The organism is Streptomyces sp. MP131-18 (genome assembly GCF_001984575.1).
In the GTDB taxonomy this organism is placed as follows: domain Bacteria; phylum Actinomycetota; class Actinomycetes; order Streptomycetales; family Streptomycetaceae; genus Streptomyces; species Streptomyces johnsoniae.
Genome location: NZ_LZNS01000001.1, coordinates 887,610 through 930,465 on the forward strand (window position 1 = coordinate 887,610; position 42,856 = coordinate 930,465).

Genomic DNA, 42,856 nt, shown 5'->3' on the forward strand with positions numbered 1-42,856 from the left:
AGGGCTCCGAGCTCTACATCACGGAGGACGACACCACCGACCACCATCTGATCACCGACGAGTACGAGCTGGGCGACGTCTTCGAGCTCCAGTACGTGGTGAACGACGGTGAGATCGACATCTACTACAACGGTGAACTCGAGACCACGATCGAGAACTCCGGCGACGGCAACTACTTCAAGGCCGGCGCCTACACGCAGGCCAACTGCGACCGTTCCTCCCCGTGCAGCGGCGACAACTACGGCGAGGTCGAGATCTACGACCTGAACGTCACGCACGACGACGGCCAGTCGTCCGACGAGACCGAGGCCGCGGTGCGCCACGGCTGGGGCACCCCGCTGCCGATATCCGACGAGTTCGACTACACCGGTCCGGTCGACCCGGACAAGTGGGCCGTTCCTTCGGGTGAGTACGGCGGCACGGAGGGCTGCTGGGAAGGGCATGCGGGCAACGGCCGCCGGTGCGCGAAGAACAGCACCGTCGCGGACGGCATGCTCACCATGCTCGGTGAGGAGAACGGTGACACCGGATGGCTCCGGCAGGAGCTGGACACCCAGTACGGCCGGTGGGAGATCCGTTCGCGTTCGCGGAACATCGGTGACAGCGGCGGGCTCTACCACCCGCTGCACCTGATCTGGCCCACCGAGGGCAACCGGCTGGAGAATGGCGAGTACGACTGGGTCGAGTACTCCGACCCGGACGACCAGTGCCTCTCGGCGTGGCTGCACTACCCGCAGAGCCCCACGGACGAGAAGGAGCGCCACGAGCTGTGCCCCATGGACATGACCGAGTGGCACAACTTCGCGTTCGAGTGGACGCCGGAGGCGCTGGTCGGTTACGTCGACGGTGAGGAATGGTTCCGGATGTCGGACGGCGCCAACTCCGAGCGGGGGAACATCCAGGACATGCCCTCGGGGCATCTCAACATCCAGCTCGACAACTTCACCGGGGCCGGTGGGCTGCGTCCCGCCGTCTTCGAGGTCGACTGGGTGCGGGTCTACGAGTAAGTGATACGAGTGAACAAGGGACGCTGACGCGGCAGGGCGGTCGGGACGACGCCCATCCCCGAGGACGGCCCGCCGGTTCGACCGGCGGGCCGTTCGGCTGCGCATGGGCGCCGACAGGCGGGTGGCTCAGCCGACGGGGCGGCGCGCGGTGACGTACCGCGGGAAGCCGGTGAAGTCGGGGTGGCTGGTGATGTCCTCGAACCCGGCCGCGCCGATGATGTCGACGACCTCGTCGACCAGGGCGTCGAGATGCTCGACGGCCAGTACCCCGCCGCCGCGCAGCAGCCGGGCCGCGGTCACGGCGATCCCCCGCATCGCGTCCAGGCCGTCGGCCCCCGAGAAGCTGGCCTCCGGCGGCTGGTGCACCCCGTACTCCGGCGGAATGCGCAACCGGTCGGGAACGTAGGGCGGGTTGGCCATCAGCAGGTCGACACGGCCGTCCAGGTCCTTCAGCAGCCGCGGGTCGGCCACGTCCCCTTCGATGAAGTCGACCGCGCCGGGGACCCGGGCGCGCAGCCGTTCCGCGTTCCGCTTCGCCCACTGCACGGCGGAGGCGGAGATGTCGACGCCGGTGATGTCGGAGCCGGGGCGGAGCGCGCCGACGGCCAGGGCCAGCGCACCGGAGCCGGTGCACAGGTCGACGACCCGGAGGGGGCCGTCGGGACAGCGGTCCAGCGCCTGGCCGACCATGGCCTCGGAGTGGACGCGCGGGATGAACGTGCCCTCGCCGACCTCGAATTCGAGGCCGAAGAGGGTGGCCCGCCCGGTGATGTACTCCAGTGGCTCCCGGTCCGCCCGGCGCCGGACGAGGGAACGGAACTCGGCGGCCGTCCCGGCCGGCAGCTCCGCCTCGTGGTCGAGCTCCTCCGGGCGCGTGCCGGCGGCGTGCCCGGCCAGGACGAGCGCGTCCAGCTCCGGGGTCCACACCTGCGCCTCGGTCAGGGTCCTGTGCGCCCACGCCAGGTGGTCGCGCAGCGGGAGGACGGCGGGTGCGGCCGTGGTCGCGGGGCCGAACCGCGCCCGGCAGTGGGCGTAGTAGGCGCGCAGCCACTCGGCGATGCGCGGGTACCGCCTGGCGGCGGCCAGCAGTTCCGGCGGCGGGGTGAAGTCGGCGTCGATCCGGTCCGCCCAGGCGGCGTGCACGGTCGTGAGGTCGTCGCCGAGGCTTTCCTGCCACTCGGTGGGAACGCGGGCGTGGCGGCCGTATCCGGCGGCGAGCGCGTGGGCCGCGGTGGTCTCGACGGTCTGCTGCCGCGTCGCCGGGGCGAGGGGGACGCGTTCCGGCGTGCAGGCGCCGAGGTCGAGCACGGGCTGTTCCCCGGTCAGCCGCCGGGCGAACTCCTGTGCCAGGAGCGGCGAGAGGATGAGTCCGTCGCGGTGCAGGCCGGTCATCGTCCACAGGCCGCTGAGGGGGGTCTCGCCCAGCAGCGGGAATCCGTCGAGGGCGAAGGGCCGGTTGCCGACGTGCACCCGCAGGACGCTGCCGGCGTGCAGATTGCGGCGGATCTGCCGGTGCGCGTCGTCCAGCAGGGACAGCAGGTCCGCCACGATCGGGTCGGCGAGCGGGTCGGGGACGACGGCACCCGTGGTGCCGAGGTAGGCCCGGGCCATGCCGAGCGGAACGACGTGCAGTGCACTGTCGAACGCGCGGTTCGGGGTGCGGATCACCGTCTCGGGCTGCGTGCAGTCCTCGGTGGTGAGTTCGGCCGAGAGGCCGGCCGCGGCGACCAGCCGGGGGATGCAGTCGCCGAGTCCGGGCACGGAGTCGATCAGCTGCTGGGTGCCGACGCCCGCGGCCAGGACGACCCTGGCCGCCGTCAGCGTTCCGCCGGTGTCGAGGACCACTCCCCCGGCCCGGCCGCCGTCGTCGATGACCGAGGCGGCGCCGGCTGCCACGACCCGCACTCCGCGGGCGCGGGCGGTCCGGTCGAGGCGGCGCAGCAACCTGCCCGCATCGAGGGCGCGTTCGCCGGGGATGTGGAGGGCCCGCAGGGGGCGCGCGTGCGGGTCGGGGTCCAGCCAGCCGACGTCCTCGGGGTCGACGGTCTCGTGGGGTTCGCCGTGTTGCTCCAGTACGGAACGGATCGCCTCGAAGTTGGCGGAGTCGATGCCGCCGGTGCCGACGGAGTTGAGCAGGACGGTGGTGCCGTTGCCGGTGAGGATGTCCCGGCCGTCGGAGGTGCCGCCGGCCAGCTGGTGCAGCCAGGCGGGCCAGGCGTCTCTCGCCTTCAGGCGCAGCGCAAACGCCCCGGCGCCGTGGTCGGTGCCGAGGGAGGCCGCGGTGACTTCGCCGAAGCAGCCGAGGAGGGCGCCCGTGGCGGTCGACGCGGCGTGGGGCCGTTCTGGGCGGCCGACGAGCGCGACCGAGGCGCCGCGGCCGGCCAGTTCGACGGCGAGCGAGGAGCCGAGCACGCCGTTGCCGACGACGATCACGTCGAATTCTGCGGGGCGGGTACGGGAGTTCATGTTCGCGCGCTCCTTATTCCTCACGGACAGTGGTTGTTCGCGGGTGTGCGGGTCGTTCGCCGCGGCCCGGCGGGACCGGGGCATGGGCGTGCAAAACGAAGGAGGTTGCTTTCGCGTGGTACGAGCAGGTCTCACCTGGCAGGCAGGCAGGCAGGCAGGCGGGCAGGGCCTGGCGGCGGCCGTGGCCGTGGGTGGACGTCGTCGCATGGCAGGACTGATGAACCGGTCGAAAAGAGGACACATGCGACTGTGCTCGGTCGCGATGATGCTAAGCACGCCCGTGCGCGGCGGTGAAGGAGGAAAGTCGGCCTTGGCTTGATCGACCCAGCCTTTGACCGGTAATCGCCCCGTGACCGCCCCGGGGCGTGCGGCGAGTTGACATTGTCGTCACGTACTGTTCCCGCGGTGTCGCGGGCCGGGGTGATGATGCGGAAGGTCGCACAGAGGACACGGAAACGAACGGGGAACACATGACCAGGGCACACCGGCCGCGAAGACCCGCGGCACGACGGCACCTCACCGGCGGAACGCGGTCAGGACCTGGCCCCGGCCGATAGCGCACCCGCCACCCCCCGGGCGTCAGCGGAGACCGGGGCGGCGGCGTACGTTCGGCGGCAAGCTGAGACAACGAGCGCACGGCACCTGGGCACACATGCAGCGGGGGCGCCTGCTCCGGCGGGAATTCGTCAAAGGACTCGGCCCCGGAACCCACCATGGACCGGAGTGTCACATCCGAGCCCCCGCCCACCGGGGAGCCGGAGCCGACGCCTTCCGAGGATGTCGGGCTGTTCCGCGTCAACATCCACGACGACGAGCTGACCCGTGTGCCTCCACGCGAACGACGTCAGCCTCTCGCCGACCGGCTCCTGCGGCCACGTGATCGTCCCGGACCAGGACATCGGACGCCACCGTCCCAGTGGCCGGCCCAGTCCGAAGGCAGCGGCAACCTGCTCGGAGCGGAGATCCATTCGCACAGTGTGCCGCCCACGGCGGAGGCGATGTCTGTCATTTCCACGCGCGCGGCCTGTCGACAAGCCCTGGCACACGGCTCACCCGTTGAGGGCCTCGGTGACCTGACGGCTGGTCTGTGCCGCGATCCGGGGGTTGACGGCGGCGTAGGAGGTGTAGGCGTTCAGGCCGGTGGCCAGGGCCCAGCCGCGGCCCCTGGTCCAGGTGGCGTCGTCCAGGCCGAGCGCGGTGCGGAAGGCGGCCCGGCTCCCGGCCGACATCAACGTGAAGGCCACGGTCAGATCGCAGGCCGGGTCGCCGATGCCGAGCCCGCCGAAGTCGATGACCGCGCTCAGCCGGCCCTCGCTGGTCAGCAGGTTGCCGGTGTGGAAGTCGCCGTGGAACCAGACCGGCGGGCCCGCCCAGGCGGGAGCGCGCAGCGCCGCCTCCCACAGCTCGGTCATGGCCGCGGCGGGGAACACCCCGGCGGTCGCGGCGATCGCCTCCCGCGTCGCGCGGTCGCGGTCGGCCAGCGGCGGCGCGGCGAGCCGGGACTGCGCGGCGGGCACCTCCTCGGGCGCGAACCGGTGGAGGGCGGTGAGGAACTCCGCGAGCCGCACGGCGGTTTCCGCACAGTCGCCCAGCGCCTCGACCGTCGCCACCTCGCCGGGCAGCCAGCGGTTCACCGACCACGGCCACGGGTAGCCGAGGGCCGGCTCGCCCACGGCCACCGGCACCGGGACGGCCAGCGGCAGGTGCGGGGCGAGGCGCGGCAGCCACTCGGCCTCTTTCCTGGCCTGCCCGATGGCCCCGGCGTGGCGGGGCAGCCGGACGGACAGCTCCGTGCCCAGCCGGTGGATCACGTGGTCGGAGCCGGCCGGCTCGAAGGGGCGCAGCGGCAGCCCCGCCCACTGGGGGAACTGCGTGTCCACCAGGCGCCTGGCGAGTGCGGTGTCGATCGCGGGGCGTGAGTGCGTGGTTCCGCCGGTTGGCACGTGCGCTTCCTCCAGGGCCGGCCCGGGCCGTGCGCCGGGCTGTCGGTCCCCATCCCACGGCACGGCGGGCCGGCCTGTCGACCGGTTTTCCCCGGCGGGCCCAGGTCCTGTCCTGTCGATCTCGCATCAGCCCGCGGCGTCAGATGCGGTGCTCCCCCAGCCTGGCGGCTGGGAGGTGCCCCCATCGGCACCGGATCGCAGCTCATACCTGTCCGTATTCGCGCGATTCGGTAACGCAGCGAGGTGCCGTAGCTGGGGGCACCTCCCTGGGGGCACCTCCCAGACGAAGTCTGGGGGAGGAGTCTGGGGGAGTCGCGGGCCCGGCAAGATCGGCAGGACAGGGCCTAGCCGTCGGTGATGCGGAAGACGCCGATGTCGTCGGCGTAGCGCCCCTGGTCGGGGGCCGACTGGTTGAGCGAGGCTTCGACGCCGACCCAGCCGCGGAAGGTGCCGTCGTCGTCGATGATCTGAATCATCGGCTTGACGTGCGAGTTGCCCGTGTAGCAGTGCTCGCCCCTGGCGTCGGCGAGCGCGGTGCGCCAGTGCCAGAGCGTGTCGCGGCGGTGGCTGGTGGACGTGTTGGCGGAGGTCACGTAGTAGTCGGTGTCGCTCGGGCTGCGGCCGGCGAGGCAGCGGCCGCTGCCGCAGACGCTCCAGTCGCGCATCCAGAACGGGCTGCCCGCTCCGGCGTCGATGTGCGGCTGGTCGTTCTCGCCGCTCACCTTCCACAGGAAGTAGTCGTGGTCGAAGGACGCGTGGTCGGCGGCGGCGACGGTGGCGGCCGAGGCGCGGGCGTTCCAGGCGGCGTTGCTGCCGTGCCCGAAGCCGTGGGTGGCGCCGAAGCCGGAGCGGACGAACGCGAGGGTGGCGAGCGAGCCGTCGGACGCCTCGGTCACGTTCCACTCCTCCCAGCCCTGGCCGCCGGCCCAGGTGATGCGCAGCAGCCCGGCGTCGAGGGTGTAGGTGCCGGTGAGCGACTGGGGCGCGGCGCTGGACTGGTAGCCGTACGCGGTGCGGACGGTGCAGGATCGGGTGGGGCAGCCGGCGGCCTGGACGCCGGTGGAGGAACGGACCTCGCGGCGCCGCTGCGTCCAGTGCCAGTGGTCTTCGGAGACGGTGCCGTCCGCGGCGAACTCGTACTGTCCCAGCCGGACCCAGTTGGTGGTGGAGCCGGCGTTCAGACCGCCGACGGCGACGGCGAACCTGGCCTTGCCGCCCGGCAGTTCCGCCGCGGAGGCGGCCGGTGCCGCCGGTGCTCCGAACAGGCAGGACACAAGCAGGGTGAGGACGGCAACGGCCAGGTGCGCCGGGCGGAAACGATGGCTGTCGCGGGGCAAGTCGGCCTCCGTGAAGGGAATTTGTGGCGTCGGGAGGAGCGGGACCACCGGCCCACGGTAGGACCGTCCCGGCCCGCTCGCGCGAACGTGAGGCGAACACCGTGCGCGGAGTCCGCGGTGGCGCGACATCTTGCGGCAGGACGATATCTTCCTCCGAAAGGAGTGGGCATGTCAAAATTTTCCGCCAGTCGTGCACCGCCCGCTCTCCTCCCCCACCCCTTCCTGGAGACCGCATGCCACGCTCCGCTCCACGCGTCCGCCGTGGGTGGCCGGCCATCGTCGCCGCCCTGACCGGCCTGGCCGCCACCGCCCTTGGCGCCGCCCCCGTGACGGCCTCGGCCGCCCCGGCGGCCGAGGACTCCCGCACCGTCACCTACCGCGGCTACGAGGTCGAAGTGCCGGCCGACTGGCGGGTGGTCGACCTCGACGAGGACCCGGCCGCCTGCCTGCGCTTCGACCGGCCCACCGTCTACGTCGGAACGCCCGGCGAGCAGCAGGACTGCCCCGCCCGCGTCGTCGGCCGCACCGCGGGTCTTGTCATCGAGCCGCTGACCGAGGTCGCGGCGGAACGGATCAGCCCGCGCACCGCCGTCGCGCAGCGCGACACCGGCCGGGAGGGCGCCGCCCGCGCCGCGGCCGGCGCGGTGTCCGCCGGCGGCACCATCGAGGTCGCCGTGGAGGACGCCGGGGTGCTCGTCACCGCCGCGCACGCGCCGCAGACCGAGGACACGGTGCGGACCGTTCTGGAACGGGCCCGCGTCACCGGCGACGCCGAGCCCGCCGCGGCGCCCGCGCCGCGGGAGAACATGCCGCGGGCGGCGCAGGCCGGGCCGCAGCCGGGCGACTTCCTCGGGCTCGGCTTCGACGCCTGCACCGCGCCCTCGCAGTCGGCCATGAACGCCTGGCGGTCCGCCTCGCCGTTCCAGGCCATCGGCGTCTACATCAGCGGCGCGACCCGCGGCTGCGCGCAGCCCAACCTCACGGCCGGCTGGGTGGAGGCCCAGACCTCGGCGGGCTGGCACCTCATACCGATCGATGTCGGGCGGCAGGCACCGTGCACCAGCTACGCCAACCGCATCTCCACCGACCCGGCCACCGCGCGCCAGCAGGGTGTGACGGCCGCCAACGCATCGGTGGCGTCGGCCGCGTCGCTCGGTATACCGGCGGGCAGCACGCTGTACAGCGATATCGAGGCGTACACCCCGGGCGGCTCCTGCACCACGGGCGTGCTGAACTACCTCTCCGGCTGGACCGAGGGGCTGCACGCGAACGGCTACCTGGCCGGGGTCTACTCCAGCGCGGCCTCCGGCATCCGTGACGTGGCGAACGCCCACGACAACCCGGCGTACACGCGGGTCGACCACATCTGGTTCGCCTGGTGGAACGGCCGCGCCGACACCGACACCGGGCAGTACGCCCCGGCCGAGCTCTGGGCCGACCACCAGCGCATCCACCAGTTCGTCGGCGAGGTGACGGAGACCCACGGCGGCGTCAGCATCAACATCGACCGCAACTACCTGGACGTGGGCGCCGGCACCCCGCCGCCGGCGAGCTGCGGCGGGGTCAACCTCACCTTCCCGTCCTACCCGCAACTCGCCGCCGGGGCGAGCGGCCCGCAGGTGTCCGCGGCGCAGTGCCTGCTCAAGTCGGCCGGGGTGACCATGCCGGACGACACTCCGACCGGGGAGTTCGACGACGCCACGACCGAGGCGGTGACGGCCTTCCAGAGCGGGCGGGGGCTCGCCGCGGACGGCATCGTGGGCCGGTCCACCTGGACGGCACTGCTGTCGGCCGGCGCGACGCCGATGATCCAGAACGGGTCGAGCGGCGAGGCCGTGAGCAGGCTCCAGCGGGCCCTGACCGCCGCGCGCGGCAGCACGCTGGCCGTCGACGGGCAGTTCGGCCCGAACACCGAGGCGGCGGTACGCAGTTACCAGAGCTCACGGCAGCTGGACGCGGACGGCATCGTGGGCCCGCAGACGTGGGCCGCCCTCCAGTCCGGACGGTGAGCCGACCGGGGCGGGCAGCCGGGTCCCGGCTGCCCGCCCCGTTCCTCACCCCTTCGTGGCGCCCTGGAGCAGTCCGGCGATGAAACTGCGCTGGAAGACGGCGAACAGCGTCAGGATCGGGAGCATCACGATGATGGTCCCCGCGGCCAGCGTGGGGATGTCCGTGCTGTTCTGCCCGACGAAGAAGCCGAGGCCGGCCGGGGCGGTGTGCATGGTGGTGTCCTGGATGAGCACCAGGACCAGCAGGAACTGGTTCCAGGACCACATGAACACCAGCAGCCCGAGCGTCATCAGCGAGGGGCGGGCCAGCGGCAGCAGGATGCGCAGCAGGATCGTCGCGGAGGAGGCGCCGTCGACGCGGGCCGCCTCGACCAGCGAGGGCGGCGTCGAGCGGAAGTGCGTGCGCATCCAGAACACGCTGAACGGCATGAACAGCGCGATCTCCGCCAGGATCACGCCCAGGTAGGAGTTGGTCAGCCCCACGCCCCGCAGGTCGTAGTAGAGAGGTACGACGATCAGCTCCACCGGGATGGTCAGCCCGGCGACGAAGAACGCCGCCACCGCGTTGCCGCCCGGCAGCTTCATCGTGCCCAGCGCGTAGCCGGCCGAGGCGGCGAGCACCAGCGTGGCGGGCACGACCCCGGCCGCGATGACGAAACTCGCCCGGATCAGGTCGGAGAACCCGGCGACGGTCCACGCCTGCCGGTAGTTGTCCCAGCTCCATTGCTCCGGCCAGGCCAGCCCGACCACCGGCGTGCCCGCGGGCTGCACCGAGGCGAGGAAGACGCTGAGGAACGGCATGATCACGGCGGCCGCCATCACGGTCAGCAGCGCGTAGCCGGACCAGCGTTCCGTTCGAGTGGCGCTGTTCATTCTTCCGACCTCGACAGACGGTTGACGACGAAGACCAGCACGAGGATCAGGCAGGCGAGGACGACGGCCAGGGCGGACGCCAGGCCGACCTTCCCGTCGGAGAACGCCAGCCGGTAGACGAGCAGCCCCGGCACCGTGGTCTGCTCGCCGGGCCCGCCGTTCGTCGTCACGTACACGATGTCGAAGCTCGCCAGCGCGGCGACCATGGTCACCGTCATCGCCACGGCCAGCTCGCCGCGCAGGTGCGGCAGCGTCACGGAGACGAACTCCCGGACCGGGCCCGCCCCGTCGAGCCGGGCCGCCTCGTACAGGCTCGGGTCCACCTTCTGCACGCCGCTGAGGAACAGCATCATGCACAGGCCGCTCAGCACCCAGGTGCCGACCAGGCCGACGGCGATCAGCGCGGCGTCGAAGTCACCGAGCCAGGCCCGCGTCACGCCGTCGAGGCCGACCGTCCGCAGCGCCTGGTTGACCAGCCCGTCGTCCCCGTACAGCCAGCGCCACGTGACGCCCACCGCGACCAGGGGCACCACCTGCGGCAGCATGAACAGGAAGCGGTACGCCGCCATGCCGGGGCGCCGGTAGCGGGCCAGGAGACCGGCCGTCACCAGGCCCAGCAGGATCGGGAGGAAGGAGAAGAACACCACCAGCGTCAGCGCGTTGAGCACGGACCTGCGCAGCACCGCGTCCCCGAAGACCTCGCGGTAGTTGTCCAGGCCCACCCACCGGCCCAGGGTGACGCCGTCCCACTCGAACAGCGAGAGGTACGCCGTGTGCAGGGCGGGCAGGACGGCGAAGGCGAGGTACACGGCGAGCGCGGGCAGCACGTACAGGTAGCCGCGCCACCGGCCGCGCCGGCGCGCGGGGCGGGAGGCGGTGCGCCGGTCCGCTGCCGGCCTACTCGGCGTGCTGCTCATCCCACACGTCCTGTAGCGCGTCCAGGTAGTCGGCGGGCTCCACGCGGCCCGCGATCAGCTTCTGCACGCCGGAGCGCAGCGCGTCGAGCATGGCCGGGGCGGCGAAGTCGGGGAACGTGGTGATGCCGTCGTCGGCGACGGCCAGCCGATGGCCCTCGGCCACGTCGGCGAGCACGCCCCGCGGCGGCTCGGCCGCCTCGGCGTTGGTCGGCAGGAAGCCGTTGTCGCTGATGATGCGGCCCGCCTCGGGCGTGGTCAGGAAGTCGAGGAACGCGCCCGCGGCCTCCGGGTGTTCGGTGCGCGAGGAGACCGCGTAGGAGACGCTGAAGCCGGAGGCGACCACCGGGTCGGCGGGGTGCCCGCCCGGCATGGGGAAGAAGCCGACGTTGTCGCCCATCGCGGTCGCGAGCTGCCCGGCCGCCCAGTTGCCGTTGATCAGGAAGACGCTGTCGCCGCGGGTGAACTGGGCGGTGGAGTCGACCTGCCCGGTGCCGTTCGCGGAGTCGTTGTAGTAGCCCAGGCGCCCCCACTCGATGACGCGTTCGCTCGCGGCCATGGCCTGCGGCGTCTCGATGGTGGCGCCCTCGGTGCCGTTGACCCAGTCCCAGTAGTCGTCGGTGGACATGGTGTGGTTGAGCAGGGCCGCCCACAGGTGGAGGCCCCCCGAGTCGAGCGCGCCGACACCGAGCGGCGTCAGGCCCGCCTCCTCGGCGGCGGCGAGCTGGTCCTCGAACTCGGCGAGGGTCCGCGGCGGTTGCTCGATCCCCGCCCGGGCGGCCAGCTCCTTGTTGTAGTAGATCCCGGTCATCGACAGACCGGCGGGCACCCCGAACAGGGCCCGGCCGCCGGTGGACTCGCTGGCCCGCCCGGCGGTGAGCTGGTCGAGGCTGACCGGGGGTATCGACGCGTCCCAGCCGTACGCCTCCCGGTACGGCGCCAGGTCGAGTACGTGCCCGTCCTCGGCCAGGTCGGTCATGCCCACCGCGAACTGCGCGATGTCCGGGGCGCTGTCGGAGGTCATGGTGAGCTTGAGGTTCTTCACGTAGTCGGAGAACGTCTTGTACTGCGGCTCGATCGTGATGCGGGGGTGTTCCTCCTCGAAGGCGGCGATCAGCGCGTCGACCATCAGCGGCGCGTCGGCGAACTGGAGGCGCAGGGTGATGTCCTCGTCCGGGACGGCCGTCCGCGACGGCACGCTCCGCGGCCCCGGCGCCTCGGCCGCGCTGCCGGGCGTCAGGGCGTCGCAGGCGGCCAGCGGCAGCAGCGCCGCCGCCGCACAGGCCGCCGCGGCCCTTCGGCGGGGGCGCGCGCGCCGGGCGCGGCCGGGCGGGCGATCGGTGCCCATCATCGGCCTCCTTGCGGGTCTCGTCGGGGGGGGGGGGGAAGTCGGGGGTGGGGGGTCGGGGGGGGCGGCCGGTGGCTCAGCCGCGCGGGCAGCGGTCCGCGGTGCGCGCCAGCAGCGCCTCGTTGTGCCGCTCGGCGTCGCCGTGCGCGTTCTGGCTGACGAGCAACGGCGGGGTCAGGCCGTGGCGTTCGGTGAGCAGCTCGGCGGCGCGGCAGGTCAGGGCGTTGACGACGGCCGCGCCGACGACGGTGGACAGCGCGCCCGCGGCGAGCCCGCCGAGCGGGACGACCGTGTCGCCCGGGCGGCCGTGCGTGTCGATGACGATGTCGGCGGCGTCGAGCAGCCGCAGCCCGCCGGGGTGGCGGGGCTCGGCGGCCAGGGAGTGGGCGCGGTTGGTGATCGCGACGACGGTCGCGCCGAGTTCGCGGGCGCCCAGCGCGAACTCGACCGGCACCACGTTGATTCCGGAGTTGGACACCACGACCACGACCTCGCCCCGCCTGATGTCCGCGGTGTGCAGGATCGCCGCCGCGTAGCCGCCGACGCGCTCCGCCGCGCCCGCGTGCCGCGGGGCGGACGGCGTCAGGGCCGGGGCGGCGACGACGTTGACGGGGGCGAGGCCGCCGGCGCGCTGGAGCGGCTCGGTGGCGACCAGGTGCGAGTGTCCGCTGCCGAAGTAGTGGACGACTCCGCCGGCCGCGACGCTGTCCGCGACGGCCAGCGCGGCACGGTCGATGGCGGGCGCCTCGGCGTCCGCGAGCGCGCCGATGGTGTCCTTCAGGGCGGCGAAGTAGGCGAGGTCGGCGGTCAACGGGCCTCCTTACCGCGGGGCGGCGGCCGGACGGCCGCCGGAGTGGCGTGGACCGTACCAGAGAGTCGCGGAGGCGCACCACCCCCGGCGAAGGGCCCGTTTTCCACGCTTTCCTTCCCCTTGACCGCCCGCCGTGACCGGCCTACCGTGACGCCCGCGTGGTACGTACCGCGCACGTGTACCCCTGAGCCCGGCCGGGAGGCGAGATCCGGACGATGACATCCCCCGGCGAACGGCAGACGCACGCGGCCCGGCAGCTGCTCGGCCGCCTCCTCGGCGAACGGGCCGCGGACTTCACCGCCGACGTGGTCCACGGGGCGGGCGGGCCCGACTGGTTCGAGGTCGACGCGGGACCCGCGGGCGTCGCGCTGCGCGGGTCGAGCGGCGTGGCCGTCGCCTCCGCGCTGCGCTGGTACCTGCGGACCGCCTGCCGCACCCAGATCACGTGGGACGCGCCCCGCCCCGCACTGCCGCCGCGGCTGCCGCACGCGGGCACGGAAGGACCGGTCACCTCGCCCTACCGGCACCGCTACCACTTCAACGTCTGCACCTTCGGCTACACCACGGCGTTCTGGGACTGGGCGCGCTGGGAGCGCCACATCGACTGGATGGCGCTGCACGGCGTGACCACCCCGCTGGCGATGACGGGAGCCGAGGCGGTGTGGCACCGGACGCTGCTCGCCGCCGGTCTCGACGACGCGGCGGCGCGGCGGTTCCTCGGCGGGCCCGCCTACCTGCCGTGGAACTGGCTCGCCTCGGCCGCCGGTTGGCAGGGGCCGCTGCCCCGCGGCTGGATCGACGGCCACGCGCGGCTCGGCCTGCGCATCCTTCAGCGGGAGCGTTCCCTCGGCATGCGGCCGGTGCTCCAGGGCTTCTCCGGCCACGTGCCCGCGGCGCTGGCGGCCGAACGGGGCGCGCGGGCCGCCACCTTGCCCTGGTGGGACTTCGAGGTGTCCGTCCTGGACCCGCGCGACCCGCTGTTCGCGGAGTTCGGCACCGCGCTGCTGACCGAACAGACCCGGCTGCTGGGCACCGACCACCTCTACGCCGCGGACCCGTTCATCGAGACCACGCCGCCGGTCACGGACCCGGCCGAGGTCGCGCGCGTGGCGGCGGCGGTGCACGGCGCGATGGCCGCCGCCGACGAACGGGCCACGTGGGTGTTGCAGGGCTGGCCGTTCTCCTACCGGGCGGACTACTGGACGCCGGAGCGGACCGCGGCGTTCCTGGACGCCATCCCGGACGACCGGATGCTGGTGCTCGACCTGTGGGCCGAACACCAGCCGGTGTGGCGGCAGGCCGGCGGCTACCGCGGCAAGCCGTGGGTGTGGTGCATGCTGCACAGCCTGGGCGGCCGGCCCGGCCTGTACGGGAAGCTGGCGGAGGTCGCGGGCGGCGCGGCGGCGGCGCGTGCCGACGCGCGCGGCGGCGCGCTCGCCGGGGTCGGGGCGAGTATGGAGGCGTTCGGCGGCGACCCCGTGCTGTACGAGCTGCTGGCCGATGTCGCCTGGCGGGGCGGCGTCGGCGACGTGGGCGCCTGGCTCGCGCACTGGGCGGAGGTCAGGTACGGCCGCCGCACGCCGGAGCTGCGGCGCGCCTGGGAGCTGCTGCACACGGCCGTCTACGCCGCGGACGGGCCCGGGCCGCCGGGCTCGGTCGTCGTCTGCCGGCCCACGCTCGCGGGCGATATGCGCCCGCAGGCGCCGCTGCACCTGGCGGCGCCCGCCTCCCCCGGCGTTCCGCCGGAGCTGGCCGAGGCGTGGGCGCTGCTGCTCGGCGCGTGCCGGCCGGAGGACAGCGCGGGACCGCTCGGCCGGGACCTGTGCGACGTGGCGGCGCAGGTGCTCACGCATCTGGCGTGCGCCCGGCAGCGGCGGGCGGCGGACGCCGCGCTGGCCCGGGACGCGGACGGCTTCGCCTCCGCGGCGGACGCGCTGCTCACCGGCATCGCCGACCTCGACGCGCTGCTGGCCACCCGGCCCGAATACCGCCTGGCCGACTGGCTGGACGAGGCGCGCGGCTGGGCGGCCACGCCGTCGGAGGCCCGGCTGTACGAGGCCAACGCGCGGCGCGTCCTCACGCTCTGGGGGCACTCCCGCAGCGAGCTGCACGACTACGCGGGGCGGCACTGGGCCGGTCTGGTCCGCTCCTTCCACCTGCCGCGCTGGCGGCGCTGGTGCGCACACGTCGCCGGGGCGATCCGCGACGGCGCCCCGTACCGCGCCGAGGAGTTCGAGGCGTCGATGATTGCGTGGGAGGAGCGCTGGGTCGCGGGGGACGTGCCCGAGGAGTCTTCCGGCCCGCGCGCCGGGGCGACGACGGCCGGGGTGGCGCGGGAGCTGTGGTCGCGCCATCGCGGACACTTTGAGTAACGGACGGGCGGGATCACGGAGTTGACAGTGGCGGAGGAAGAGGAGGGACCGGGGCGCGGCGGTGCGGCGTCCTGGGCCTTCAAACACGAGGCGCTGCGGCGGCGGCTCGGCGACGACATCGCCGCGATGCGGCCGGGCGAGGCGCTGCCCACCGAGCGGCTGCTCGCCGAGCGCTACCGCGTCAGCAGGTCCACGGCGCGGCGGGCGCTCCAGTCGCTGCGCGAGGAGGGGCTGATCCGCAGCGTGCGGGGGGTGGGGACGTTCGTCGCGCATCCGCACATCGTCAAGACGTCCGTGCTCACGTCGTTCACCGAGGATCTGCGGGCGCGCGGCCACCGCCCCGGCGCGCGGCTGCTCGCCGCGGAGCGGGTCGAGGCCGACCTGCACCTGGCCACGGCGCTCGGCGTGGACCCGGGCACCGCCCTGCACCGGATCGAGCGGCTGCGGCTGGGCGACGAGGTCCCGTTCTGTCTGGAGACGGTGCACCTCTCGGCGGAGCGCTTCCCCGGCCTCGACCCCGCGCGGCTCTCCGGGTCGCTGTCCGAGGAGCTGCGGACCGTCCACGGGGTGCACGTGGTGCGGGCCGGCCAGCAGATCAGGGCGGTGAACGCGACCGGGCGCCGGGCGGCGCTGCTCGGCGTGCCCGAGGGCTCGGCGGCCCTGCTGGTGCGGCGGACCGCGTTCGACGCCGCGGGCCGCGTCGTGGAGTACGGGGAGTCGCTGTGCCGGGGGGACCGCTACGAGTTCTCGTTCGTGGTGAACACGGCGCCCCCGCCGGCCGGGTGAGCCGCTTGGGCCCCGTCCCGACCGGTGCGCGGCGGGCGAGGTCCTGAACGCCGGTGGCCGGGGCGGCGCCAGCCCTCGCGGACGGCGACGGCGCGGGCGGTGCGGATCAGGGCGGCGACGGCGGGCGCGGTGACGCGGCCGGGGCGGACCAGGGCGAGGGGCACGGGCGGCAGGTCGTCGAGGACCGGCAGGCACGCCGCGGCGGGCAGCAGGTGCTCGGCGACGGAACGGGGCAGCAGCATGAACCCGCCGCGGGAGACTTCCGTGTGGTTGCGCAGGCCAGGCACCGGGTTCTCCCACACGGGGAACGTCTCCCCGGTGGCGCCCAGGGCCGCGAGCACGGCGTCCACATAGCCGGGGGCGGGCTCCCTGGTGATGAACCGGAACGTTTCGCCACGCAGGTCGGCGAGGGAGACGGCGGCGCGCCCCGCCAGCCGGTGACCGGCGTGCACGACCACCGTGTACTCCTCGGTGCGCAGCACCTCGGCGGTCCAGCCGGCCGGGACGGGCGGGTGGCGGCCGAGCGCGACGTCGAACTCGCCCGCGCCCAGGGCCGCCGGCAGCTCGGCGTCCCACATCTCCCGCGCCTGCACCTGAACCCCGGGGTGGCGCTCGGTCATCTCGGCGAGCAGCAGCGGCAGTTCGGCGTGGGCGGCGCTCGGCCCGTAGGCGATGCGGACGACGCCGTCCGCGGCACGGGCCGCCTGGCGGGTGAGGCTGACGGCCCGTTCCGCGTGGTCGACGACTTCGCGGGCCGAGGCGACGAAAACCCGGCCCGCCTCGGTCAGCCGGGTGGGGCGGCGCTCGAACAGGGCGACGCCCAGCTCCCGTTCGAGCGCGATGATCTGGCGGCTCAGCGGCGGCTGGCTGATGTGCAGCCGCTCGGCCGCGGCCTGGAAACTGCCGGTATCCGCGATCGCAATGACGTACCGCATCAGTCTGAGGTCAACGGCCATACCCGTAGGGTATGCCGACCGTCCGGACGGGTCTGTTCGTTCATCTGTGCCCGGGGCATCGCTTGGTTGACCGTGTTGGCACATGAGACGAAGCGAGCGCACAACCCATGCATCAGGCGGAAGACGGCACGAGGAACGACGGCGGGAACGCGGGCGCGACGCGGCGCGGCGTGATCAAGGCGGGCGGGCTCGCCGCCGCGGCGGGCGCGTTGTCGCTCGGGGCGGCGGGCGCCGCCGAGGCCGGCGGCGGCAGCGGCGGGGAGGGCCGCGTGATCACCCGGAGCTTCCCCGCGACCGGGCAGCGGCTGCCGGTGATCGGGCTCGGCACGTTCATGACCTTCGACTCGCTGCCCGGCGAGCACCGCCCCCATGTGCGGGAGGTCGTACGGGAGTTCTGGCGAGCGGGGGGACGGGTGATCGACACCTCGCCGCTGTACGGAGCGGCGGAGGAGAACACGGGGGCGGCCATCGACGGATTCGCCGACCGGGTGTTCATGAACAACAAGATCTGGTCGACCGGTGAGTACCTGTGGGACGAGAGCCACGCCAGGCGCAGCCTGGAGCGCTCCATGGAACGCCTGTCCCGCAGACGCCCGTTGGACGTGGTCACCTGTCACAACCTGGTCAACGTGGACGTGGTGCTGCCGCTGCTGCACGCCTGGAAGAAGGAGGGGCGCATCAAGCACGTCGGCGTCACCCACCACGACCTGGCGTACTTCGACCTGCTCGCCGACTGGATCGAACGCGGCGCGCTCGACTCGATGCAGGTCCGCTACTCCATCCGCACCAGGGACGCCGAGCGGCGGGTACTGCGCGCCGCGGCCGACCACGGGACGGCGGTGATGGTCAACATGCCGCTGGAGAAGGGGCGTCTGCACGAGGTCGTCGCCGGCCGTCCGCTGCCGGACTTCGTGGACGGCCTGGGGATCGAGAGCTGGGCGGAATTCTTCCTGAAGTGGGTGGTGTCCCATCCCGCGGTCACCTGCGCGCTGCCCGCCACCTCGCGGCCCGAGCACGTGGCGGAGAACGTCCGCGCCATGCGCGGTGAACTGCCGGACGCCGGCCTGCGCGAGCGGATGGCGGCCTGGATGGCGGAGCTGCCCGGCTTCGACCGGATCGAGACCGCGCCCTGGTACCCGGGCCGCTCCTACCCCGGGCTCGTCTCCAGGGGCCAGGCCGCGATCATGGAACGCAGTCCCTGGCCCGCCCGGTCCTGAGGCGGCGGGACGGCATGGTGCCGGGGCCCGCCGCGCCCGTGGCGCGGCGGGCCCCGGCCGGGCCTCGGAGGTCTACTGCCGGCCCTGGCGGGGGGGGAGCCGGCCGTGCGGTGCGACCGGCGGCGCGGCGAGGAAGGTCAGTGGTGCGCGTGGCCCATGTCCGCGGAGTCCGCCGCGTCCGCGGACTCCGAAGCGCCTGAGGTGTCCGAGCCGTGACTGCCATGTCCACTGTGCCCGCCGTGTCCCGGGTCCCCGCCGGGCACGCTGCCGTCCGCCCGGGTGACGGTGAAGAGCCCGGCCATGCCCATGTCGGAGTGGCTCTGCACGTGGCAGTGGTACATCCAGTGCCCGGGACCGACGTTCTCGCCCGCGACGACCTGGAAGCCGAAGGAGTCGCCGGGTCCGCAGATCTTGTTGTCGATGACCTGGCTGGTGTCGTCGGGTCCGGCGAGGTAGCCGGTGCGGTTGTCGGCCCACCGGTGACCGTGCACGTGGAAGGTGTGGTACAGCTCCCCGTGCGTGATCACGATGAACTCGCAGCGTTCGCCGAGCTTCGCGGTGAAGTTCGGGGCCTGCGTCCTGTTGTTGGTCGTCATGTCGTTGAAGACGACGGTGAACTGGTGGTCCGGCACGATGTCGTCCTGGCGTCTGACCACCAGCGGCCCGTACAGGCCCTTCTGAAGTCCGCCCGTCCCGTGGTCGGTTCCGACGACGTGGTCGTGGTAGTTCCAGTAACCGGCGCTGCCGGCGATCACCGTGCCGTCCTCGCGCGTGCCGGGGGCGTGGCTGTTCCAGGTGTACAGCCGGGACTCGCCGGGCTCGACGATGCTGTTGGTCATGCGCGTGCCGTCGCTGTCGATCGTGTAGTCGACGCCGTGCACGTGGAGGCTGACGGCGACATCCGCGTTGTTGACGAGGTCGATCTGGAGGGTGTCGCCCTCGTACATCTCCAGCAGCGGCCCGGGTATCTGCGCCTCGCCGGGGGCGAGCCCGTAGCCGAGCTGCCCGTTCGGAAGATTCTCCGCGTACATGGTGATCCGGCGGACCTCGGCCCGTGGCGCCGCGGCGGGCTCCGAGGTCGATCGCAGGGCTGCCGTCAGACCGGCCGGAGCGATGGCCGCCGCGGCTGCGCCACCGGTGAATGCTCGTCGGGAAAAGCCTGGTCGCCGCATGTGCTGCGCCTTCCTGAGTCGGCGGTCAGGGGTCCTGATGGCGCCTCATGGTATGGCCGCGACAAGAGTTTGCCCACCCTCAGGACAAAGTTTCCACTTTCCTGGTCATAGTTATTGGCGACTCAGCAAAAGAGGTCTAGCTTCCTAGGGCGTTGCTGCTGTCACCTGAGAGGGGCTGGCGAGCTATGGGCCGCAAGCCACAGGTTTTGGCGCTCGCTGCGACCATGACCATCGCGCTGCTGGGCACCGCCCCGGCAGCCGCACAGAACGAGGAAACGAGCACGTTGCCGGGGGCCCAGGACCCGCTCGTGCTCGTCTTCCACGCCGCCGACGCACCGGAGGACAGAACGCAGGCCGGGATCTCGGCCATTGAGGCACTGGGGGCCGAAGGGCCGGCCGACGAGCACTTCGCGGTTGACGCCACCAGCGACCCGGCGGTCTTCACCCCGTCCGGGCTGCTGGACTACAACGCCGTCGTCTTCCTGTCCGCGGACGGCGCGGTGCTGAACGCGAACCAGGAGTCCGCGCTCCAGAACTACGTGCGGCTGGGCGGCGGGTTCGTCGGCGTCCACGACGCCGCTCTGGCCCAGCCGGAGTCGGAGTGGTTCACCGGACTCATCGGCTCCAGGCCGGAGGCGGGCGGCCCGGCCGACCCGCAGCGGGCCGTCGTGGAGGTCGGGGACCGCACCAACCCGGCGACGTCAGGACTGCCGCTGGAGTGGGCCAAGTCGGACGTCTGGTTCAACTGGGAGACCAACCCCACCGGCCAGGTGCACACCGTGGCCCGCGTGCGGGAGAGCACCTACGGGCCCGGCGAGGGCGCGGAGGGCTGGGACCACCCGATCTCCTGGTGCCGCGACTACGACGGCGGGCGGTCGTTCTACACCGGCATGGGCGGCACGGCGCAGAGCTTCACGGAGAACAACTTCCGCAAGCACCTGCGCGGCGCCCTGCTGTGGACCAGCCGCCTGGCGCGGGCCGACTGCCAGGCCACGATCACCGACAACTACGAGGCCGAACGGCTCACGGCACCCAACCAGCCGGGCGAACTCGACCAGATCGGCGAGCCGCACGGCCTCGACATCGCCGACGACGGCCGGGTGTTCTACATCGGCCGCGGCGGGCACTGGGCCGACACCCCCGTGGTCACGGACTGGAACGACCCGGAAATCGGGCTGGGCGAAGGCACCGTGCACGTCTACGACCCGGCGACCGAGGAGGTGTCCCTCGTCGCCACCCTGGACGTCTTCGGCAACAAGGGCGGCGGCGGCGAGCTGGTGAAGATCGAGGAGGGCCTGGTCGGCATCGTCCTCGACCCGGACTTCGCCGAGAACAACTGGATGTACCTGCACTGGACGCCGCACTCCGAGATCGACCGCGAGACGCACATGGGCGAACGCCGCGTGTCCCGCTTCACCCTGGACCAGGAGACCGGCACGCTCGACCTCGCCTCGGAACAGGTGCTGCTGTCCTGGCCGGTGCAGATCCACAGCTGCTGCCACGCGGGCGGCGGGATGGACTTCGACTCCGCGGGCAATCTGTACATCGCCACCGGGGACACCAACTCCTCCCAGTTCACCGATGGTTACTCGGGCAACAACCCGGAGCCGAACTTCGAGGGCGTCTCGTTCGCCGACGCCCGCCGCACCTCGGGCAACACCAACAACCTCAACGGCAAGATCCTGCGGATTCACCCGGAGGACGACGGGACCTACACCATCCCGGAGGGCAACCTCTTCACCGGTGAGGAGGAGGGCGGCGGCAAGACCCGCGCCGAGATCTACGTCATGGGCGTGCGCAACCCGTCCCGCATCTCCATCGACCCGCAGGACGACTCGCTCCAGGTCGGCTGGGTGGGCCCCGACGCCGCCGAGCCCAGCACCACCTGGGGCCCGGCGAAGTACGACACGTTCGCCGTCATCACCGAGGCGGGCAACCGGGGCTGGCCCTACTGCATGGGCAACAGCCAGCCGTACCGGGACCGCAACCTGCCGGACCCGACGCAGCCGCTCGGCTGGTACGACTGCGACGCCCCGAAGAACGAGTCCCCGAACAACGACGGCCTGGTGGACATCCCGCCGGTCACCGACAACAACATCTGGTACTCCCCGCAGGGCGGCGGTCCTGACTTCCCGCGCAACGCCGAGGGCGTCCCGAGCTACGAGCTCGACGAGCAGACCCTGCGGCTGCCGTGGCTCACGGGCGGCGGCCAGGCCGCGATGAACGGACCCGTCTACCGGTACGACGACTCCCAGGACAGCCCGGTCGCGTGGCCGGAGTACTGGGACGGCAAGTGGTTCGTCGGCGACCACTACGACGCCGACCAGCCACGGCACGCGGTGGTCATGGACCCGGCCAACGCGGGCAGCGGGGGACTTCCGGTGCACGCGGAGAGTCTGGACGAGATCATCCCCATCGGTGAGGGCGGCATCCGCAACCTCATGGACTGGAAGTTCGCGCCCGACGGCTCGATGTACGTCCTGGACTACGGTCGCGGCTTCTTCACCGTGACCGGGGAATCCGCGCTGTGGCGCGTCACCTACACGGGTGGCGAGGCGACCCCGCTCCCCCAGGACCTGGCCGGCTAGCGAAGCAAGGCTCCGAGAAGGACGGAAACACGTATGACGCACGGCAGTGTCCTCGGGGGCGGTCCCCGAGGCCCGAGACTCCTCTCCCGGGCGCCCACGACACGGCGCCTCCTGGCCCTGCTGGTGACCCTTTGCCTGGGTGCGCTGACGCTGGTGACCCTCCCGTCCGCCCGGGCCGACGCGCCCCGCGGCGGGAGCGAACCGGCGGCGGTCCAGGAACTGGTCTGGACGGCCGGCAATGACCTCGATCGCTACGTGACCCAGCCGACCACGGCGGTCGCGGGCGAGACGACCATCATCTTCGAGAACAGCGCGGCCACTGGGAACACCACCAGCATGCCGCACACCCTGACGTTCGACACCTCCAACCCCGACTACAACAACGACGTCGACGTCAACATCATGGCCAACCCCAATGACGCCAACGGCGGGCGGTGGGAGGTCACGGCGACCCTGACCCCGGGCACCTACCGCTTCTTCTGCGCGATCCCCGGTCACGGGGCGATGCAGGGCGAGCTGGTCGTCACCGAGGACGGCGGCGGTGGCGAGGACACCACCCCGCCCGAGGTGACGCCCACCGTCGAGGGCGAGCAGGACGCCGACGGCAACTACGTCGGCAGCGCCACCGTCTCGTTGGCGGCCACCGACGAGGGCTCCGGCGTCGAGAGCATCGAATACGCCCTCGACGGCGGCGAGTTCGCGCCCTACGAGGCGCCGGTCGTGCTCGACACGGTCGGCGAGCACACCATCACCTACCGCGCGAGCGACGTGGCGGGGAACGTCTCGGAGGACCAGGAGACCACCGTGAACGTGGTCGAGCCCTCCGGCGAGGACACCACCCCGCCCGAAGTATCGGCCACCGTCGACGGCGAACAGGACGCCGACGGCAACTACCTCACCATGGCGACCGTCACCCTGGCGGCCACCGACGACAGCTCCGGCGTGGCCGGCATCGAATACGCCGTCAACGGCGGCGACTTCGCGCCCTACACCGAGCCGGTGATGGTGCACAGCGTCGGCGAGCACACCGTCAGCTACCGGGCGACCGACAACGCCGGGAACTCCTCGGAGCCCGGCTCGGCCTCCTTCACCGTCGTCGAGGACGACGGCGGTGGCGAGGAGCCGGCCGCCTGCCCGGAGTCCGACGACCGCCCGCTGGTCGTCGTCGGCGACGAGCTGACCAACGTGCCCAACCGCACCGACCGCGACGGCTGCACCGTCAACGAGCGGATCGAGGACGAGGCCGCCTGGTCCTCCCACGGCTCCTTCCTCAACCACGTCCGCCAGGTGACCACCGCGCTGATCGACGACGGCGTCATCGACCAGCGCGGCGCGGAGGAGATCAGGGCCGCGGCCGACCGTTCCGATGTCGGCGACCCCGGCAACCGGACGGGCTACGAGGACATCTTCACCGGCACCGCGCAGTCCCTCGACCGCTGGGCCCACGTCGGCGGCGGCGCGTTCGGGCTGAACGACGACGGCTCGATCACCAGCAGCACCGAGGTCGGCGGCATGGGGATGCTGTGGTTCCCCGAGCGGACCTACGACGACTTCGTGCTGCGGCTGAAGTTCCGCGACGACGCGCCCGGCACGGGCTCGGCGAACAGCGGGGTCTTCGTCGGCTTCCCGCGGGTCCACGGCCACCCGGAGGAGTCGCGGCCGGAGTGGGTGGCCATCAAATACGGCCACGAGGTGCAGATCTACGACGGCGCGGGCGGTGACCAGTACAAGACCGGCTCCGTCTACGGCTTCGACCTGGTCAACCGCGGCGAGGCGCTGACCACCCCGAAGGGCACGTGGAACGACTACGAGATCCGCGTGGTCGACCAGCACTACTCCGTCTACCGCAACGGCCTGCTGATCAACGAGTTCACCAACGCGCCGGGACAGCTGTTCTCGCCGCCGCGCGCCGACGACCCGGGCACCGACGGGCGCCAGCACGAGGCGGGCCACATCGGGTTGCAGACCCACGGCACCTCGGACGTGGTCTCGTTCCGCGACGTCCGGATCAGGCCCCTGTAACCGGCCACCGAACCGAACCGACCATCACCGACCCCCCACAGGGCGGAGGGCCTGCCGCAGCCGGCGGCAGGCCCTTCGCGTCCCGCGCGGCCGAGCGGTCGCCACCGGGCGCGGTCGCCGAGGAAGCTCATCAGCGAGGGAACCGGCACCATGCGGATCACCGTGGCGTCGATGATGACCACTGTCGCCGGCCCGATCCCCGTCACCTCGGCCGAGGTGTCGGGCAGGGCGGAAAACCGAGGAACACCACGGCTCCCGGACTTGTCCCGCACCTGGCCACGAGGGACAGCGTAAAGCCCGGCCGGCACACCGGGTGCCGGCCGGGCACATCGTCATCCGTGCGGACCCCGACTACTCAGGGCTGATGTCGCTCAGCCCGAAAAGGGCCTTCATGCTCTCGATCCGGCCGTCGGCGCCGACCTCGAAGAGATCCACCGCCTGAACGCGCACCCGGGGACCCTCGGCGTCCGTCGTGTTGATGAGCGAAGCGGTGAGCGGAACCGCCACCAGCTTCCCGTCGGCGGCGGCGGAGGGCCGGCCGGGGACGATGTTGATGTCGGTCCCCAGCACGGTGGTGAAGAACTCCCGCACCGCCGCCCGACCCTGGTGCTTGGCCTGGCCGTAGGGGTCCTCGACGACAGCGTCGTCCGCGAACATCGCGAGAATATCCTCGAGTTTGCCGGAATTCAGCTTGTCGAAGTATTCGAGAACGATGTCCTTGCGCTTCTGCTCGTCAAGCATCAGTTTCCTCTTGAAGGTCGGGGTGGGGGCTATGGCGAAGTGCTGGTAGTCACGGCTGTCGAAGGGAGCCGAGGGTTCGCCCAGCCAGTGCCGTTCGCGTTGGAAGACATAGGTCGGCAGCTCCGTCAGCTGGGCTCCGCGCTCCTCAAAGACCGCTTCCCAGCGCATGTCGCCGCCATGGGCGTACAGGCCGGCCGGGGCCGATAGGGCGTCGCGGACGGAGGTGGCGTGCAGGGCGATGGTGCCCGGTTCTGCCGTCCCGGTGGCGGGCGGCAGGGCCTGCCAGAAGCCGGAGCCGGCCAGGTCGTCGGCCGTGAGCGGCCTGGTGCTGCCCACCGTGAAAACTGGCAGTCCGGCCTCGCCGAACGCCACCGCGCCCAGCACGGTCGCCAGCTCCTCCACCGGCCGGTCCGACGCGAGGGCGCAGATCACCGCAGCGGCGTCCTCAAGTGTCAGCCAGCCGGCGGCGTGCGCAGCCGCCGGGCCACCGCTCTCCGCGGCCAGTAGCTTCTCCGGGCCGACGCCCCAGCTTTCGTAGAGCCGGAAGAGCGCCACCTCCCGCAGGAACGCTTCCGCCGAGGGCGGCAGGGAGGCAAGCCGGACATCCAGATGCGCCCGTGCCGCGTCCCATGCCTCCGCGAAGACCGGGAACGTGTCGTACAGCTCCTGGGCGCCGCCGCCGGCGCCGGTGAACAGCACCGCCGTCCGCAGGCGGCCCTCGGCCGGGGACGGAGGGGCGATGGCGTTCGGCGCGGTGGTGCCCGTTTCCACCGCCGCGAGTCCGTCGAGCAGTTCGGCCCGGTTACCGGCGAGGACGACGGCACGGTGCTCGAAGGCTGCCCGGCCGGCGGAGAGGGTGTACCCCACGTCGGTGAGCGACAGGTCGGCCCGGTCGACCAGGTGGTCCCGCAGGCGGCGGGCCTGGGCCCGAAGGGCGGCAGCAGACCGACCGGACAGCGGGAAGGGCAGGGCCGACTCCCCCGTCCCAACGGGCCCGTCAGGGGTCGGCGCGACGTCTGCTTCCGGCTGTTCCAGGATGAGGTGCACCTGGGTGCCGCTGGCGCCGAAGGAAGAGACACCGACCCTGCGCGGTCGGGCCGTCTGCGGCCACGGCTCGTTCTCGGTGACCAGATCGACGGTGCCGGTGGACCAGTCGACGTCGGAAACGGGCCGCTTGACGTGGATCATTCCGGGCAGCAGCCCGTGGCGCATCGACAGGATGCCCTTGATGACGCCGGTGACTCCGGAGGCGTTCTGCGAGTGGCCGATGTGGGACTTCACAGTGCTGAGTCGCAATGGTTCCCCGGCCTGCCGCTCGCGGCCGTACGTGGCCAAGAGCGCCTCAACCTCGACGGAGTCGCCGAGCTTGGTGCCGGTGCCGTGGCCCTCGACCGCGTCGACCTCACCGGGGGTCAGGCCGGCGTTGGCCATGGCCTGTTCGATCAGCTGCTGCTGCGAACGGGCGTTGGGGGCGGTGAGCCCGTTGCTCGCCCCCTTGTGGTTGACGGCCGAGCCGCGGAGCACGGCCAGGACCGGGTGCCCCAGACTGCGGGCCCTCGACAGCCGTTCGACGGCGACCATGGCGCCGCCCTCGCCCCATCCGGGCCCGTCGGCCTCGTCGGAATAGGGCTTGCAGCGGCCGTCCTCGGCGGCGCCGCCGGTCAGCTGGAACCAGGCGTACGGGTGGGCGAGCACGGTGACGCCGCCGGCGAGGGCCAGATCGCACTCGCCGTTGCGCACCGCCTGGGCGGCCAGGTGAAGGGACACGGCCGATGAGGTGCAGCCGGTGTCCACCGTGAGCGTCGGACCGTTGAGGTCCAGTGTGTACGCGAGGCGTCCGGAGGCGAATGCAGGGGACCCGCTGGCGCCGAGGTACGGCTCGCTGTCCTTGGGGATGCGCGGGCCGGGGTTGAAGCCCTGGTAGCTGATGCCGGTGAAGACCCCGATCTGCTCTCGCGTCCCGGCGCGTGGATTCACTCCGGCGCTTTCCAGGGTCTCCCAGGCGAGTTCGAGCAGGATTCTCTGCTGGGGATCGAGCACGACGGCCTCGTGCGGGGAGATGCCGAAGAACTCCGGGTCGAACTCAGTTATGCCGGTGATCAGCCCGGCCTCACGGATGCGCCGGAGTGCTCCCCCGAGGGGCGTGTCCTCCTCGTCCTCCTCGACCGCTCCCGAGCCCCAACCGCGGTCGGCCGGGGGCGCGCTGACCATGTCCCTGCCGTTGACGAGCGCTTCCCACAGTTCGTCGGGCCGCTCGATGCCGCCGGGAAGGCGACAGCTCATGCTCACGATGACGATGGGGTCCTCGTCGGGGGCCACGGCGGTCCCGGGCCGTTCCCGCCGCTCGTCGACGCCGACGGCACTGCCCAGCAACTCCCCCTGGAGGAAGCGGGCCAGGGCGCCCGGGCTCGGATGGTCGAAGACGAGAGATGCGGGAAGTGTCAGGCCGGTCGCGGACGAGAGCCGCTTGCGGAGGTCGGTGATGGTCAGCGAGTCGAACCCGAGGTCCCGGAACAGCCGGTTGGGGCCGATCGCCTCGGTGGAGGTGTGCCCGAGCACGGCCGCGGCCTGTTCGGACACCAGGTCGATCAGGATCGCCTCCCGCGCCGCCGGGGCCGCCGCGGACAGGCGCCGGGTCAGCTCGGAGGTCGACCGCTTTTCGTCGGCGGCGACGCCGGCGGCCTCCTGCCGAACCGCGGCGAGCCGCGCCCTGCGCAGGTCGGGCAGGTCGGACAGCAGCGGGCTCGGCCGTCCCGATGTGAAGCTGGCGGCAAAGGTCTCCCACTCGACGCGGGTGACACATACCGAGGTCTCCTCGTGCTCCACGGCCTGCACCATGGCGTCGATGGCCAGGTCCGGCAGCATCTCCCGAATCCCGCGCCGGCGCATGTGGTCCAGGAACGCCTCGTCGTTGACGATGGGGCCGCCGCCCCACACCCCCCAGGCGATGGATGTGGCCGTCAGCCCGCGGGCGCGGCGCTGTTCCGCGAGCGCGAGGAGGTGGGCGTTGGCCGCCGAATACGCGCTCTGGTTGCCGCCGCCCCAGACGGCGGTGTGGGAGGCGAACAGGACGAACGCGTCGAGGTGCTGGTCGCCGAGCAGTTCGTCCAGGTGACGGGCGCCGTCGACCTTTGCACTCCGTATCCGTTCCAGGTCCTCCGGCGTCATGGCATCCAGCGGCATGCCTTCGGTGGAGCCGGCGGCGTGGATGACGGCCGTCAGCGGCAGGTCGGCGGGGATCGTCGACAGGAGGGCCGCCAACTCGTCGCGGCGTGCGACGTCACACGCGGCGAGCGTGACCCGGACCCCGGTGGCGGTGAGTTCCCGTTCCAGCTCACGGGCGCCCGGCGCAGCATCGCCCTGTCGGCTCGTCAGCACCAGGTGCGCGGCACCGTTTTCGGCGAACCAGCGGGCGAGGTTGACGCCGATCCGGCCGGTGCCGCCGGTGATGAGCACAGTTCCGGTCGGCCGCCACTGGCGGGAGGGGGCCTTGTCGCCGAAGGGCGCCGGGACCAGGCGGCGGCCGAACACACCGGCGGCCCGCACCGCGACCTGGTCCTCGCCTCCTTCGAGTCCGGCCAGCACGGTCACCAGGCGCGCCAGGGCACGGTCGTCCAGGTGCTCCGGCAGATCGACGAGTCCGCCCCAGGCGTGGGGGGGCCGTTCCAATGCCGCGGCGCGGCCCAAGCCCCACTGCTCGGCCTGGAGGGCATCCGCGCCCGTGTCGGCGGAGACCGCCGACACGGCTTCCTGGGTGGCGCACCACAGCGGTGCCGGGACACCGGCGTCCGAGAGCGCCTGGATGAGCAGCATGGTGTGGGGCAGCGCCGTCGCCGGGTCGAGTGCCAGCAGGGACAGGACGCCAGAAGGCGCCGGGAGTGCGGCGGTGAGGTCGGTGAGGCGGGCGGCGAGCGCCGCTCTGGTCAGCGACGGCTCATCGAACTGGACGACGACGACCTCTGCACCGCCGGCCCGGAGGCCGCCGACGACGGTGGCGGCACGTTCCGCCCCGGCGGCGGGCGCCATCACGAGCCACGTTCCGCTGAGGCGGCCGGTGGCGGATACGGGGAGCGGCTTCCACGTGACGTGGTAGCGCCAGGAGTCGATGGTGTCGCGGGCCGCGTTGCGGCGACGCCAGAGGGCGAGCGCGGGCAGCAGGTCGCTCAGCGGGCGGTCGGCATCGATACCAAGTTCGGAGGTGAGCGCGGTGAGGTCGCCGCGGTCGACGGCCTCCCAGAAACGGGTTTCCGTTTCTTCGCCCGCGGGCGCCGGGGCCGTGACGGCCTCCACCTGCTGCTCAAGCCAGTAACGCTGCCGCTGGAAAGGATAGGTGGGAAGGCCGGCCACCGCCGTCATGGGGTCGCCCGGCAGGCTCGACCAGTCGACGCCGACTCCGTTGGCCCACGCCTCGGCCAGCGAGGTCAGGAAGCGGGCGGGGCCTCCCTGGTCCCGGCGGAGCGAGCCGACCGGGGTGCAGTCGGAGCCGGTGGTCTCCTCGACGGCCATGGTGAGCACCGGGTGGGGGCTGCACTCGATGAACACCGTGTGGCCGGCCTCCTCGAGGCACCGGGTCGTCTTCTCGAACTCCACGGTCTGCCGGAGGTTGCGCACCCAATAGTCGGCGTCCAGACCGGCGGTGTCGACCGGGGCGCCGTCAACGGTCGAGTAGAAGGGGATGTCGCTGGTGCGCGGCTCGATACCGGCGAGTTCGCGCAGCAGTTCCTCGCGGATCTCCTCGACCTGCGGGGAGTGCGAGGCATAGTCGACCGGGATGCGACGGGCTCGGACGTCCTGCTCCGCACACGCCGCGATCAGCTCCTCCACGGCGGCCGGGTCCCCGGCCACCACCGTGGAACTGCTGCCGTTGGCCGCGGCGACCGACAGCCGACCGCCCCAGCGGGTGATCAAGGCGAGGGTCTCCTCGCGGCTGCGGGCGAGGGAGGCCATGGCGCCGTGGCCGGCCAGCCGGCGCCCGATGAGGCGGCTGCGCCGGACGGCGACCCGGGCGCCGTGGGCCAGTGACAGGGCGCCGCAGGCCACCGCTGCGGCGATCTCCCCCTGGGAGTGGCCGACGACGGCTGCGGGCCGAACGCCGTGGGTCCGCCACAGCTCGGCCAGCGCCACCATGACGACGAAGAGCACGGGCTGCACCACGTCGACCCGCTCCAGGTCGGGGGCGCCGTCGGCGCCGCGCAGCACGGCCTCGACCGACCAGTCGGTCTCGGCCTCCACCGCCGCGGCGGCCTCGGCGAATCGCGCCGCGAAAGCCGGTGTGGTGTCCAGCAGTTCGAGCGCCATGCCGGCCCACTGGCAGCCCTGCCCCGGAAAGACGAACACGACGCGGTCCGCCGTTCCCGCGGTTCCCTCGATCACCTCCGCCGAGGGGCGGCCCTCGGCCAGGGCGTCGAGCGAGTCGAGCAGCGCGTCGCGGTCGGTGGCCAGGACCAGTCCGCGTTCGGGCAGCATGGCCCGGGTGCGGGCCAGGGAAGCGGCGAGTTCGGGCAGCCCGATCTCGGGATGGGCGGCGACGTGCGCACGCAGCCGGGACGCCTGCTCGCGCAGTGCGGTCCGGCTCAGGCCCGAGAGCAGCACAACTGCCGGGGTGCCGGGAGCGGCGGGCGGCTGGGGCCCGGGCTCGGCGGATCCGGCGGCCTCGGCGCGTGGGGGCTCCTCGATGATGACGTGCGCGTTGGTGCCGCTGATGCCGAACGAGGAGATGCCGGCGCGCCTGGGCTGTTCGCCCGCGTGCCACGCGCGGCTCTCGGTCAGCAGCCGCACCTCGCCTGTGTCCCAGTCGATGTGCGGGGAGGGCTCGTCCGCGTGCAGGGTCCTCGGAAGCCGCCCGTTCCGGATGGCGAGAACCATCTTCATGACGCCGGCGACGCCGGCGGCGGCCTGGGTGTGGCCGATGTTGGATTTGACGGAGCCGAGCCACAACGCTTCCCGGCCCGCACGTTCCTGGCCGTAGGTAGCGATCAGTGCCTGAGCCTCGATCGGGTCGCCGAGCGTGGTGCCGGTGCCGTGCGCCTCGACGACGTCGACGTCCGCCGGACGCAGGCGCGCATTTTGCAGGGCGGCGCGCATGACGCGCTGCTGAGCGGGGCCGTTCGGGGCGGTGAGGCCGCTCGATGCGCCGTCCTGGTTCACGGCGGAGCCGCTCACCACGGCGAGCACCGGGTGGTTGTTGCGCCGGGCGTCGGAGAGGCGTTCCAGGAGCAGGACGGCGCTGCCCTCGGCTGGGCCGAAGCCGCTGGCGTCGGCGGAAAAGGCGCGGCAGCGCCCGTCCTCGGACAGCCCGCGCTGCCGGCTCAGCTCGATGAATCCGTACGGGGTGGACATGACCGTGCCGCCGCCCGCCAGGGCAAGGGTGCACTCACCCTGGCGCAGAGACTGGACGGCGAGGTGGATGGCGACCAGCGAGGAGGAGCACGCCGTATCTATGGTGACGGCCGGCCCTTCCAGACCGAAGGCGTAGGAGACCCGGCCGGAGACGACGCTGGTCATGTTGCCGGTGCCGAGGTAGCCCTCCACCTCGGGGGGCATCGTCCGCAGCATGCTGGTGTAGTCGGAGGCGATCGTCCCCGCGAAGACGCCCGTCCGGCTTCCCTTGAGCGACAGCGGGTTGATGCCCGCCCGTTCGAACGCCTCCCAGGAGGTCTCCAGGAACAGTCGCTGCTGCGGGTCCATCGCGAGGGCTTCGCGCGGCGAGATGCCGAACACCGCGGCGTCGAAGTCGCCGACTCGGGGCAGGAACGCTCCGCCGCGCACATAGGTGGTGCCCGCGTGGTCCGGGTCCGGGTGATAGATCGTCTCCAGGTCCCATCCGCGGTCGTCCGGGAACGCGGCCACGACATCGCGTTCCTCGTCCAGCAAGCGCCAGAACTCGTCCGGGGAGTCGGCGCCGCCGGGGAATCGGCAGGCCATGGCGACGATCGCGATCGGCTCGGTGGCGGCGGCGCGCAGCTGCTGGTTCTGCTTGCGCATCCGGTCCGCCTCGGCGACGGAGGCCCGTAGTGCCTGAACCAGCTTGTCGGTGGAAGCGGTTGGCGATGAACTGGTCATGAAGGAGTCCACTCCTCAAGCGGTCAGGATTCGGTGTCGCCCAGAACCAGATGGATGAGGTCGTCGGCGCTCATGGCAGCGATCGACTCCTTGCTCTGGTCAGGCGCGCCGTCGTCACCGGCGTGGTCCTCGCCTCTGGCGAGCCGGATCAGGATGTCCGCGATGCCGGCCTTCTCGAATTGTTCGAAGGGCACGGTCGCGAGGGCACGCCGGATGTCGGCCTCGCCGAAGTCCTGGGAGGCCTCGGAGGACGTGGTGTCCGCGGGCGCGAGTTGGGACAGCAGCATTCCGGCGAGTGCCGCGGGCGTCGGGTAGTCGAAGATCAGCGTGGCCGGGAGACGGAGACCGGTGGCCGCGGTGAGCCGGTTGCGGAGTTCGACGGCGGTCAGCGAGTCGAACCCCAGGTCAGTGAAGCCGCGTTCGGGATCGACCGCCTGGACGGCGCCGTGGCCGAGGACGGTCGCGGCCTGGGCACGCACCATGTCCGTCAACTGCTGCGCACGTTCCGCGGCCGGGAGGGACGCCAGCCGGTCGGCGAACGATGCCTCCTCGCCGGCGGCCTGTCGCCGGGCGGGGCGGACCAGGCCGCGCACGATCGGCGGGATCTGCTGGGGCTCGCCGCCACCGAACGCGGTGAGGTTGAGCACTGCGGTCAGCAGCAGCGGCTCGTCGGTGCGCAGCGCGGCGTCCAGGAGGGCGAGTCCCTGCTCGTTCGTGATCGGCACAATGCCGGAACGCGCCATGCGCTTGTGGTCGGCTTCGGTCAGGTGTCCGGTCATGCCGCTGGCCTGTCCCCAGTGGCCCCAGGCCAGTGAGACCGCGGGCAGTCCGAGGCTCTGCCGGTGGTAGGCCAGCGCGTCGAGGAAGGTGTTGGCCGCGGAGTAATTGGCTTGTCCGGCGCCGCCGAAGAGGCCGGCGGCCGAGGAGAACAGCACGAACCACTGGAGATCCATGTCCGCGGTCAACTCGTGAAGGTGCAGCGCGGCGTCGAGCTTCGGCCGCAGTACCCGCTCGACCTGGTCAGGGCCCAGAGTGCTGATCATGCCGTCTTCCAGCACGCCGGCCGCATGGACGACGCCGACCAGTGGGAGGTCCTCGGGGATCTGGGCGATCAGCGCGGCCAGCTTGTCGCGGTCGGTGGTGTCGCAGGCGGCCAGCGTCACTCGCCCGCCCAGCTCCTCCAGCTCCTTGCGCAGTTCTTCCGCGCCCGGGGCGTCGGCGCCACGGCGGCTGACCAGGATGACGTGGCCGACGCCGTGCCGCTCGATCAGATGGCGCGCCACCAGCCGCCCCAGCGTGCCCGTGCCGCCGGTGATCAGCACCGAGCCCGCGGCCGGCAGCGGGCCCGGTACCCGCAGCACGTTCTTGCCCACGTGCCGACCCTGCGCCATCCACCGGAAGACCTCCGGAGCGCGCCGGATGTCCCGGGCCCGCACCGGCAGCGGCGTCAAGTGGCCCTGCCCGAGAGCGTCCACCAGCTCGCGCAGTATCTCGTTGAGGCGGTCCTCGCCGGCCTCGGGCAGGTCGAACGCCCGGTAGGCCACGTCTGTGCGGATGACCGCGACCTGTTCGTCGGAGCGCTTGTCGGTCTTGCCCATCTCCAGGAACCGGCCGCCGGGCGCCAGCAGCCGCAGGGAGGCATCCACGAACTCCCCCGCGAGGGAGTTCAGCACGACATCCACGCCCCGGCCGTTCGACACCGTGCGGAACTTCTCCTCGAAGCCCAGCTCGCGGGACGAGGCGATGTGGTCGTCGTCCAGGCCGAGCCCGCGCAGCACGTCCCACTTGCTCGGGTGCGCCGTCGCGAAGACCTCCGCGCCCCACCACCGCGCGAGCTGCACCGCGGCCATGCCGACGCCGCCCGCGCCGGCGTGGACGAGCACGGTCTGCCCCGCGGCCAGCCCGGCGAGGTCGCCGAGGCCGAACCACGCCGTCGCGAAGGCGATCGGCAGCGACGCGGCGACGTCCCACGACCACTCCGGCGGCACCGGCACCATCAGCCGCTCGTCAACGATGCCCACGGAACTGAACGCGCCGGGCATCAGGCCCATCACCCGGTCCCCGACGGCGAGCCTCTCGACACCGGGTCCGACCTCCACCACGACCCCGGCGGCCTCGGCGCCGGTATCGTCCTGACCCGGCAGCATGCCGAGCGCCACGACCACGTCACGGAAGTTCAGCCCCGCGGCGCGCACTCGGATGCGTACCTGCCCCGGGCCGAGCGGGTCCCAGGCGGCCGGTGTCTCCACCAGCGTGACGTCGTCGAGGGAGCCGGAGCGACCCACCTCCAGCTGCCAGCCGTCGGAGCCGGGGAGCACCAATCCTCCGCCGCTGCCCATCCGCCGGAGCCGAGGCACCAGGACACGGCCGTCCTCACCCGCCACGACTTCGTTCTCGCCCAGCGCGAGCGCGGCCCCGAGCGTGTCCCAGCCCGCGCCGTCCGCGCCCACGTCCACCAGTCCGAACCGTTCCGGGTGCTCGGCCAGCGCGGACCGGACCAGTCCCCGCACCGCCGCCGCGGCCATGTCCTCCACGCCGGTCCCGGCCGCGAGGCCGACCGCGCCGCGGGTCACGACGACGAGCCGCGACTCCCCCCACCGTTCGTCTGCCAGCCAGTCCTGGAGCACGCCCAGCACATCGAGGACCGCGGCCTGAACACGAGCGGGGTCGGGCAGGGAATCCGCGTCGGTCCGGGGCGGGGGGCAGGGCAGCAGGACGGTGTCCGGCACCGGCCGCCCACCGTCCACGGCGGCGGCCAGCGCGGCGAGGTCCTCGTGGACGGGCGCGGCGCCCAGATCGGGGACGAGGCCGGAGTCGCGCGGGGCGATGACGGCGATATCCGCTTCGAGTGCGCCCCCGGCTGTGGCGCCCGGGTCCGTCCACTCCACGCGGAACAACGAGTCGGCCAGGTCCTGGGACAGGCGGTCGGAACCGCCGAGTTCGGCGGGCCGGGTGAGGATGGAGTCGACCGCCAGAACGGGGCGGCCCACCGGGTCCGTGGCGGACACGGTCAGCGCCCCGTCCTCCGCGGTGACGGCCCGCACGCGCAACAGGGTCGCGCCGGTGGCGGAGAGGGCGAACCTGTTCCAGACGAACGGGAGGTGAACCTGGACCGGGGCGTCGTCGTCCGCGCCGTCCCGTCCGGCGGCGCTGAGCAGCCCGGCGTGCAGGACGGCGTCGAGCAGCGCGGGGTGGATGCCGAATCCCGCAGCCTCCTCCCGCTGCTCCTCCGGAAGTTCCACCTCGGCGAAGACCTCGTCGCCGCGTCGCCAGGCGGCGCGCAGGCCGCGGAAGGCCGCCCCGTACTGGTATCCGGCCTCGGCGAGCCGCTGGTAGAAGCCGGAGGTTTCGACGGCCTGCGCCCCGGTAGGAGGCCAGGTACCGTCGACAGGTTCGGGGGAAACCGCGCCGACGGCGTCTGTGAGAATTCCGCTGGCGTGGCGTGTCCACGGCACGCCGGTCGCCGCCCGATCCCTGGAGTGGATACTGACCGGCCGGCCCCCGGCCCCGTCGGGCGGGCCGACGCGGAGCTGGATCTGGACTTCCGTGTGCTCGTCGAGCACGAGCGGGGTCTCCAGGGTCAGTTCGTGCAGATGCTCGTGGCCCACCTCGTCGCCCGCCCGGACGGCGAGTTCGGCGAAGACCGCGCCGGGCACCAGCACGGTCCCGCCCACCGCGTGGCCGGCAAGCCACGGCTGAGCACGGCGCGAGATACAGCCGGTCAGCACGACGGTGTCCCCTTCCGCCAGCGCGACCAGGGCACTGAGCAAGGGGTGCCCGGCCTCGCCGATGCCAACCGAGCCAAGATCGCCGACGCGGGCGGAGGACGGCGCGATCCAGTAACGCTCCCGCTGGAATGCGTACGTGGGCAGGTCGAGGCCGACGGGCGGCGCCGGGAGCACAGGCTCCCAGTCGACCGGGAGGCCGATCGTGTGGGCCTCGGCCATGGCGAGCAGGAACTGGCGTGGTCCACCGCTGTCGCGGCGCAGCGTCTGGAGGGCAACGGCGGGGGCGCCGGCCTGCTCGAAAGTCTCGGTCAGCCCGAGGCGGAGGACGGGGTGCGAGCTGACCTCGATGAAGGTGTGGTGGCCGAGGTCGACCAGGTGCCGCACGGCCGTCTCGAACTGGACCGGCTGACGCAGGTTGCGGTACCAGTAGCCGGCGTCCAACTCGGCGGTGCCGAGGGGCTCACCGGTGACGGTGGAACAGAACAGCACCGGTGAAGCGATCGGGGTGATGTCCGCGAGGGGCTCGCGAATTTCCTGCTCGATCTCCTCGACCTGCGGCGAGTGCGAGGCGTAGTCCACGGCGATGGCCCGGGCCCGTACCCCGTCGGCCTCGCAGGCCGCCAGCAGTTCGGATACTGCCGCCGGTTCACCGGCCACCACGGTGGCCCTCGGTCCGTTCACGGCGGCCAGGGAGAGCCGGCCTCCCCACGGGGCGATCCGGGCGGCGACGGCGTCGGGCTCGTCGTTGACGGAGGCCATGGCGCCGCGGCCGGCGAGCCGGACGATGGCGGCGCTGCGCCGGATGACGATCCGGGCGGCGTCCTTGAGCGACAGGGCTCCAGCAACGTGGGCGGCGGCGATCTCGCCCTGACTGTGGCCGACGACGGCGGCCGGTTCGATGCCGTGCGCGCGCCACACCGCGGCCAGGGCGACCATGACCGCGAAGGACACCGGCTGCACCACGTCCACCCGGCTGAGGTCGGGGGCGCCGGGCGCCCGGGTCAGGACCTCGGTGAGCGACCAGTCGACCTGGCCGGCGAACGCGGCCTCGCAGTCGGCGATGGCCGCGGCGAAGTCCGAAGAGGTCGCCAGGAGCTCGCGGCCCATGCCCTCCCACTGGGCGCCCTGGCCCGGGAAGACGAACACCACGCGGCTGGGCTTGCCCACGGCTCCCCTGGTCCACTGGGGGGCGGGTTCGTCGGCGGCCAGGGCGCGCAGGCTGGCGATGAGTTCGCCACGGTCGGCGGCGACCGCCACCGCGCGCTGGTCGAACGCCGCACGGTGCCGGGTCAGGGCCGCTCCCACGGCGGCGATGTCGAGGTCGGGGCGGTCGGTGGCGAAGTCCGCCAGCCGCTCGGCCTGCGCCCTGAGGGCGGCCTCCGTCTTCGCGGAGATCACCCAGGGCACCACGGGGGTCTGCCAGCGGAGGCGGCCCTCGTCGGCCTGCTCGGCGGTGGACGGGACAGCTTGCTCGGGGGCCTGCTCCAGTATCAGGTGCGCGTTGGTGCCGCTGATGCCGAACGAGGAGACGCCGGCTCGGCGCGGCCTGCCGTGTTCGGGCCAGGGCCTGGTGTCCTCCAGCAGCCGGACGTCACCGGTGGACCAGTCCACTTGCGGGGAGGGCTCGTCGACATGAAGGGTCTTGGGGAGCACCCCGTGGCGCAGGGCCTCGACCATCTTGACGACCCCGGCGACGCCGGCTGCGGCGAGCGTGTGCCCGATATTGGACTTGATGGACGCCAGCCACAGCGGCTCGCCGTTCGTCCGCTGCTGGCCGTAGGTGGCGAGCAGGGCGTGTGCCTCGATGGGGTCGCCGAGCGTAGTGCCGGTGCCGTGCGCCTCGACGGCGTCGACCTGGTCGGGCGTGAGCTGAGCGTTGGCCAACGCCTGCTGGATGACCCGTCGCTGGGCTCGCCCGTTGGGGGCGGTCAGACCGTTGCTGGGGCCGTCGTGGTTGACGGCGGTGCCGCGGATCACGGCGAGAACGTTGTGCCCGTTGCGGCGGGCGTCGGAGAGCCGCTCCAGCAACAGAACACCGATGCCCTCGGAGAACGCGGTGCCGTCGGCCGCGCCGGCGAAGGCACGGCACCGGCCGCTGAAGGTGAGGACGTCGAGCGAGCTGATCCCGACGAACATCTCCGGCGACGCCAGTACCGTGGCGCCGCCTGCCAGCGCGAGAGTGCACTCGCCCGCCCGCAGGGCCTGGACGGCGTGGTGGATGGCCACCAGCGAGGACGAGCAAGCGGTGTCGATGGTGACGGCCGGCCCCTGTAGACCGTAGGTGTAGGCGAGGCGCCCGGCGATGGAGTAGAACCCGACCCCGGTGACGAGGTGGCCCTCGCTGCCCTTGACTTCCTCGGTGGCGCCCTGCGTATAGGTGGTTGCCGTGGCGCCCATGTAGACGCCGGTCAGGCTGTTCTTCAACGTGGCGGGCACCACGCCAGCGCGTTCCAGCGTCTCCCAGGAGGTCTCCAGCAACAGGCGCTGCTGGGGGTCCATGGTGAGTGCCTCCCTGGGCGAAATCCCGAAGAAGGACGGATCGAACTGGTCGGGGTCGGACAGGAACGCCGCTTCCGCGCCGTGCCCGCTGTCCGGCGGCCAACCGCGGTTCTCCGGGAAGCCGGAGACGGCGTCGCCCTCGTCCAGGAGAAAACGCCACAGCGCCTCGGGGGAGGTGGCGCCGCCGGGGAATCGGCAACTCATCGACACGACGGCGATCGGCTCACGCGCAGACGCGAGCAACTCTTCGTTCTGGTGGCGTAGTTGCTCGTTCTCCGTGAGCGACGCCCGAAGTGCCTCAATGATCTCATCAGCAGAGGTACTCATGGCGGTGATCTCCGTTCACATCAGTTGTCGCCGGTGACCGTGCCCCAGCTGTCGTTCTTCCGGCCCGTCCGGGCACACGCGCCGAACGGATCGGCGTGTCGGACATGGAGGATGGCGCTCGGACCCTGGGTCGATTCTGGGGGGCACGGCCGGCGGCCACCCTGGGACCCGCCCCCGGCCAGACCCCCAGACTCGTCCCCGGGACTGGTCCTGGCACGCGGAGTGCGGGCGTGCCAGGACCGGCCCTTCGGGGACACGCGGGGCTCAGGTCTGCTCCGGTCAGGGCTTGTTCTTGTGCAACGCCCTGTTGACGAGGTCCGCCACGTCCATGGCGGCGATCGCCGTCGCCTCCGGTTTGTCGGCCGCCTGGTCGGCCTCGTCACCGAGCCCGACCAGGCGGCGCAGAATTCCCATGACGCCCGCGTCACGGAACGTGGACATCGGTATCTGCGCCAGCGCCTTCCGGAATTCGCCCTCGAATGGGTCGGCATCGCCTCCCGGCGCGTTCTCCTGCGGAGCGATCTCGCTGAGCAGGTGCTCGGCCAACTCGGACGGCCGGGGAAAGTCGAACACCATGGTGGCCGGCAGCCGTATGCCCGTCGCCGCGCCGAGGTGGTTGCGCAGTTCCACGGCGGTCAGGGAGTCGAAGCCCGCGTCGCGGAACGGCTGGTCGGCGTCCACCCGCGTGAGGTCGGTGTGACCCAGCACGATTGCGGCCTGCTCCCGGACCAGCTCGGTCAGGATCGCGAGCCGCTCCGATTCGCCCGCCCTCTCCAGCTTGCGGCGCAGGTCCGCCGCCTCGGAAGCGGCGGACGTCTCGCCGCCCGCCGCCCGGCGGGCCGGGGCCGGGACGAGGTCCCGCAAGATCGGCGGGACGCCCCCCTCGGCCGCCGCGCGGGCCCTGAGGGCGGACAGGTCGAGCTGGACCGGTGCCACTGTGGGCTCGCCTCGCTGCAAAGCCGCGTCGAACAGCGCCAGCGCCTCCGTCGAGGGAATCGGCCGGACGCCGGCCCTGGCCACGCGGGCCCGGTCGGTCGCGGCGAGCCCGGCGGTCATCCCGCTGTCGGCCTCCCACAGGCCCCAGGCCATCGACACGGCGGGCAGGCCACGTTCGTGCCGCCGGGTGGCCAGGGCGTCCAGAACGGCGTTGGCCGCCGCATAGTTGCCCTGACCGGCGCCGCCCAGCACACCGGCCACGGACGAGAAGAGGACGAACTGCGCCAAGTCCAGATCGGCCGTCAGTTCATCGAGGTTGAGAGCCGAGTCGACCTTCGCCCGGATCACCCGCTCGATCTGCTCGTCCGTCAGGGAGCCGATCACGCCGTCGTCCACCACGCCCGCCGTGTGCACCACGGCCCGCAGCGGCCGGTCCGGCGGGATCGAGGCAAGCAGCCCCGCGAGCGCCTCCCGGTCGGAGACGTCGCAGGACTCGACCCGGGGTTCGGCGCCCGCCGCGGTGAGGTCGGCGGCCAGTTCCCTGGCGCCGTCGGCCGTCATGCCCCGGCGGCTGACCAGCAGCACGTGACGTATCCCGTGCTCCGTCACCAGATGGCGGGCGACCAGGCTGCCGAGCGTTCCGGTACCGCCCGTGATCAGCACCGTGCCGTCGGGCTCCCAGGCGCGCGGCATCCGCAGCACGGCCTTGCCGACGTGCCGCGCCTCGCGCAGGTGGCGGAACGCCTCGGGAGCGCGCCGCGCGTCCCAGGACCTGACCGGCAGCGGGCGCAGCGCTCCGCCGTCCAGCAGTTCGACCATCCGCGGCAGCCAGGCGGCGATCTGGTCGGGGAGGGCGTCGTCGAGGCCGAGTGACCGGTAGACCACGTTCGGACGGGTCGCCGCCGCCTCTGCTTCCCCGAGATCCTCGGCGCCCAGGTGCAGGAAGTATCCGCCCCGGGGCAGCAGGTCGAGGGAGGCGTCCACGAACTTGCCGGGCAAGGAGTTGAGTACGACGTCGAAGCCGCGCCCCTCGGTCTCGGCCAGGAACGCCTCGCGGAAGTCAAGTGACCGGGAGGAAGCGACGTGCGCCTCGTCCAGGCCCAGCCGGATCAGCGCCTCACGCTTGCCCGGACTGGCCGTGGCGAAGACCTCGGCACCGAGATGGCGGGCCAGTTGCACGGCCGCCATGCCGATCCCGCTGGCCCCGGCGTGCACGAGCACGGTGTGGCCCGGCCGGACGTCCGCCAGCTCGACCAGCCCCATCCAGGCCGTCAGGAACGCCGTCGGCACCGACGCGGCATCGGCGAACGTCCATCCGTCGGGAATCCGCACCAAGAGGCGCCGGTCCACCCTGGCCACCGGGCCGACGGGGTTCGGGACCAGGCCGAACACCCGGTCGCCCGGCGCGAGTCCGGTGACTTCGGAGCCAGCGTCGACGACCACGCCGGCCGCTTCGCCGCCCAGCCCGCGCACCGGCTGTTCGGGAAGCGCGCCCTGGGCCGCCAGCACGTCCCGGAAGCCCAGGCCGACGTTCCGCACGGCGATGCGGACCTCCCCGGGCAGCAGCGGCTCCTCATCGGCCGACGGGGGCAGCACCACCGGCGCCAGGTCGTCCGCTGTCGGGGACGCCTCTCGAACGGCAAGATGCCACGGGCCGTTGGCCGGCAGCGGCAGGCCGCCGGACTCGGCGGCCCGGACGAGCCGCGGCGCGAGAACCTGGTCACCGCGCAGCCGGAGCTGCGTCTCACCGGCGGCCAGGGCCGCAGCGTAGCGTTCGACGGCCGGCGTTTCCTCGTCCGAGTCGACCAGCAGGAGCCGGCCGGGGTTCTCGTTCTGCGCCGTACGGATCAGTCCCCACACCGCGGCGTGGGAGGTCACGTCCCGGCGAGTGATGAGCAGCAGCCTGGCGTCCGAGAACCGCTCGTCGGCCAGCCAGGCCCGCACCATGGCGAGCGCGTGGCCGAAGGCGCCACGCACTGCGGCGTCTTCCTGGACATGGTGGAGCACCAGCTCGGGGAGGCCGCCCTCGGCGAGCGCCGCCAGTTCCTCGGCGTTTTCCACCGTGGCGGTGCTCGGCACGGCCGTGTCGCCCTGGCCGGTGACGGGAACCCAGTCGAGTGTGAACAGCGAGTGGGCGCTGCGCGACGCCTCCCGCATGCTCTCCGCCGACATGGGACGCAGTGTCACGGAGTCGATGCGCGCGACGAGCCGACCCGCCGTGTCGGCGGCCGTGAGTTCCACGGCGCCGGCATCGGGGCCCGAGGGCTCCAGGCGGACCCTGAGCACGTCGGCACCGGAGGCGGCGAGTTCCACGCCGGTGAAGGCGGACGGCACCCAGGGCCGCCCGTCGGCCACAGGGTCGCGGTCGAGAGCGGTCGGGTGCAGTGCCGCGTCCAGCAGCGCGGGGTGCAGACCGAAGCCGCTGGTCATGGTGCCCTCCGGCAGGGCGACCTCGGCCAGGATCTCGGCCCCGCGCCGCCATACGGCGCGCACCCCCTGGAAGAGCGGGCCGTGGGCCAACCCCGATTGCGCCAGCCCAGGATAGAGGCCGGCCAAGTCGACCGTTTCGGCGTCAGCGGGCGGCCACTCGGCCAGGTCGACGGCCTGGCTGCCGCCACCGGCGGACAGGGTGCCGGTCGCGTGGCGTATCCATTTCTCGTCCCCCGGCTCGCCACCGGCGTTGTCCGGATGGCTGTAGAGGGAGAAAGTACGGGTGCCGGCCTCGTCGGGCCCGCCGACGGCTGCCTGGAGGTGTACGGCGCCGCTGTCGGGCACGATCAGGGGCGCCTCAACCGTGAGTTCCCCGACACGGCCGCAGCCCACTTCGTCGCCGGCCCGGAGGGCCATGTCGAGCAGCGCCGTCTCCGGCAGCAGCACGGCGCCGCCCACCTCGCGGTCGGCCAGCCAGGGATGTCCCACGGCGGACACCCGGCCGGTGAGCATCACTCCGCTGCCGTCCGCCATCGTGACGGCGGCGCCCAGCAGCTCGTGCCCCGCGGCCCGCACCCCCAGCTCGCCCGCGGCCTCCGTACCGCCGCCGGTGCGCAGCCAGTATGTGTCGCGCTGGAAGGGGTAGGTCGGCAGATCCACCCGGTGCCCGCCGGCACACACGGCGGACCAGTCCACCGCGACGCCCGCCACCCACATCCGGGCCAGCCCTTCCAGTACCGCGACCGGCTCTTCCCGGTCCCGGCGTCCCAACGCTCCCACAACGGTCCCAGCCGCTTCCCCCACGCACTCTCCTGCCATCCCCGCCAGGGTCCCGTCCGGACCGATCTCCAGCAGGTGCCGCACGCCCTCCGCCTCCAGCACGCCCACCGCGTCGGAGAACCGCACGGCCTCCCGTACGTGCCGGACCCAGTATTCGGCCGATGTCCAGTCGCCCTCACCCGCACGCCGACCCGTCAACGTGGACACCACGCCGCACCGCGGCCGGTCGAACCGAAGGCCCTCCACCACGTCGCGGAACTCCCGCAGCATCGGGTCCATCAACGGCGAGTGGAACGCATGACTCACCCGCAGCCGCCGCGTCCGCACACCCCGCCCCGTGAACACCTCGCCCACGGCCAGCACCTGCTCCTCCACCCCGGACACCACCACCGCCGACGGCCCGTTCACCGCGGCGATCCCCACCACACCGCCCACCGACTCCACCACCGTGCGCACCTCATCCTCCGGTGCCGCAACCGCCAGCATCGCCCCACCCGCCGGCAGCCTCTCCATCAACCGCCCCCGCGCCGCG

At 72.7% G+C, this 42,856-nt stretch carries 19 protein-coding genes; 7 read left to right on the forward strand and 12 right to left on the reverse strand.

Annotation, left to right across the window (positions count from 1 at the left end):
• A partial coding sequence (locus tag STBA_RS03885) for a polysaccharide lyase family 7 protein (RefSeq protein ID WP_143659616.1) occupies positions 1-1,007 on the forward strand: 1,007 nt, incomplete at its 5' end.
• Positions 1,008-1,133: 126 nt separating this feature from the next.
• Here the strand turns inward: STBA_RS03885 and prmC are convergent.
• From prmC to STBA_RS03900, 3 genes are all read right to left on the reverse strand, one after another.
• Positions 1,134-3,473, reverse strand: a complete 2,340-nt coding sequence (prmC, locus tag STBA_RS03890) for a peptide chain release factor N(5)-glutamine methyltransferase (RefSeq protein WP_077057884.1) — start codon at positions 3,471-3,473, stop codon at positions 1,134-1,136.
• Positions 3,474-4,522: 1,049 nt separating this feature from the next.
• Positions 4,523-5,416 carry an aminoglycoside phosphotransferase family protein gene (locus STBA_RS03895; protein WP_077057885.1) on the reverse strand — a complete coding sequence of 298 codons (894 nt, stop codon included), beginning with the start codon at positions 5,414-5,416 and terminating at the stop codon, positions 4,523-4,525.
• 344 nt (positions 5,417-5,760) lie between these two features.
• Positions 5,761-6,753, reverse strand: coding sequence for a hypothetical protein (locus STBA_RS03900; protein ID WP_077057886.1), 993 nt, complete (start codon positions 6,751-6,753; stop codon positions 5,761-5,763).
• A gap of 233 nt (positions 6,754-6,986) precedes the next feature.
• Between STBA_RS03900 and STBA_RS03905 the strand changes: the two genes are divergently transcribed.
• Positions 6,987-8,762, forward strand: coding sequence for a glycoside hydrolase domain-containing protein (locus tag STBA_RS03905; RefSeq protein WP_077057887.1), 1,776 nt, complete (start codon positions 6,987-6,989; stop codon positions 8,760-8,762).
• Between the two features lie 45 nt (positions 8,763-8,807).
• Here the strand turns inward: STBA_RS03905 and STBA_RS03910 are convergent, their stop codons facing one another.
• From STBA_RS03910 to STBA_RS03925, 4 genes are all read right to left on the reverse strand, one after another.
• Positions 8,808-9,635: a carbohydrate ABC transporter permease gene (locus STBA_RS03910; protein WP_077057888.1), complete on the reverse strand. Its 828-nt coding sequence runs from the start codon at positions 9,633-9,635 to the stop codon at positions 8,808-8,810.
• Positions 9,632-10,552 carry a sugar ABC transporter permease gene (locus STBA_RS03915; protein ID WP_077057889.1) on the reverse strand — a complete coding sequence of 307 codons (921 nt, stop codon included), beginning with the start codon at positions 10,550-10,552 and terminating at the stop codon, positions 9,632-9,634. Before STBA_RS03915 ends, STBA_RS03910 begins: the two co-directional genes overlap by 4 nt.
• Entirely contained in the window at positions 10,533-11,900 is a 1,368-nt protein-coding gene (locus tag STBA_RS03920; protein ID WP_079251699.1) for an extracellular solute-binding protein, read from the reverse strand. Before STBA_RS03920 ends, STBA_RS03915 begins: the two co-directional genes overlap by 20 nt.
• 73 nt (positions 11,901-11,973) lie before the next feature.
• Positions 11,974-12,708: a sugar isomerase domain-containing protein gene (locus STBA_RS03925; RefSeq protein ID WP_077057890.1), complete on the reverse strand. Its 735-nt coding sequence runs from the start codon at positions 12,706-12,708 to the stop codon at positions 11,974-11,976.
• A 215-nt stretch (positions 12,709-12,923) separates the two neighbouring features.
• Here STBA_RS03925 and STBA_RS03930 point away from each other — a divergent pair, with 215 nt between their 5' ends.
• Both STBA_RS03930 and STBA_RS03935 read left to right on the forward strand, forming a co-directional pair.
• A complete protein-coding gene (locus STBA_RS03930; RefSeq protein ID WP_077057891.1) occupies positions 12,924-15,080 on the forward strand; it encodes an alpha-N-acetylglucosaminidase in 2,157 nt (718 codons plus the stop codon).
• Positions 15,081-15,107: 27 nt separating this feature from the next.
• Positions 15,108-15,866, forward strand: a complete 759-nt coding sequence (locus STBA_RS03935; protein ID WP_079251700.1) for a GntR family transcriptional regulator — start codon at positions 15,108-15,110, stop codon at positions 15,864-15,866.
• Here the strand turns inward: STBA_RS03935 and STBA_RS03940 are convergent.
• Positions 15,818-16,822: a LysR substrate-binding domain-containing protein gene (locus tag STBA_RS03940; protein WP_077057893.1), complete on the reverse strand. Its 1,005-nt coding sequence runs from the start codon at positions 16,820-16,822 to the stop codon at positions 15,818-15,820. The two genes, STBA_RS03935 and STBA_RS03940, sit on opposite strands and share 49 nt — an antisense overlap.
• 107 nt (positions 16,823-16,929) lie before the next feature.
• On the opposite strand from STBA_RS03940, the gene STBA_RS03945 reads away from it, so the two are divergent.
• Positions 16,930-18,039 carry an aldo/keto reductase gene (locus tag STBA_RS03945; RefSeq protein WP_077057894.1) on the forward strand — a complete coding sequence of 370 codons (1,110 nt, stop codon included), beginning with the start codon at positions 16,930-16,932 and terminating at the stop codon, positions 18,037-18,039.
• Between the two features lie 137 nt (positions 18,040-18,176).
• On the opposite strand, the gene STBA_RS03950 is transcribed toward STBA_RS03945, so the two are convergent.
• Positions 18,177-19,211: a multicopper oxidase domain-containing protein gene (locus tag STBA_RS03950; protein WP_077057895.1), complete on the reverse strand. Its 1,035-nt coding sequence runs from the start codon at positions 19,209-19,211 to the stop codon at positions 18,177-18,179.
• Positions 19,212-19,435: 224 nt separating this feature from the next.
• Between STBA_RS03950 and STBA_RS03955 the strand changes: the two genes are divergently transcribed.
• Both STBA_RS03955 and STBA_RS03960 read left to right on the forward strand, forming a co-directional pair.
• Complete coding sequence (locus STBA_RS03955; RefSeq protein WP_253194507.1) at positions 19,436-21,799, forward strand: ThuA domain-containing protein; 2,364 nt, start codon at positions 19,436-19,438, stop codon at positions 21,797-21,799.
• 33 nt (positions 21,800-21,832) lie between these two features.
• Positions 21,833-23,821 carry a family 16 glycoside hydrolase gene (locus STBA_RS03960; RefSeq protein ID WP_079251702.1) on the forward strand — a complete coding sequence of 663 codons (1,989 nt, stop codon included), beginning with the start codon at positions 21,833-21,835 and terminating at the stop codon, positions 23,819-23,821.
• A 351-nt stretch (positions 23,822-24,172) separates the two neighbouring features.
• On the opposite strand, the gene STBA_RS36240 is transcribed toward STBA_RS03960, so the two are convergent.
• The 3 genes from STBA_RS36240 to STBA_RS03975 all read right to left on the reverse strand — a co-directional run.
• A complete protein-coding gene (locus tag STBA_RS36240; RefSeq protein ID WP_077057896.1) occupies positions 24,173-31,624 on the reverse strand; it encodes a type I polyketide synthase in 7,452 nt (2,483 codons plus the stop codon).
• A 23-nt stretch (positions 31,625-31,647) separates the two neighbouring features.
• Positions 31,648-38,178 carry a type I polyketide synthase gene (locus STBA_RS03970; protein ID WP_077057897.1) on the reverse strand — a complete coding sequence of 2,177 codons (6,531 nt, stop codon included), beginning with the start codon at positions 38,176-38,178 and terminating at the stop codon, positions 31,648-31,650.
• Between the two features lie 279 nt (positions 38,179-38,457).
• The coding region (locus STBA_RS03975; protein WP_143659417.1) for an SDR family NAD(P)-dependent oxidoreductase at positions 38,458-42,856 on the reverse strand (4,399 nt) is incomplete at its 5' end.

What these genes read in the sequence shown, in the direction of transcription:
- STBA_RS03940 (WP_077057893.1), bottom strand. Translation starts at nt 16,822, where the DNA reads ATGGCCGTTGACCTCAGACTGATGCGGTACGTCATTGCGATCGCGGAT.
- STBA_RS03955 (WP_253194507.1), top strand. Translation starts at nt 19,436, where the DNA reads ATGACCATCGCGCTGCTGGGCACCGCCCCGGCAGCCGCACAGAACGAG.
- prmC (WP_077057884.1), bottom strand. Translation starts at nt 3,473, where the DNA reads ATGAACTCCCGTACCCGCCCCGCAGAATTCGACGTGATCGTCGTCGGC.
- STBA_RS03970 (WP_077057897.1), bottom strand. Translation starts at nt 38,178, where the DNA reads ATGAGTACCTCTGCTGATGAGATCATTGAGGCACTTCGGGCGTCGCTC.
- STBA_RS03905 (WP_077057887.1), top strand. Translation starts at nt 6,987, where the DNA reads ATGCCACGCTCCGCTCCACGCGTCCGCCGTGGGTGGCCGGCCATCGTC.
- STBA_RS03910 (WP_077057888.1), bottom strand. Translation starts at nt 9,635, where the DNA reads ATGAACAGCGCCACTCGAACGGAACGCTGGTCCGGCTACGCGCTGCTG.
- STBA_RS03930 (WP_077057891.1), top strand. Translation starts at nt 12,924, where the DNA reads ATGACATCCCCCGGCGAACGGCAGACGCACGCGGCCCGGCAGCTGCTC.
- STBA_RS03920 (WP_079251699.1), bottom strand. Translation starts at nt 11,900, where the DNA reads ATGATGGGCACCGATCGCCCGCCCGGCCGCGCCCGGCGCGCGCGCCCC.
- STBA_RS03945 (WP_077057894.1), top strand. Translation starts at nt 16,930, where the DNA reads ATGCATCAGGCGGAAGACGGCACGAGGAACGACGGCGGGAACGCGGGC.
- STBA_RS36240 (WP_077057896.1), bottom strand. Translation starts at nt 31,624, where the DNA reads ATGACCAGTTCATCGCCAACCGCTTCCACCGACAAGCTGGTTCAGGCA.
- STBA_RS03960 (WP_079251702.1), top strand. Translation starts at nt 21,833, where the DNA reads ATGACGCACGGCAGTGTCCTCGGGGGCGGTCCCCGAGGCCCGAGACTC.
- STBA_RS03915 (WP_077057889.1), bottom strand. Translation starts at nt 10,552, where the DNA reads ATGAGCAGCACGCCGAGTAGGCCGGCAGCGGACCGGCGCACCGCCTCC.
- STBA_RS03950 (WP_077057895.1), bottom strand. Translation starts at nt 19,211, where the DNA reads ATGCGGCGACCAGGCTTTTCCCGACGAGCATTCACCGGTGGCGCAGCC.